Source organism: Chlorogloeopsis sp. ULAP02 (assembly GCF_038404745.2).
Classification (GTDB): domain Bacteria; phylum Cyanobacteriota; class Cyanobacteriia; order Cyanobacteriales; family Nostocaceae; genus Chlorogloeopsis.
The window spans coordinates 461,372-519,042 of sequence record NZ_JAYKTT020000001.1; the positions used below are offsets into that span (position 1 = coordinate 461,372).

The 57,671-nt window shown below is 39.4% G+C and carries 48 protein-coding genes and 2 pseudogenes (2 of these 50 running past the window's edge); 33 read left to right on the forward strand and 17 right to left on the reverse strand.

Going from position 1 to position 57,671, the window contains the following annotated elements; all coding sequences use genetic code 11:
- The 8 genes from U2718_RS01890 to U2718_RS01925 all read left to right on the forward strand — a co-directional run.
- On the forward strand, window positions 1–195 hold the final stretch of the coding sequence (locus U2718_RS01890) for a glycosyltransferase family A protein (protein ID WP_341999714.1). The gene continues 876 nt to the left of window position 1, outside the view; the window shows 195 of its 1,071 coding nt (coding positions 877–1,071); the start codon falls outside the window, past its left edge; it ends in the stop codon at window positions 193–195.
- A 232-nt stretch (window positions 196–427) separates the two neighbouring features.
- Window positions 428–1,408: a glycosyltransferase gene (locus U2718_RS01895; RefSeq protein ID WP_341999716.1), complete on the forward strand. Its 981-nt coding sequence runs from the start codon at window positions 428–430 to the stop codon at window positions 1,406–1,408.
- A 58-nt stretch (window positions 1,409–1,466) separates the two neighbouring features.
- Window positions 1,467–2,690, forward strand: a complete 1,224-nt coding sequence (locus U2718_RS01900) for a glycosyltransferase family 4 protein (protein ID WP_341999718.1) — start codon at window positions 1,467–1,469, stop codon at window positions 2,688–2,690.
- Between the two features lie 87 nt (window positions 2,691–2,777).
- Window positions 2,778–4,091 carry a glycosyltransferase family 4 protein gene (locus U2718_RS01905; RefSeq protein WP_341999720.1) on the forward strand — a complete coding sequence of 438 codons (1,314 nt, stop codon included), beginning with the start codon at window positions 2,778–2,780 and terminating at the stop codon, window positions 4,089–4,091.
- 91 nt (window positions 4,092–4,182) lie between these two features.
- Window positions 4,183–6,015, forward strand: a complete 1,833-nt coding sequence (locus U2718_RS01910; protein WP_341999722.1) for a glycosyltransferase — start codon at window positions 4,183–4,185, stop codon at window positions 6,013–6,015.
- 45 nt (window positions 6,016–6,060) lie between these two features.
- Window positions 6,061–7,209 (forward strand): UDP-galactopyranose mutase, encoded by a 1,149-nt coding sequence (glf, locus tag U2718_RS01915; RefSeq protein ID WP_341999724.1) that lies wholly within the window; start codon window positions 6,061–6,063, stop codon window positions 7,207–7,209.
- Window positions 7,210–7,507: 298 nt separating this feature from the next.
- Window positions 7,508–8,494, forward strand: a complete 987-nt coding sequence (locus U2718_RS01920; RefSeq protein ID WP_341999725.1) for a class I SAM-dependent methyltransferase — start codon at window positions 7,508–7,510, stop codon at window positions 8,492–8,494.
- A 63-nt stretch (window positions 8,495–8,557) separates the two neighbouring features.
- Window positions 8,558–9,178 carry a class I SAM-dependent methyltransferase gene (locus U2718_RS01925; protein WP_341999727.1) on the forward strand — a complete coding sequence of 207 codons (621 nt, stop codon included), beginning with the start codon at window positions 8,558–8,560 and terminating at the stop codon, window positions 9,176–9,178.
- 69 nt (window positions 9,179–9,247) lie between these two features.
- Here U2718_RS01925 and U2718_RS01930 read toward each other — a convergent pair whose 3' ends face one another.
- From U2718_RS01930 to U2718_RS01940, 3 genes are all read right to left on the reverse strand, one after another.
- Window positions 9,248–10,546, reverse strand: a complete 1,299-nt coding sequence (locus U2718_RS01930) for a recombinase family protein (protein ID WP_341999729.1) — start codon at window positions 10,544–10,546, stop codon at window positions 9,248–9,250.
- 275 nt (window positions 10,547–10,821) lie between these two features.
- Complete coding sequence (locus tag U2718_RS01935) at window positions 10,822–11,181, reverse strand: VOC family protein (protein ID WP_341999846.1); 360 nt, start codon at window positions 11,179–11,181, stop codon at window positions 10,822–10,824.
- A 160-nt stretch (window positions 11,182–11,341) separates the two neighbouring features.
- Window positions 11,342–11,824, reverse strand: a complete 483-nt coding sequence (locus tag U2718_RS01940; RefSeq protein ID WP_341999731.1) for an endonuclease domain-containing protein — start codon at window positions 11,822–11,824, stop codon at window positions 11,342–11,344.
- Between the two features lie 129 nt (window positions 11,825–11,953).
- Between U2718_RS01940 and U2718_RS01945 the strand changes: the two genes are divergently transcribed.
- The 3 genes from U2718_RS01945 to fabG all read left to right on the forward strand — a co-directional run bounded on the left by U2718_RS01945 (window position 11,954) and on the right by fabG (window position 13,213).
- On the forward strand, window positions 11,954–12,142 hold the full coding sequence (locus tag U2718_RS01945) for a hypothetical protein (RefSeq protein WP_341999733.1): 189 nt from the start codon (window positions 11,954–11,956) through the stop codon (window positions 12,140–12,142).
- Window positions 12,139–12,306: a hypothetical protein gene (locus U2718_RS01950; RefSeq protein ID WP_341999735.1), complete on the forward strand. Its 168-nt coding sequence runs from the start codon at window positions 12,139–12,141 to the stop codon at window positions 12,304–12,306. Before U2718_RS01945 ends, U2718_RS01950 begins: the two co-directional genes overlap by 4 nt.
- Before the next feature lie 205 nt (window positions 12,307–12,511).
- Window positions 12,512–13,213: a 3-oxoacyl-ACP reductase FabG gene (fabG, locus tag U2718_RS01955; protein ID WP_341999737.1), complete on the forward strand. Its 702-nt coding sequence runs from the start codon at window positions 12,512–12,514 to the stop codon at window positions 13,211–13,213.
- Between the two features lie 284 nt (window positions 13,214–13,497).
- On the opposite strand, the gene U2718_RS01960 is transcribed toward fabG, so the two are convergent.
- From U2718_RS01960 to U2718_RS01970, 3 genes are all read right to left on the reverse strand, one after another.
- Window positions 13,498–14,511 carry a zinc-binding dehydrogenase gene (locus U2718_RS01960; protein WP_341999739.1) on the reverse strand — a complete coding sequence of 338 codons (1,014 nt, stop codon included), beginning with the start codon at window positions 14,509–14,511 and terminating at the stop codon, window positions 13,498–13,500.
- Between the two features lie 111 nt (window positions 14,512–14,622).
- Window positions 14,623–15,078, reverse strand: coding sequence for an antibiotic biosynthesis monooxygenase family protein (locus U2718_RS01965; RefSeq protein ID WP_341999741.1), 456 nt, complete (start codon window positions 15,076–15,078; stop codon window positions 14,623–14,625).
- An 18-nt stretch (window positions 15,079–15,096) separates the two neighbouring features.
- Window positions 15,097–15,891 (reverse strand): aspartyl/asparaginyl beta-hydroxylase domain-containing protein, encoded by a 795-nt coding sequence (locus tag U2718_RS01970; protein WP_341999743.1) that lies wholly within the window; start codon window positions 15,889–15,891, stop codon window positions 15,097–15,099.
- Window positions 15,892–16,004: 113 nt separating this feature from the next.
- Here U2718_RS01970 and U2718_RS01975 point away from each other — a divergent pair, with 113 nt between their 5' ends.
- From U2718_RS01975 to U2718_RS01990, 4 genes are all read left to right on the forward strand, one after another.
- On the forward strand, window positions 16,005–16,160 hold the full coding sequence (locus U2718_RS01975; protein WP_341999746.1) for a hypothetical protein: 156 nt from the start codon (window positions 16,005–16,007) through the stop codon (window positions 16,158–16,160).
- Between the two features lie 66 nt (window positions 16,161–16,226).
- Complete coding sequence (locus U2718_RS01980; protein ID WP_341999748.1) at window positions 16,227–17,042, forward strand: alpha/beta hydrolase; 816 nt, start codon at window positions 16,227–16,229, stop codon at window positions 17,040–17,042.
- A gap of 494 nt (window positions 17,043–17,536) precedes the next feature.
- Window positions 17,537–18,460 carry a 3-keto-5-aminohexanoate cleavage protein gene (locus U2718_RS01985; protein ID WP_341999749.1) on the forward strand — a complete coding sequence of 308 codons (924 nt, stop codon included), beginning with the start codon at window positions 17,537–17,539 and terminating at the stop codon, window positions 18,458–18,460.
- 103 nt (window positions 18,461–18,563) lie between these two features.
- Complete coding sequence (locus U2718_RS01990) at window positions 18,564–19,385, forward strand: alpha/beta hydrolase (RefSeq protein WP_341999751.1); 822 nt, start codon at window positions 18,564–18,566, stop codon at window positions 19,383–19,385.
- A gap of 8 nt (window positions 19,386–19,393) precedes the next feature.
- Here the strand turns inward: U2718_RS01990 and U2718_RS01995 are convergent, their stop codons facing one another.
- Together U2718_RS01995 and U2718_RS02000 are read right to left on the reverse strand one after the other, a co-directional pair.
- On the reverse strand, window positions 19,394–19,849 hold the full coding sequence (locus U2718_RS01995; RefSeq protein ID WP_341999753.1) for a RidA family protein: 456 nt from the start codon (window positions 19,847–19,849) through the stop codon (window positions 19,394–19,396).
- 4 nt (window positions 19,850–19,853) lie between these two features.
- On the reverse strand, window positions 19,854–20,648 hold the full coding sequence (locus tag U2718_RS02000) for an HpcH/HpaI aldolase family protein (RefSeq protein ID WP_411813210.1): 795 nt from the start codon (window positions 20,646–20,648) through the stop codon (window positions 19,854–19,856).
- A 262-nt stretch (window positions 20,649–20,910) separates the two neighbouring features.
- Between U2718_RS02000 and U2718_RS02005 the strand changes: the two genes are divergently transcribed.
- From U2718_RS02005 to U2718_RS02015, 3 genes and pseudogenes are all read left to right on the forward strand, one after another.
- Window positions 20,911–21,126, forward strand: coding sequence for a hypothetical protein (locus U2718_RS02005; protein ID WP_016873141.1), 216 nt, complete (start codon window positions 20,911–20,913; stop codon window positions 21,124–21,126).
- Window positions 21,119–21,535 (forward strand): annotated as a pseudogene (locus U2718_RS02010) (retroviral-like aspartic protease). Before U2718_RS02005 ends, U2718_RS02010 begins: the two are co-directional and overlap by 8 nt.
- 119 nt (window positions 21,536–21,654) lie before the next feature.
- Window positions 21,655–21,786 (forward strand): hypothetical protein, encoded by a 132-nt coding sequence (locus U2718_RS02015; RefSeq protein ID WP_341999759.1) that lies wholly within the window; start codon window positions 21,655–21,657, stop codon window positions 21,784–21,786.
- A gap of 35 nt (window positions 21,787–21,821) precedes the next feature.
- Here U2718_RS02015 and hisS read toward each other — a convergent pair whose 3' ends face one another.
- The 5 genes from hisS to U2718_RS02040 form a co-directional block, all read right to left on the reverse strand.
- A complete protein-coding gene (hisS, locus tag U2718_RS02020; RefSeq protein ID WP_341999761.1) occupies window positions 21,822–23,210 on the reverse strand; it encodes a histidine--tRNA ligase in 1,389 nt (462 codons plus the stop codon).
- A 210-nt stretch (window positions 23,211–23,420) separates the two neighbouring features.
- Window positions 23,421–23,891, reverse strand: a complete 471-nt coding sequence (locus U2718_RS02025) for a DUF3598 family protein (RefSeq protein WP_341999763.1) — start codon at window positions 23,889–23,891, stop codon at window positions 23,421–23,423.
- A gap of 13 nt (window positions 23,892–23,904) precedes the next feature.
- Window positions 23,905–24,510, reverse strand: a complete 606-nt coding sequence (locus tag U2718_RS02030; protein ID WP_341999764.1) for a hypothetical protein — start codon at window positions 24,508–24,510, stop codon at window positions 23,905–23,907.
- A gap of 60 nt (window positions 24,511–24,570) precedes the next feature.
- Window positions 24,571–25,989, reverse strand: coding sequence for an aldehyde dehydrogenase family protein (locus U2718_RS02035; protein WP_341999766.1), 1,419 nt, complete (start codon window positions 25,987–25,989; stop codon window positions 24,571–24,573).
- A 200-nt stretch (window positions 25,990–26,189) separates the two neighbouring features.
- On the reverse strand, window positions 26,190–27,227 hold the full coding sequence (locus U2718_RS02040; protein WP_341999768.1) for a nitrilase-related carbon-nitrogen hydrolase: 1,038 nt from the start codon (window positions 27,225–27,227) through the stop codon (window positions 26,190–26,192).
- Between U2718_RS02040 and U2718_RS02045 the strand changes: the two genes are divergently transcribed.
- Window positions 27,226–27,387 (forward strand): hypothetical protein, encoded by a 162-nt coding sequence (locus tag U2718_RS02045; protein ID WP_341999770.1) that lies wholly within the window; start codon window positions 27,226–27,228, stop codon window positions 27,385–27,387. The two genes, U2718_RS02040 and U2718_RS02045, sit on opposite strands and share 2 nt — an antisense overlap.
- 498 nt (window positions 27,388–27,885) lie before the next feature.
- The gene (locus tag U2718_RS02050; protein WP_341999772.1) at window positions 27,886–28,938 is read left to right on the forward strand and encodes an AEC family transporter; all 1,053 of its coding nucleotides are present in this window, start codon (window positions 27,886–27,888) and stop codon (window positions 28,936–28,938) included.
- Here U2718_RS02050 and U2718_RS02055 read toward each other — a convergent pair.
- From U2718_RS02055 to U2718_RS02070, 4 genes are all read right to left on the reverse strand, one after another.
- Window positions 28,931–29,629, reverse strand: a complete 699-nt coding sequence (locus tag U2718_RS02055; protein ID WP_341999773.1) for a DevA family ABC transporter ATP-binding protein — start codon at window positions 29,627–29,629, stop codon at window positions 28,931–28,933. The two genes, U2718_RS02050 and U2718_RS02055, sit on opposite strands and share 8 nt — an antisense overlap.
- 25 nt (window positions 29,630–29,654) lie before the next feature.
- On the reverse strand, window positions 29,655–30,827 hold the full coding sequence (gene devC / locus U2718_RS02060) for an ABC transporter permease DevC (protein WP_341999775.1): 1,173 nt from the start codon (window positions 30,825–30,827) through the stop codon (window positions 29,655–29,657).
- 190 nt (window positions 30,828–31,017) lie between these two features.
- Entirely contained in the window at window positions 31,018–32,268 is a 1,251-nt protein-coding gene (locus tag U2718_RS02065; RefSeq protein ID WP_341999777.1) for an ABC exporter membrane fusion protein, read from the reverse strand.
- 255 nt (window positions 32,269–32,523) lie between these two features.
- On the reverse strand, window positions 32,524–32,838 hold the full coding sequence (locus tag U2718_RS02070; RefSeq protein ID WP_276751483.1) for a hypothetical protein: 315 nt from the start codon (window positions 32,836–32,838) through the stop codon (window positions 32,524–32,526).
- 996 nt (window positions 32,839–33,834) lie between these two features.
- On the opposite strand from U2718_RS02070, the gene U2718_RS02075 reads away from it, so the two are divergent.
- From U2718_RS02075 to U2718_RS02135, 13 genes and pseudogenes are all read left to right on the forward strand, one after another.
- Window positions 33,835–34,101, forward strand: coding sequence for a hypothetical protein (locus U2718_RS02075; RefSeq protein ID WP_341999850.1), 267 nt, complete (start codon window positions 33,835–33,837; stop codon window positions 34,099–34,101).
- 548 nt (window positions 34,102–34,649) lie between these two features.
- Window positions 34,650–42,068 (forward strand): SDR family NAD(P)-dependent oxidoreductase, encoded by a 7,419-nt coding sequence (locus U2718_RS02080; RefSeq protein ID WP_341999780.1) that lies wholly within the window; start codon window positions 34,650–34,652, stop codon window positions 42,066–42,068.
- 133 nt (window positions 42,069–42,201) lie between these two features.
- Window positions 42,202–45,414, forward strand: coding sequence for a type I polyketide synthase (locus U2718_RS02085; RefSeq protein ID WP_341999781.1), 3,213 nt, complete (start codon window positions 42,202–42,204; stop codon window positions 45,412–45,414).
- 40 nt (window positions 45,415–45,454) lie between these two features.
- Window positions 45,455–47,113 (forward strand): PfaD family polyunsaturated fatty acid/polyketide biosynthesis protein, encoded by a 1,659-nt coding sequence (locus tag U2718_RS02090; protein WP_341999783.1) that lies wholly within the window; start codon window positions 45,455–45,457, stop codon window positions 47,111–47,113.
- Between the two features lie 42 nt (window positions 47,114–47,155).
- Window positions 47,156–48,073 (forward strand): hypothetical protein, encoded by a 918-nt coding sequence (locus U2718_RS02095; protein ID WP_341999785.1) that lies wholly within the window; start codon window positions 47,156–47,158, stop codon window positions 48,071–48,073.
- A 76-nt stretch (window positions 48,074–48,149) separates the two neighbouring features.
- The gene (locus tag U2718_RS02100; protein WP_341999787.1) at window positions 48,150–49,301 is read left to right on the forward strand and encodes a beta-ketoacyl-ACP synthase III; all 1,152 of its coding nucleotides are present in this window, start codon (window positions 48,150–48,152) and stop codon (window positions 49,299–49,301) included.
- A gap of 130 nt (window positions 49,302–49,431) precedes the next feature.
- Window positions 49,432–50,472, forward strand: coding sequence for a fatty acid desaturase (locus U2718_RS02105; protein WP_341999788.1), 1,041 nt, complete (start codon window positions 49,432–49,434; stop codon window positions 50,470–50,472).
- A gap of 63 nt (window positions 50,473–50,535) precedes the next feature.
- Window positions 50,536–50,850, forward strand: a complete 315-nt coding sequence (locus U2718_RS02110; RefSeq protein ID WP_341999790.1) for an acyl carrier protein — start codon at window positions 50,536–50,538, stop codon at window positions 50,848–50,850.
- Window positions 50,851–51,054: 204 nt separating this feature from the next.
- A complete protein-coding gene (locus U2718_RS02115) occupies window positions 51,055–52,926 on the forward strand; it encodes a hypothetical protein (protein ID WP_341999792.1) in 1,872 nt (623 codons plus the stop codon).
- A gap of 43 nt (window positions 52,927–52,969) precedes the next feature.
- Window positions 52,970–54,370, forward strand: a complete 1,401-nt coding sequence (locus U2718_RS02120) for a phthiocerol/phthiodiolone dimycocerosyl transferase family protein (protein ID WP_341999794.1) — start codon at window positions 52,970–52,972, stop codon at window positions 54,368–54,370.
- Between the two features lie 181 nt (window positions 54,371–54,551).
- Window positions 54,552–55,958 carry a phthiocerol/phthiodiolone dimycocerosyl transferase family protein gene (locus U2718_RS02125; protein WP_341999795.1) on the forward strand — a complete coding sequence of 469 codons (1,407 nt, stop codon included), beginning with the start codon at window positions 54,552–54,554 and terminating at the stop codon, window positions 55,956–55,958.
- Window positions 55,959–56,022: 64 nt separating this feature from the next.
- Window positions 56,023–57,339: pseudogene (locus U2718_RS02130) on the forward strand (phthiocerol/phthiodiolone dimycocerosyl transferase family protein); the annotation flags it as partial.
- Window positions 57,340–57,413: 74 nt separating this feature from the next.
- A protein-coding gene (locus U2718_RS02135; protein WP_341999798.1) for an NAD-dependent epimerase/dehydratase family protein crosses the window boundary here: on the forward strand, window positions 57,414–57,671 show its 5' portion. The gene runs 744 nt beyond the window's last position; only the first 258 of its 1,002 coding nucleotides appear in the window; its start codon is at window positions 57,414–57,416; the stop codon falls past the right edge of the window.

Genomic DNA, 57,671 nt, shown 5'->3' on the forward strand with positions numbered 1-57,671 from the left:
GATCATGAGAAAATTCTTGCTGTTTTACAAGAAGATAAAAGCCGCTCATTTTTTCTACCTTTAGCAGTACCAATTGTACTATTTTTGGAATCTATTCTTACTATTGGTAGCATCGTCACTTATCTAAAAAGTGACTTTTTGCTCAGGGTTTATTCTCAATCAGAAGATAATTTCACCTATCTACACCAATCGTAAATCATAATTTGTGGAATGAAACCAAAAAAATATTGTTGAGCTTTGTTCTTTGATATCTTGTACTACCCAATTGACTGCCAGAGAATAAATTCTCTGTCTTGGAGCAGAACTCAGTTAAAACTTACTTAAAGATTGTTGTAGTCAGATTGAACTGACTTTAGTTATTAGCCAAAAAATTTATTTCTTGGCTTGATGAAAAGCTATCAAACATAAACTATAAGCTTGTATAAATATGATTAACAATCAAACAGATAGTTTAAATAATCAAGCATTTTTGCCCAAGGTTTCGGTTGTTGTTCCGGTTTATAACGGTGAAGCAGACTTACCAGACTTGATAAATTGTTTGTGCGTGCAAACTTATCCGCGCGATCGCGTCGAGTATATATTGGTGGACAATGGCAGTAGCGATCGCACAGCCGAAATTATCAAACAAAAAAGTGAAGATGCACAACAGCAGGGAATAACAATTCGCTACCAAAGCGAAAATAAAATTCAAAGTTCATACGCTGCTCGCAACGCTGGTATTCGTGCTAGCAATGGTGAAATTATCGCCTTTACCGATGCCGATTGTCGTCCCCAGCCAGATTGGTTGTATTTTATTGTTCAAGCCTTTGCCGATCCTACAGTTGGTGTGGTTGCTGGTGCGATATCTGCTTTACCAGGGCAAACACTATTAGAGAAGTATGCAGCCAACAGGAAGATTTTGTGTCACGAAGGAGCAGCATCTCATCCATTTCTTCCTTATGCAGCAGGAGCAAATTTAGCAATTCGACGCCAAACTTTGCAAAAGGTTGGTTTGTTTCGCCCCTATCTCACAACGGGTGGAGACGCTGACATCTGTTGGCGAATTCAACAGCAATCCTCTTGGCGATTTTGCTGTGCGGATAAAGCCATAGTTCAGCACCGTCACCGTGTCAATCTGCGGGAAATTACAAATCAATTCCACCGTTACGGGCGTTCTCATCAATATTTGAAAGAACTGTATGGTACTGATGTCTTCCAAAACATATGGAATGTTAAAGACTACTTCTATCACTGGCTCCGGTGGCTATTAAAAGAATTGCCACTTACAGCCGTGAAAATGATTGTAGGTAAAGCCACTCTTTTAGACTTGTTAATCACACCTATTGATTTACTCATTATTCAAGCTGAAGCAACTGGAAGGAGGGAAGCTAAGTTATCAGAAAAAGCTTGGCAAGTCGAGTGGTTGTAAAAATTTCAATTGTTCAACCCAGAATTATAAAGCAAAAAATAGATGAATGGAAATTTGTATGTTTCAAAGTTTTATTCTGGATATGGCTCCTGTTTTTCTCAGTCAAAATAGAATAACTAGTACATCAAAAAAAGTACTAGTTATATCTCCTGTTCCGTCCCATCCTCAAAATGCAGGTAATCGAACTAGAATTTATAATCTGTTAATGAACCTAAAAAATCTAGGTCATGAAGTACATTTTTTGTACATTCAACAGGAGATAGCAGATGAAGATTTAATGTGCCAAACTTGGGGAGAGAATTTTTACTCTTTACCCTATACAGATTGCTGGCAAAGAAAACGGAGCTTATTTGCAAGAATTATTAGAAAATTAAGATGTTTTCTAACCAACTATCCTAAATTTCCTGGTGCGGTAGATGATTGGTACGATAATTCTATAAATCAGTTTTTAGTAGAATTACAAACAAAAATTAAGCCAGATATTGTAATTGTTGAATATGTATTTTTCTCTAAAGCTCTCAAATACTTTAGTGATGACGTTTTGAAAATAATTGATACTCACGATATATTCAATGATAGAGTTAATTTATATAAAAATAACGGTCAACAATATTATTGGTACTCTACAACTCTTCAAGAGGAAATAAAGGGACTTTGCCGAGCAGATTTAGTTATAGCCGTACAAAAAGAAGAAGAAGAATATTTTAAAAAGCTAGTAGGAAACAAAGTTATAACTATAGGTCATACGGTTCCACTGCGCAGACCGAAACAGATTGCACAGCCTCGTAGAAAAATTCTTTATGTAGCTTCTAGAAATGAAATCAATATTCATAGCTTTGGCTACTTTATTAAAGAAGTTTTACCAAAAGTTAGAGCAAAGCTTCCTGATGTTCAACTTGCGATCGCAGGAAATATCTGTGAAGTGATAGAGGATACTGACGGATGCGTCAAGCTTGGATATATAGACAACATAAATGAGGTTTATGATACTGCTGATATAGTTATTAATCCTATTCTCTTTGGGACAGGTTTAAAAATCAAAACTATTGAAGCTTTAGGACAATCTAAAGTGTTGATTACTACACCTGAAGGTGCTAAAGGACTAGAGCAAGGAGCTAATCAAGCTTTTATTGTTGCTAAGAATTTAGACGAATTTGCTCAATCTATAATTCAAGTTATGATGAATCCAATCTTGTCTAGGAATCTCTCAGAAAATGCCTATGTATTTGCTAAAGATTATAACCAAAAAGTTATTGAACTCTTAGGAAATAGACTTAATTAGATAGTCAGTTTTATTGATTTTAAAATTTCAATTAAGCTATTTTTTAATAATGACAGTAAGGTTAAAACTGATAATAGTAGTTAATATATGTTAAAAGAAGATATTAATCGTCATATCAAAATTCAATTTATTAGTAGAGATGTTCCTGTCGAAAACACTGCTGGTAATGCTACTTATCTACTTGATTTTATGCGCTACTTGCGGCAAGCTGGTTATGAAATTGAGTATGTACTTACTAATTCATCACCTAACGGTAGAACTCCCTGGTACATCATTCCGCCTACGTTAGCAACACTTGCTAATGTGTCAGTTAAAAATAACCTGAAAATAGGTCGCCTTCTGCTTAGATTTAACTCTTTATCAGATTGGTTAATTGAGTTAGTACGATTGGCTTATGATCGCTTACCAGAAAAACTGAAAAACATTTACCGTTCTGCCAGAAATAAACGACAGATAAAGCCTTTATATGTGATTTCTACTCAAAAGTGGGATATTTTGGCAACTCCAGAGGAAGTAGCTTTTACAGGTTCACAGTTTGCTAGATTTAAGCCAGATGTTGTCGTCGTTAATTACGCTTGGCTAAGTGATGTATTTGATGTTATCTCAGCCGATTTATCAATATTAAAAGTCATATTAACACATGACATTCTTCATAGAAGAGTTGCAGATTTAAAACAAATCGGAGCACACATAGACATTTCAGAATGGGATAGGAACAAGGAAGTTGTACAGTTACGTAAAGCACAAGTGCTGCTGGCTATTCAGGAAGAAGATGCTAGGTTTTTTAAGGAAATGGTATCTCAGTGTGACGTAATTTCAATGCCCATATCTGCAGTATGCCACTCTCATACTAACAAGCAAGTACCCGGTCGTTGCCTGTTTGTAGGTAGTGGTGCAGACCACAACTACTATGGTCTTAAGTGGTTTCTTGAAGATGTGTGGCTAAGGGTTATAGAATCAATGCCCAATGTCACTCTCCACGTATGCGGTTTTGTGTGTAATTTAATTCAAGGAAATTATCCAAATGTTCGCTTTTTAGGTAGAGTTGACAATTTGGAATCAGAATATGGCGCGGCTGAACTCTGTCTGGTTCCTTTATTGGCTGGTAGCGGGCTGAAAATTAAACTTGTCGAGGCAATGTCCTATGGGCGTGCTTGTATTTCTACCAGTGTAGGCGTTCAAGGACTACAAGAGGTTGTTGGTAGTGCTGTTTTAGTAGCAGATACACCTGAAGATTTCGCAGCAGCCATGCACACAGTTCTAACCAAAAAAGCAAAGCGTCAATGGATGGAGGAACAAGCTCATAGGTACGCGATCGCCAAGCTATCTCCTCAAGCAGCTTATCAACCGTTTGTGGATTATACCCACCAGTATTTACAGCAACTAAGTAGTAAGCAGTAGGTAAAATACCCTCTCTAAGCAAGTTTCAAAGATTAGCATTTCACATTTGACAACATTTTCTTAGTAAATACATCTAAAAGGTAAGAAGCAGATGAATATAGTTAGTAGAGTTCAATTTCCTCCAAACTTTGAGATTTCTGATTTATATTTTCATGTTTCTGATGATGTCTCAATTAATTTGAACGAAGACAGTAATCAAATTGTTTTACACGAAGATAGTACTATATCTTTGAACACTTATTTCAATTCAATCTATGAAAAACACTATACAAAATATACCTCTATAAATTCACTTCATTGTTTACTGAGATTAGAGGGAGATTTTGAAGTTTTTGTTTATCGGGAAACTTCAGAAGCAAGTTCTAGAGAACTTATTTATAGTCAAAAGATTAAGGATTGTCAATTATCAAATTATGTAAAAGTTATCTTGCCAGAACTCAAGCAAACTCAAGAAGCTGGTAGGATTTATCTGGAAATAACTTGCCTTAGCAAACAAGGTTTATTTACAGAAGGATTAATCGTAACCGAACAACAAAAGCATCGGGATGTGTCTTTAGCTATCATCACTTGCACATTCAAAAAAGAAGTCTATGTAAAAAAGACAGTCAACACTATTTTACAAGACAGGTTTTTGCAGGAGAAAAAATTCAAAGTTTTTGTAGTAGATAATGGTAAAACTCTGAATTCGAGTGATTTTAAAGATTGTAGAGTGCAGCTAATTCCTAATCGCAATGTCGGAGGAAGTGGTGGTTTTACTAAGGGATTGATTGAAGCTTTGCAAGAAGGCGTTTATACCCACTTCTTGTTTATGGATGACGATATAGAGTTAGACAGTGAAGCTATTTACAGGTTTTTTTGTTTGTATGAGTATGCCAAGCAGGATTTTGCTATAGCTGGTAGTATGTTGGATTTATACAAAAAACATATTTTGTATGAAGCAGGAGCAATATATAACAAATCTATCGATGAAGAAGGAAATATCAAGCAGGATAAATTCACAGGCTATCCTCTCAAACACAATCTTGATTTACGAGACACCACCACACTTAACTCGCTTTTAATAGAAGACGATATAGATTATGGGGGATTTTGGTTTTTCGGATTTTCTAAAGAAATTGTCGAAAAAATTGGATTGCCGCTCCCCTTATTCATTAAAATAGATGACATGGAGTTTGGTTTAAGAATTAATGAATATTTTGAGAATGCAATAGTGGCTTTCCCATCGGTAGCTGTGTGGCACGAACCTTTTTATGCTAAAAGACCTATTTGGGATTTCTACTATTACATTCGCAATCACTTAATTACCAATTCAATTCATAGTTCTTTAGAATATGTGAAAACAGTTAAAACTTTCACAAATAATATACTTTATTATTTATTCATCTTTGATTACAACTCCGCACAAATGGTAGTCAAAGGTTTTGAAGATTATATGCAAGGCCCTAATTTCATTACAAGTAATACTCCAGAGATTCTGCATTTGAAGATTGTTAATTTCAGTAGAAGTTATCAAAACCAAACTATAATAGCTAATTCCGTTGCAAAAAGTGAAGATTATAAAATTACTAAAGCTGGGAAATTCCAAAAAATGATTAGTTTGTTAACGCTTAATGGTCATTTACTACCGCAATTTTTAATAGCTAATGAAAGTGCAGTGATTCGATTAGGTTTGAAAGACAAAGAACGTGACTCTATTTGTAAAGCTTTAGCTAAAAAAAGAATTCTTTATGTCATAGAAGAAAATCCTAACTCTTATCAGTACGAACTGGAGCAAAAAGCTGGACTTAATATTTTATTTACCTGGTTTAACTCTGTAATTAGAAGTAGTTTGAAATGGTCAAGTGTCAGTGCAGAGTGGAAAAAAGCATTCAACGATTTAACCTCTATGCAATTTTGGCAAGAGTATCTCGAACCTCAAAAGTAAAACAAAGTTTTAATATTCAACTTATTTTAAGCAAGGAGAAGCAGCATGAAAGCAGATTGGCTAATTATAGGGGCTGGATATTCAGGCTGCGTGCTAGCTGAGAGGATTGCAACTCAATTGGCACAACGAGTGCTGATTGTAGAACGGCGAGATCACATCGGCGGTAATGCTTACGATTCTTATAATGAGCATGGCATTTTAGTACATAAATATGGCCCTCATATCTTCCATACCAAGTCTAAAAAAGCCTGGGATTATCTCTCTCAATTTACTGAATGGAGACACTACTATCATCATGTGTTGGGAGTAGTGGAAGGCAAGAAAGTGCCTATTCCTTTTAATCTAAATTCCCTCTATGCTCTTTTTCCCCCACGCTATGCAGAAAAGCTGGAGAATTCGCTTCTAGAACACTTCGGTTTTGGAGTTAAAGTCCCTATTCTCAAATTGCGTGAAAGCGCTAGCGGAGATTTAGATTTTTTAGCGAACTACATTTATGAAAATGTTTTCCTCCACTACACAATGAAGCAGTGGGATTTAAAGCCTGAAGAATTGGATCGTGGAGTAACAGGACGTGTTCCAGTTTATATCAGTCGGGATAACCGTTATTTTCAAGATAGATATCAGGCTATGCCAAAACATGGTTACACCGAGATGTTTCGCCGAATGCTTGCTCACCCCAACATCAAGGTACTCCTAAACACAGATTACCGGGAAATTATCAATGACATTAAGTTTAACCGGATCATCTGTACTGGGCCAATTGATACCTTCTTTGATTATATGTATGGTGAGTTGCCTTATCGTAGTTTGCGCTTTCAGTTTGATACTTTGGATCAAGAATATTATCAAGAAGTAGGTACAGTCAATTATCCCAACGAGTACAACATCACTCGCATTACAGAACAAAAATATTTGTCTGGGCAAACCTCACCCAAAACTACTTTGGTAATGGAATATCCCCAAGCTTACGTACCAGGGAAAAATGATCCCTATTATCCTATACCCCGCGAGGAGAACCGTGAGCGGCTAGATCTTTATCTCAAAGAGGTAGAGAAACTGAACGGCACAGTTATCTTTGTGGGGCGGCTGGCTGAATATAAGTACTACGACATGGATCAGGCTGTAGTGCGATCGCTTGGTGTGTTTGAGAAAGAGATAGCTAATTCTATTAGAACTTATGCAGGAGTTACGTAAGAATAAAACCACTCCAGGCACAGGAACACGGAGGAATAAAAGTTAGAGAGGTATTTTGCGTAAGTTCTGTTTAAAATGGTGCGTTGCACTATGCGACAACGCACCCTACAACATTGGATTTGGAATCGTAGTTATTTTCCAATTTGTTTAGATCAAGCCTATATTTTCAGCGCAAAATAAAGTTTGAATTTCAAAATTAATACCAAATTGGTGTAGGAAGTCTTGTTTCAAAATTCTGAACTAGCCTATTAATCAATGGTTTTAATCCAAAATCCAAAATTAGTATAAGAGGTAAATTATGCCTGTAAATTACGAAAATGAAACTTTGTACTCTAGCGAAGAATTATCTCAAATTCTCAAAGTTCCACAAGAAGAGGTGACAACATTTGTCAAAGACAGAAATATCAATACAGTTAAACTACAGAATGTTATCCACATTCCTAAACATACCCTTGAAGACTTCTTTGATGATTATTTTGCATTTAAAGGTATGGCAGGCGATCGCAACTATTATAAAATCCCAGACTGGTTAAATAATTGTACATCTTCCTGGGCTATTACTTTAACTAAAATGTATCAAAAAAGCTTTAATTATCCTTCTCCTTTGTCACCAGAACAAGGAGAATTTATGAAAAGCTTAGTTTGCAATATTAATCCCAAAAATGTTTTAGAGATTGGTTGTTTTACAGGTATTTCCACTATATGGATGGCTGCTGGTTTAGAGCAAATAGAAAGCCCAGCAACTATTCACTCTGTTGACTTATTTGATGATATTATGCCGTGGCTACCTCATCGGTATGGATATTTGAGTAATCCTCTCGAATATGCCCAAGAATCCGTAGTTACTGCTCAACTGTCTCATCGAATTAAGTTTCATAAAATGAATTCTCAAGAAATGGGTAAGAAATATCATGAAATCATAAATAAACCCATTGATTTCCTTTTTATTGATGGAGACCATACTAAAAGGGGATGCCTTACTGATTTAATACTTTTTTATCCTCATGTTTCAATTGGAGGATATATCTTATTACATGATATATATCCTGATAATTGCGATTGGGATGGGCCAAGATTTGTAATTGACAAATTTCTCAAAAATAATTCTCATTTTGATTTAGTGGAGGTTAAGACAAGTCCCAATAATTTTGGTATGGCTCTGATACGTAAGTTAAGTAATGATGGAAAGCTTAATTTTGCAGATCGCTTGCTCAAGACACAGATTTGGCAACAATTAAAAAAGAATTCAGTCAGTCAATGGATAACAGAATTTGTCTTCAGATAATTGTTCTTTATATCTTCAGTTACAATTCTCATGACAAAATGTAATTTTTAATATGGAGTAATTATGAGTTCTTCACCACTTTATCTAGATCCAATAGTTGTCCCCTTAATTACAGGAGAAACAGTACTAGATGTTGGTTGTGGCTTAGGAAGATGGGGTAATTTAATTCAAGCTAATTTTTGGGAATCTGGATTAGACAAACCTCCGTTAGTTGATGGCATTGATGCGTTTCAAGCAAACGTAGAATATTGTTCTCAACAAAAATGCTATCGTCATGTGTGGTATCAGGTAATGCCATCACCTCTACCAGGAAAATGGGATACAGTTTTAGCTTGTGAAATAATTGAACACATTGAACAAGAAAAAGTAGAAGAATTTCTCAATACATTAGAGAATGCTGCTAATAAAAAAGTGATAATTTCAACACCTAATTATCCATGTTTTAGAGATGGTTCAGATACAATAGTTGGGTTTAATGATTTTGACGCTCACTTAAGTTATGTATCGCGTAATTATTTTCATCGTCATGGCTATAAAGTAGTGGGTGCTGGTTTACGTAAATGGACAAAATATCCAGGCTCGTTAGTAGAAAAAATCATTGCGCCTTGGAAACCTGGGTTTGAATCTATTTCAAGATTAATTCCATTTGTTGCTGATTCTATTGTTGCTTATAAAGATATGTAGTGGCTAGAGACAATTGCGTCTGTACATAGTAATTAGTCTTGACTTGTAAATTTATTAGTTATTTATTTATCAGAAAATAAAAATAACTTGTAACTTCCATTCTTTTTCTTGACGAATAATTTCTATTTGACGGATAAATTCACGAAAATAAAACCGTCGCTCTGCTTCGGATAAGTCTAACCAAAACTGAGGAATAGAAACAGCTTGAGCGACAGAACGCAGATTTACTGGTGGTAAAGTCGCTAGCTTCGCCTCAAGTGCAGATATTTCGGTGCGGAGTTTGTATGTTCTTAATTTGGCTGTTTCTGTATCCAGCACACCAGTTTCTACTAAATTGGGTAACTGCTCAAGAATTTTTTGCTGATGGACGATCGCTTTTCCTAAATTATCTTTAACTGCATCCAATTGAGGAAAATTCATTTTTGCTACTGCCATTGGCAAGTCGCGGCAAACTGCACCAATAGTACTATCCAATACTTGCTGGTAGGAAATAGAACGACATTTAGGACTTTGGGGACAACTTATCGGACGTAGATAAAGGTACTCTTTATCTTGGTTACGAATTGCGACACGGCAGACACCCATGTGTGATTGACAGTCGCCACAAACTACCAATCCGGCTAAAGAACGAGGTGCGCTGGCAGTTCGCGATGGCAAGCGACTATTGCGGCGCAAAAGCCGATCAACTTGTGCTGCTTCTTCCTTAGAAAGGATTGGAGCATGAGTGTTGGGGATAATTTCACCGTTTTGATAAGCTGTGTTGCCACGATACACTGGATTAGTCAACCAACGTCGTCCGGTGGTAACAGAAATTTTCTTACCGTATTTTTTTGCCAAGTAACGCACTGCTCCTCGCAGCGAACCATAAAGTAAGAAGTGTTCAAAAAAATCTTTAACTACTGGAGAAGTACTACGGTCTATGATGTATTTATCTCTACCACGACGATAACCATAAGGCGCTTTGCCAGGTGGGGGTGTTGCATCTAAACGATTGCGAGCGTGTCCTTGGCGAATGCGGCGACTGTGTTGCTGACGCTGAATCTCTTGTAATAATTTTAGCAATTCAGCACGGAAATGGGGAGATTGTTCAGAAGAATTATAACCCTGCTCAAATGCAATCAGTGTTATCCCCAGTGCTTCTAGCTGCAAGAGGCGATCGCTTATTTGTTCAACAGAATCTCCCAATTCTTCCAAACGGCGAATTAGCAAGCAATCGGGTGGATCGGTTGTGCAGTCTGCAAAGAATTGTTGTAATTGCGATCGCTCTCCCAAATCTTGATAGAGTCGATTTAACTGCCATTCCCAAGTCGTAGGATCGGGAGCATTTTCCAGAAGCGGATCTGTGTAAGTATAAGCGAAGATTTTCATGAGTTAGTCATTAGTCATTAGTTAGTAGGGGAGGCAGCGCGTTGCGGAGCCAGTGCGGTGGACGGCTTCCCCGGCATAAAGCAACTGGCGTCGGGTTCCCCCGGTTGTAGCGACTGCCGTGCGGGTTTTATGGATTAACTTTGGGTTAGAACTGACAATTTATCTTCTAAACCCGCCCGTACAGTGGTTAGTAGTTAATTGTCTGTTGCTCCCCCATCTTCCTTATCTCCTCCATCTTCCTCATCTCCCCCTCCCCGTGTCCCCGCGTCGCACACTCACTGCTGGTTTAACTCAATCACGTTTCCATCTGGATCTTGGGTAAAAATAGCAGGGCGACCAGAAGCGCTAGGTTGCACTAGAAAGTTATAATTTAAAAGCTGCTGTTTAGCGGCATCTAAGTCGGAAACTAAAAAAGCAATGTGGGGATTGCGTCCCCATTTTTCATGTTTGGGTTCATTGGGGACAGTTGGCGCAACTATTAGGTGAACTTGATACTCGCCGATTTGATACCAAGCACCAGGGAATTTCATTGGACGTTCTACTTTGGTTAATCTCAATACAGTGCCATAAAAATGTTCGGAGCGTTCTAAATCTGTAACCAGAATTGCTGTATGGAGAGGTTGAGTAATCTGCATAGTTGCACCAAACATGAGTGGATGTGAGTTGCTATGGATTTAATTTACCTGTTTTGGACAGTGGGTAAAGCCCAACAAAAAATCCCACTACTCACAGCTTATAAGAAATAATAGAAGGAATAGCCCCTCCTCGCTTGCGGGGAGGGGTTGGGGTGGGGTTCTATCTCTGCAACCAACCTGCAATCTCTTCCAGTACTGCATCAATTGAACTGAAAACATCTTCATTCCTAAACCGTACCACCCGCAATCCCAAACTTTCCAAAAATTCTTGGCGGATTCTATCTTTTTCTTGCGTGTAGTCGTGAATCTTACCATCAACCTCCACAATTAAACGCGCTTCCCCACAGTAAAAATCCACAATAAAGCGATCAATAGCGTGTTGGCGGCGAAACTTAAAGCCCAAAAGTTGCTTGTCTCTTAATTTTTGCCAAAGTTTCTCTTCGGCTGGGGTGGGTTCACGCCGCATTTGTCGCGCCAGTGGCTTGAGTTTTTCCCAGAGTTCCGGGGGGGTTTGCCAAACCCCACCCCCTAGCCCCCTCCCCGCCTGCGGGGAGGGGGAATTGGAGGGGGAATTGGAGGGGGAATTGGAGGGGGAATTGGAGGGGTAATGAGAGTCGGGATTTGGGTGCTGTTCTGAGGGCATGTGCTAATATCTTTGTTTTCTGCTGGTTTTTATTTATTGTTCCCAGCGATCGCGCTCCTCGCACTCTCACAAGCAGGCAGTGATTTTCTGCTTACAATGTATAATTAAAGCCAGTTTCATGCAAAGTCTATGGAACGATTAAACATCAAAGAAGAAGCCCGAAAGTTAATTGACAAATTACCGGAAAACTCTACATGGGATGACTTAATGTACGAGATTTATGTTAGGCAAGTTGTTGAAGCTGGGCTTGCTGATAGTCAGGCTGGTAGAGTCACTTTTGTGCAGGAAGTTCGGGCAAAATTTGGACTACCAGAGTGAAAATTTATTGGACAGAAACGATTGCCCAAAATTCATCCCAGTATGCGTCTAGAATAGTTGACCGTATAACCAGACGTTCAGAACAGATTGCTAATTTCCCTTTGTCTAGTCGGATTGTACCAGAGTTTGAAACAGAGCAAATTCGAGAAGTAATTGAAGGTTGATATCGAATTATTTACTACATCAAAGCCGAACAAATAGATGTCCTTGCTGTCATTCACGGTTCACAACAAATCACATCAATTTCAGAAAAATATTAAATGTAGGGTAAAAAATGCGATCGCGCTCACTATCATCATCTGGTAACGTGTTCTACTCAAAGCTCCCCATCGCGCTATCTTGATATTTAAGGCTAAAGGAGTGTATAAAGTGGTAAAGGGCAAGCACGTTTTACTTACAGGCGGCACTGGTGGCTTAGGGTTGGGTGTGACACCAACAGTTCTGACGCAAGGTGCAACAGCAGTGACAATTCCCTATCGCAACCCCAAAGACATCGAACGACTCAAAGGTATTCTCTCACCTGCCAACTTTGCCAGAATTCAATTTGTCACTGCCGATTTAAAAGATGAAGCTTCGGTAGAGAATCTCATTAAACAGATGGTGCAAGTTGATGTATTAATTCATCTGGTGGGTGGCTTTTCGATGGGGAAAACCCATGAATACAGCTTTGAGAATTGGCAACGTGATTTTGATATCAACTTAAGTACTACTTTCCTAGTTTGCAAACATAGCCTCAAAAATATGTTGCACAATGGTTACGGACGTATTGTGACTGTTGGCTCCAGAGGTGCAGTAGAACCTACTGGACAACTGGCGGCATATTGTGCTTCTAAAGCTGGTGTTGTTGCTCTCACAAAAGCGATCGCTGACGAAACCAAGGGTACTAATATCACTGCTAATATTGTTCTTCCCAGCGTGATCGACACTCCCACTAACCGCGAATCTATGGGTGAAGAAAATGCCGCTCAATGGGTGAAACCTGAATCTTTAGCCGAAGTAATTTGCTTTTTAGCTTCTGAAGCCGCTAAAGATATCCGAGGTGCGGCAGTTCCTGTTTATGGCAGTATTTAGGGGTTACAAGGGGCTAGAGGCTGGGAAGGAAAGGGGATACGAGGCAGAGGAGCTTTAGAGGCAGTGGGGGAGATGGGAAAGGGAGCAACAGACAATTAACTACTAACCACTGTACGGGCGGGCTTTAACAGTAATCTCTCGAAGATAGCGAAAATACATAAATAAACCCGCACGGCAGTCGCTACAACCGGGGGAACCCGACGCCAGTTGCTTTATGCCGGGGAACCCGTCCACCGCACTGGCTCCGCAACGCGCTGCCTCCCCTACTAACAAATGACTAATAACTAATGACTAAACCTCACAACAACTTTGCCGCAATTTTTGCCGCTGAGTAAATATTCAACAGCATTCGGGATAGATTCTATGCCTTGGAATTGGGTTGGATCGACAGCAACTTTGAGTTGATTGGTGTAGAACAGGTGTAAGAGGCGATCGCGTGCTTCGGCTGCATATTCTTGATAAAGAGGCATCAGAAAGCCGCGCACGGAAGCAGCTTTCCAAAATAGCTTTTGATAAATGCGTGGTTGTGTTATCTCCTCTAAATTTCTACCATATTCGGAAATAAAACCAACCACAACTAAACGTCCACGAATTGCTATATTTTCTACGCAGGTGTCGAAAACTTGTCTGCCGACACAATCAAAAACAAGATTAACGCCATTGGGGTATTCTTGTTTGAGAACTTGATCGAGGTTTTCTGTACGGTAGTTGATAATGCGATCGCATCCTAAGCTTGCAAGCAACTCTGCTTTTTTTGGCGAACCACAAGTACCGATGACATGATTACCTGCTAACTTCGCTAGCTGTACCGCAATATGCCCGGTTCCTCCTGCTGCTGCTGTTACCAAAACTACTTCATTGTTTTTCATCTCTCCCACTTTTTCTAATGCCATCAAAGCTGATATTCCTGTTGGCATTAAAGTTAGTACTTCTGGAGTTGCTTCCCGTACCTTTACTGCTAAGTTTGCATCAATAACCTGATATTCACGATAACCTCCTCCCCGCACAGTAGTTACTACAACATCACCAACTCGAAAATTTTGAATATTCTCTCCTACAGCTACCACTTCGCCAACAGCTTCTACTCCTAAATCAAAAGGAGGAGTCAAGTTAACGTAAGGAACTTTTCCTTGGCACAGTAATGTATCAAACCCGCTATTGATACCAGCAAATTTATTACAAATTACTATTTGATCAGCAGCAGGTTCAGGAATAGGAGTTTCTATAATTTCAATAGCTGATTTAAAATCTTGAGAAATTTTTTTTGCTATTAGTTTTTTGTAAGTTCTTAAACTCATGTTCCTGAGTTGAAAGAGGGGTGTAAGGGTTTAAGGGTTTGGGATGTAGGGGAAAGAATCCTCTTTCATACTTTGTGGTGAATTTTATTCATAGCGACTGCCTCCTGCCTTCTATTTAAATTTGCGCTCATCAAGTAAAACATCAAAATGTTTCACATTTGGCTCAAGTTCAAGCAAATATTCTTTATCTCTAGGAAGATACCTCGCTTTTTCAATATCATTACCAGCAAACTTACGAATTGCATCTCGTGATTCCCAATAGGAGATCACAGTAAATTCTGTAATCTTACCATCAGAACGACGAAGTACTTGCGCTCCTAAATTGCCGGGAATGGCTAGTATTTTCTTGATTCCAGCTTCGTTGAGATAAGTATAGTATTCATCTGCTTTAGAATTCAGAGTTCTACCGTGCCAAATGCGTGCAATAACTTTCTTTGCTTGAAGATTAGTATTGTTTGTTTGTCCAATAGTTGGAGAGTTATTAACCTGTGCAAAAGAAGTAAGCGGTAATATACAGATAAAAAACGCTAATCCAACCAAGATGCTAAAGATTTTTTTCTGTTTCATCATTATTTCCTCTTCAGCTCATAACGCTTTATCCCACTCCAACTGATGAGCTAAACCATACTTAATAAAATCTTCTTCTTTAGCGCGATCGCTTTTACCAAAAACACCCAAGCTGTAAGGATTATCTTGCATTCTTTGGGTGACTTGCTCTTGTTCAAATCGGATTACTTCCTCTCTAGGCTGATCTGGTTTAAAAAAGTCTACAACCAAAACAGTCCTGTCATAATTGGTGTAATTATGTGGACAATGTGGGTAGCTGTGATCTAAAACCATGAATTCTCCTTCATGCCAATAAAGCTGCTCGTGGCATATTTTCATCGCCACATCTCCCTCTGGCACAATTAATCCTAAATAGCCACGATTCATATGAGGATTATAGTTCACATGCAGCTTGATATCCAAGCCTGGATGAAATGTACCAAAATAAACATTTCTGATGATATCATCAACGCTAAAGTTCACTTTTTCTATCACCTTAGCCAAATTTGAGAAATATTTCTCTCTTAAAAAAAGTGCTTTTTTTGATGCATCTTCTGGACTATAATCTGGATATTTTATTTGATGGAATTGGATGTATTCTTCAATAAAAATACCTTGAAATAAAATCCCAAAAGCACTATATTTTGAATGTCCCTTGGTTTTAATTGTTTTACTTTTAGGGCCAAGAACATCATAAGTGAATTTTAATTCCTCTGGAGATGCATTGTTAATAAAGTGGGTAAATTCATCTCTAATTACTTGCCAGTTATCTTCAAAGCTGTTGAGAAAAGGAAATTGCTTGGGGTTCAGATGATACTCATTAAAACTTGTCATTGTTTCTTCTCCTGAAGATGATTGAATAAAAAACGTTACACAATGATGGAATTTTATCTGCGTTTCAGTATAGTGCTGATATCATCCTTGGGTTCTCTACTTATTTTAGTGTGATGTTTACTGTGTCTGAAATGCCTAGTCTGACTAAGCCCAGAGAATTTTATCCAGAAGTAAGCGATCGCATTAGCCTCTATCTCCATTGCCTAAGTAGCCGGAATCCAACACCTACACGAAAATTGTTCGGCAAGACTCCACCCTCACAGGTTTGAAAGCATAAAGCACCGCCCATCCGCCCCATTCAGAATTTAAACTCTAGTCAGTAAAGAGTATAAAAAATGAGCCAGCGTATCAAAAGAGCATTTTTAGACACAGAAGATGGACAAATTCTTTACCGAATCGGTGGAGAAGGTGAACCCATACTTTTACTGCACATGACTCCCCGCAGTAGTGATGAATTTCAAGAATTGATGCCTATTTTGGCTGCCAAAAAATTAGTAATTGCAATGGATTTAATGGGGTTAGGTGATTCTGATAAGCCCCCCAGAGTTTATTCGGTTGCAGACTATGCCAAAACTGCGATCGCGCTTTTGGACGAATTAGGCATAAAAAAGACAAGTATTTTTGGTAGTCTTACTGGGGGTTATATCGCCGGAGAAGTTGCAGCAGCCTATCCAAATCGTGTTGACAAACTTATTCTGTGCAATGTAATTGGATTTGACGAAGAGGAAAGAGACAAGGTTTTAAAGACATATTCTCAAGGGTTTCAAATTAAAGAAGATGGCTCTCACCTGATGGAAAGATGGTTAGCTCGTGTCAATTATGTCGGCAAAGGAGAGTTAAATCACCGTTGTGTTTTAGATGATTTGAAGTGCTTTGGTTCTCCTGTATACCCTGGTTTGGCAGTAGCAAATTATTGTCTTGATGCTCAAGAACGATTTAGGTTGATTAAGTGTCCGACTTTGATTTTGTCGGGGAAAAAGGCGTTAGAACCGTTAGAAAAAGTTGGTTTAGCAAAAGCTGAGAATCAATCTTGGCTCCAGGAAGTTATTCCTCATAGTCAAAGAGTTGAACTAGAAGGTGGAACTCTTTGGATGGTTAATCAAATGTCGGCAGAAGTATTAAAAGTAGTAGTCGATTTTCTGGGAAAATAGTAAGTACTTGAGCTAAATAAGTATGAAAAGAGACATAGAATTATTGAGGTGCGTTGTCGCGCAGTTCAACGTATCCTTGTGTCTTAGAAGAAGTTCCCGATTTTTTGAACAATCGCTTGACTTCTAAGGCAGTCGCTAGTGGCGCTATTGAGGCGACACTGTTTGTGCCTTTACGGCAGCGACTTCTGCCTTGACGTTTCCGTGTTCCGCACAGCCTGTAGCAACTTCTGCCTTGACGTTTCCGTGTTTCACACAGCCTGTAGCAACTTCTGAGTTGACGTTTAAGTGTTTCGCTTAGACTGTAACGGCGAGAAGAGGTCTGACTTTAAGAAGTATTAAAAGTAGTAGTTAATTTTTTGGAAAAATACTAAGTACTTGTGCAAAATTGATTAGGCTTTTTTGCATAGAGAGCAGAGAAAAAGGAGCAGAGAAGAAAAAATCTCATTGCCTAGAAATATACAAATAAATTTGCCTACCTATTTAAGAGGAAGATAATGAACAACGAATTACCACTGATTATCGAGTGTCGTTGTAACGAAATAACCTATCGCCAGGACAATCCGGCTTTACCCTACTCTCCAAAAGAGATCGTCCGCGAAGCTGTTCGTGCCTGGGAAGCAGGGGCTTCGATTTTCCATTGGCACGGGCGAGATCCAGAGAGTGGGAAACCGCGCAACGATGTTGAACTCTATCTCGAAGTGATACAGGGAATTCGCGAACAGACGGATCTCCTCATCCATCCAACACTGGGCTATATTACACAGAATCAGGTAGAGGATCGCGTCCGGCACATCTTGGCAGTGAATGACGATCCAGTGCTGCGGGTTGACATGGCACCAGTGGACTTCGGATCGCTCAACGTGGATTTTTGGAATCCCCAGGCAAAACAGTTTACTAGTTATGACCAAGTGTACGTTAATACTCGTGCTAATCTCAAGGCGGTGCTGGAAGTATTCACAAAACACAATATCTACGTCAGTTCAGTCTGTTGGGACGTAGGGCAAATGCGAACAGCACGATGCTTCCAGGAAATGGGGCTTCTGCCACGGGAAACGTTTTGGGAGTTTGTCTTTACTGGGGAAGTGATGCCGGCTGGAGCTGCGGTGACTATACCCGGTTTGCAGGCGTTCGTGGCTGAGGTTCCTGCGGGTAACCAGTGGTTGGCACTTTGCTGGAATGGAGACGTGATGAGGGTGGCAGCCTGGGCAATCACGCTTGGCGGACACGTCGGCATCGGACTGGGAGATTATGCTTACACTCGCTTTGGCAAGCCGCACAACGGTGAGTTAGTAGAAAAAGTTGCAAAGATGGCACATACCCTCGGTAGGGAAGTTGCAACGCCAGCGCAAGCGCGTGAAATTCTGAAGATACCGCCGAGAGCTTTTGCTCGGCAAGAGCTACAGGCAACTGCCAACTAAGGCGGTGAGATAAGTATAGCAGCAAATTTTGGTAATAAATTGGGATCTGTAGGGTGGGCAATGCCCACCTGGAGAGAAATGTAACTGCGATCGCTCAAAGATAATGAAACAAAAAATTAAACGAGCTTTTTTAGACACAGAAGATGGACAGATTCTTTATCGCATTGGTGGCGAGGGTGAACCTCTGCTGTTGTTACACATGAACCCCCGCAGTAGCGATGAATATCGCGAACTCATGCCTATCTTTGCTCAACACAGACGAGTAATAGCAATGGATTTGATGGGGTTTGGCGATTCGGATAAACCACCTAGAATGTATACGATCACCGACTACGCGAAAACGGCGATCGCGCTTTTAGATGAATTAGGGATAGAAAAAACGAGCATTCTGGGAAACCATACAGGTGCTTTTGTGGCTGGAGAAATAGCAGCAAGTTATGGCGATCGCGTTGAAAAACTGATTTTATGTAATGTAGCTGGTTTTGGTGAAGGAGGGCAAGCAGAGCTATTCAGAAAATTTGAGGAAGGTTTTAAAATTCAAGAAGATGGCTCTCACCTGATGAAAAGATGGTTAGCCCGTTCTCGATACGTAGGCTCTGCCGAATTAAATCACCGTTGGGTTTTAGACGATTTAAAATGTTTTGGTCATCCTTTGTATGCAGTTTGGGCTGTAGGCAATTACTGTCTAGATGCACCACAAAGATTTCGTGCCATCAAGTGTCCAACTCTGATTATTTGGGGAATGGATGATGTGAAAGAATTTGAAAGACTAAGTTTAGCAAAAGCTGGCGATCGCTATTTTCTTTCTCAAGCAATTCCTCATGGCAAAGTCGTTGAATTGGCACAAGGAACAATTTGCATGATGAATCAGATAGCTGAAGAAATAGCGCAGGCAGTAATCGACTTTCTCAACGATTCGGAATAATTCAGCCTCTAATTTTCCAAGATTGCTGTACACTTAATCTCTACAATTAGTCCTGGTGTAGATAAAGCACTTATCCCAAATCCCGTCCAAGTTGGGAAATTATTAGTGAAATAGCGGTCTTTTACTTGCATAAACAGTGGCAGGTGTGGAATAGTAAACTGTTGTTGTTCTGAAGCATTAGCAGGCTGAACCTGCAAATTACCGAGATTCACCCCTGTCACATGGTAAGTAATCATCTCTACTACATCATCAAAAGTCGCTCCTGCTGCTGTAAGTACCTTTTTCACATTCTCGAAAGTCTGAACAAATTGGGCTTCTGTTCCCTCTACTACCTGTAAATTTTCATCACGTCCCACCTGTCCTGAAATATATAATGTGTTGCCTACCTTAATGCCAGGGCAATAGTGATACTTTTCGTATAAGACTTCCATCCCTGGGGGAATAATAACTTCACGAGTCTTCAAAATTTTAACCTCTCATTGCAGTGACAATCGAACGCGCAGCATCAGACAACAACCAGCCATCAGCAGCAGGTAGCACGAAATCATAGCCCTTAGCGAACAGTTTGCGTCCTCCGGCGGCATGACGACTGACACCCCCAAGCCAACAATCAGGGGTGGAGCGGACTATTGCTTCAGCTTCCGCCATCAGTCGGTCAAGTTCTGAATTATCATAAGTTCCTAACTTAGTCAGAGCAGCAAAATCGTCCACGATGTCTGCCATCAGATCGCCTGCTCCTAAAACTACCATATCGATCCCGTCAACTGCGGCAATTTCCCTAACATTCTCAAAGCCCCGACGAGTTTCGACGATAACGGCTATGAGTAGGTTTTCCTGATAATTGGCAGGATATTCTAGCTCTGCCAAACCCCAGTTAGCTGCTCGGCTCTCCGGATAACCAACACCTCGGTGTCCGCCATGAGGTCGATAGCGGGTGGCAGCGACAATGGCTTGCGCTTCATCTGCTGATTCTACGGTCGGAACGACTATACCTTCCACGCCCATGTCCAAGGCTCGTTTGATATAGACTGGATCGTGTGAAGGTACACGCAAAATGCAGGTAACATCCGTTGCCTGGGCAGCGCGGAGTTGCCCTACTAAGACGCCCATGTTCGTAGCGCCATGTTCGTGGTCGATAATAAAGGCATCGAACCCACACATAGAAAGAAGTTCGATTGAGTCACCATCAGAGAAAAAAATCCAGCAACCGATTGGTTGGGAACCGGTTTGGAGCATTTTCTTCAGTCTATTAGGTCTGAACATAATTTTTTATCTATAACATTACGCCAACCCACTTACTTGTCAATAAATCGACGCTTGCTAAAAATTAGACAATATATTTAGATATTCGCATTGCCGAGCATTTGTCACAAGTTAAAAGTGAGCGAATTTCAAGCGACTTTTAGGTTTAAGTTATTTATGGACTGGTTCTGTTAACGGTGTTCAATTGCTTTTTTGGGGAACTTGAAGTAATGTCTAATTGCGACAAGTTAAGATGGGATCTAGTTATTCTTTCTCAGCGGAGATGAGCATAGCAGAATTATTACCAATCTTGCAAAATCTGTCTCGTACCGAAAAATTACAAATCATGAAGTTTTTAGTTCAACAACTAGCAGATGAAGAAGCATTGTCGCTGCAACCGGGAGCTACTTACAATGTATGGTCTCCATTCAATTCCCATGATGCTGCTTTGAAGCTAGCCGCACTGTTGGAAGAAGACAGACAAGCAAACGATGGTTAACGCTCAAAGGTTTCCCTTCATTGAAGGACGTGATGCATTTGGTGATATTGACGCAGTACCACAATTACCTTTGACATTGGCTTACCGAAATTCTACTGTGGAAGTTACAGGACTGTTAGATACGGGAGCCAGCGTTAACGTTTTACCATACTCTTTAGGTATACAACTAGGAGCCGTTTGGGAAGAATTAAGTACTTCCGTGCAACTAGCTGGAAATTTAGCGCCAGTTGAAGCCAGAGGATTAGTTTTATCAGCCTAAATCAGTACTTTTGTACCTGTGCGATTGGTATTTGCATGGAGTCTGACAGATAGTGTGCCATTACTGTTGGAGCGGATGAACTTTTTCCTAGAATTTGATGTTTGCTTTTACCGTTCACAAATGGCATTTGAACTGCGTCCAAAATCATAACTCTTCTACTAATTTGCAATGTGATCGCACTTCCTATGGGTGCTCCGCCCAAGGATGCGATCGCTTTTCTTTTATGTTCATGCAAGCAAAGTTAAGCTTTTACAGTTTAGCGTCAAACATTGGGCGATCGCCTATTGCCTCGTTTCCGGCTAGAAGCTGGAAATGCCTCTGCTAGCGGCTCTGCCTTCCAAGGCGGCAGAGCCTCCAATCAGCATTCCAAATCAGAGACTCGGAACAAGAAACGAGAATGAGACAGCACACCTGAATTATATAAATTAATATTTATTTACCCCAGTCTTCGTTTCACTTCCTCCGCCAAATTAGCCAACGGAATTTCCACTTGTTCTCCTGTTTTCAAATCTTTGAGCGAGGATTTCTGTGCTGCGGCTTCATCAGCACCAATAATCACGCAAAATTGTATTCCCTGTTTATCCGCAAGTTGGAATTGCTTACCCAATCCTCGCTTATCAAAACTAGTGACAACATTAATCCCTGCCTTGCGCAAATCTTGAGAAACCTTTAAATAAAGTGGCATCAAATCTTCTTGCATATTTACTACCATAACTTGTGCTGGGGTAGGTGCAAGAGTATTTAAAATACCAGCTTTGATTAAACGACTGATTAGGCGAGTTAAACCAATCGAAATGCCTACACCAGGCATTTTCTCACCTAAAAATACCCCAACTAATTCTTCATATCTACCACCAGAACAAATGCTACCCAAGGCTTCATGCCCTAACAAAGTTGTTTCGTAAACTGTACCTGTATAGTAATCAAGCCCACGAGCAATTGATAAATCAATACAGAAACGATTTTCAGCAACTCCCAGGTTACGAACACCTATAATCACTGTTTCTAGTTCTGTAACTCCCAAACTAAATTGTTCGGCTTCTGGTGTGTTTTGGCTGAGATATTTAAGCTTATCTAATACTTCGTCAACAGTACCATTAATTTTAATAAATTCAATGATTTTTTGCGTTTGTGCAGGTGAAATTCCCTCTTTCTCTAATTCTTGCTTTACTTTGTTTTCACCCACTTTTTCCAATGTATCAATAATGTTGATACAAGATTTAATTTTGCTTGCTTCAACTCCTACAGATTGAAATAAACCAGTCAGAATTTTGCGATTATTGATGCGAATAACAAAATCACCAATATTGATAGCTTCAAATATTTCAGCGATAATTGCCGGCATCTGAGCATCGTAGAGTAAGCTCAATTCTCTACGTCCAACTACATCAATATCACATTGACGAAATTGACGAAAACGCCCATCTTTTGCTCGTTCTCCACGAAACACAAAATCCATTTGATAACGAGCAAAAGGAAATGACAATTCATTTAAGTGACGGGCAATATACGCAGCCAGAGGAACTGTTTGGTCAAATTTTAAAGCGCGTTCTTCCGAACCTGTTTCTCCTGCTTTATCCTTTTCTGCTTGTCGATTTGGAGGCAAAATAGGACTAATACCATAAATAATATTGTCGCCTTGATTACCCTTTGCTTGTAAAACTTCTAACCGTTCTACTGCCGGAGTTTCAATAGGAGTAAATCCGTAACTTTCAAAAACTCTACGAATAGTATCTAGTAAATATACTTCTAGGCGCTTTTCACCAGGAAGAAATTCAGGAAAACCACTAGGAGTAGAGAAATTTATTTTTTCGCCTTTTGCCATGCCTCTAATTGATAGTAGTTAGTAAGTAGCAGTTAGTAGGTAGTAGTTAGTAGGGGCGGGTTTTGTTGATTAACTTTCTGTTCAAACCGATAACTTATCTTCTAAACCCGCACGGCAGTTACTACAACGCGAGAAACCCACAAGGGCGCGCTGCCTCCCGTACAGTAGTCGGTTATTAACCATTAACTACTATCTACTATCCAGTATCCATTAATTATTTTCCATCAAATCACTTGATCGCATCCGTTCCTCTTGAATCAGCGTGCGCTGGTAAATCTGATGATTTTTAAACCACTGCCAAGTACGGGCGCGATAGTTATTGCAGGGACTAATTTGAATCATTTCATACAAGTACATTCCTGGCATTCCCTTATAAGAAAACCACAAAATAATTGTGGAATCATCAACTTCCCAGGCTTTGCCTTCAATGCGTTCCGTATCAAACCAAAGTGTTTTATCTCGATAGGTTCCAGGAAATTGATGTTCTTCTTGTTTCCCGTCAGGCCATTTGTAACGATTGATCTGATAGTAAGAATCGGAACCATCTGTTGGAAATTGGCAAGTTAAGTGGGATTCATGCTTGTCGAGGATTTTTCCTTCTGTATCGACTAGTATGTACGTGCCTACCCAATCTCCTTCATGGCGGGCAAGAACAGGCATTTCCTCTCGGATGGTAGACATGATAACTTTCCTCTTATTTATGGCAATTTGCAAATAACCATACAAGCATGATACCCGTCACTAACCCACTTCCAGCCCAACCAGTACTGTAGGCGATCGCACTCGCAATTCCTGCATTTAACTTCATTGTTAAAGTTTGACATATGGCAGCACACACAGCAGAACTTATTGCCCCCTTTACACATCCTCCTAGAATACTGGCAAAAATCCACCAGCCTGCTTGGTTGCTATAGTGACGTAAAATCAACCACTGAGCAATTCCCAATCCACCGACGGTGACAGGCTCCTTCACAATATTTAACCAGAATACCTCTCCAAATTCACCTACAGCTAAAAGCATTTCCACAATCGGATCGAGAATTCTTCCAGCTGCGATCCTAACTTGAATGCCCAACAACCAACCAAATGTACTAGCTAATATCCACCAATACCCATAGCGAAGATAACGCCGTAACACGAACCATTGGGCAACTCCGAGAATCGGCCCGGTTAAAATTAATGTTGCTAGAAACTGGAATCCGCTCTCCTCTAACGCGCCAACAACAGCGCCGCCAATAGCATTAGCCAGTATCCACCATAACAACATTTTCCCCGTTCCCCCAACCCTGTCCCCTGTCACCTATCCCCTGTCCCCTGTCCCCTATCCCCTGTCACCTATCCCCTGTCCCCTTCCCCCATACTACTGGGCATCAAACCACCAAGGATCGGGAATAGATTTTGTTTTGACAAGCAATGCTTTTTTACGCATAAATCGCGTTAGTGCTGCTGCACCCATCCGCGATCCACCTAAACCGGAGAATTTGAAGGAATTTTTCTCTCCCTCATATATCAAGGCGGTAAGAGCTGCATCATTAATACTGATACCACCTGCATTTATATACTGGGCAACTGCTAAGGCTTCTGCTTCGTCTTGTGCAAATACTGCTGCACTAAGTCCATAAATGCTATCGTTTGCCAAGTTAATTGCTTCTTCGACCGTAGAAAATGGCATTATAGGCATAATCGGGCCGAATGTCTCTTCGTTCATCACCTTCATGGCGTGGTTAACCTCGGTGAGAACTGTCGGACGACACCACCATCCTCCCCCAGTCTCTTCAACTTTACCACCGCAGTGTACAATTGCTCCTTTTTCCACTGCATCTAACAAATGATCGCTAATAATTGCTGCTTGTCTTTCTGAGATGATCGGGCCAATTTCTCCACTTTCAACTGTAGGATAGGCTAATCGTAGACGTTGAGCTTTGGCTGTTAGAAGTTCGACAAACTCTTCAAAAATAGCTTCTGCAACGTAGATGCGTTCAATTGAAAGACATGACTGCCCGGTGTTGACGACAGAACCCCACAATATTGCTGAGGTTGCTAATTCTAAATCTGCTGATTCCAACACGATCGCCGGATCTTTGCCTCCCAATTCCAAAAAAGCTGGAATGAATAGCTTTGCTGCTTTTTCTCCTACTTTTCTCCCTGTCGCTACACTGCCTGTAAAGCAAACCAAATCGACATTTTCGACGATAGCAGTACCTGTTTCCCCTCCCCCCTCAACGAAAGTCAATACATCCCGTAACTGAGGTACAGCGTTAATTGCTGACAATAGCGGTGTCATAAAGCGGGGAGTAATCTCGCTGGGTTTGACTATTACAGCACAACCCGCCAGCAATGCCGGAATTGTATCAATAGTTGAAAGCAACAGTGGAAAATTCCACGGACTAATTACCCCAACCAAAGAATATGGAACTGCCGTTTGTTGCAGATCGATAAACGGTATTGATGTGTTTTGTTGGGTTTCTTGCAATAGTTTTGGCGCTAATCTACACCATCTATCAATACTGGAGAGAAACGAGCCAATTTCTAATTCCGAAATTGATAACCTTCCTGTATCAGTGACTAAAGCTTCGGTGAGCTTATCTTGATTAGAAATGATAGCTTGCTTCCATTGTTTTAAAGTTTCAATTCGTCCTTCTAAACCAATTTGCTGCCAGCTTTTTTGCGATCGCCGCAGGCGGTTACACAGCTGTGTTAACAGCATTGGGGGCGGAGGTACAATTACGTAGTCATATTTCCCTGTGCGAGGGTTGCGAATTTCTATAGGTTTTGTCATTTGTCATTTGTCATTGGTTAGTAGTTAGTAGGGGAGGCAGCGCGCCCTTGCGGGTTCCCCGCGTTGTAGCGACTGCCGTGCGGGTTTTGCTGATTACCTTTCGGTTGAAACAGACAATTTATCTTTTAAACCCGCCCGTACAGTAGTTAGTTTTCCCCGTGTCTCCTTGTCCCCTTGTCCTCATTGCACGATTGCCAATCTCAAATAATCCCCAAGTTGGCTAAACGCTCGATGGTTTGTTGCTGAGTCTGGATAAAGTGTTTGCGATCTAGTGGTTGATTCAGCATGGTATTTGCAGGGTAAAAGTGTGACTGACTGTAGCTCTGGGCATATAGTTCTAATCGCTGGCGAGAAAGCAAATTATGCAAACCGGGGCGACGGCGATCGCGTCGTAAAGCAGCCAAATCAATTTCTGCAAAAGCAGCCATACTTTCCCCTGCACCTGTTTGTGCTAAAATCAATCCGCGATGATCGATAATTTTGGAACCACCATCGGTGGAAGCTTCTGGAATAGGGACATTGGCAATGCCAGCAGTGTTAGCTGAGACTACATATGCCATATTTTCTACTGCCCGACAAATTTTGGCAGCTTCTTTAGGCGCGCGTTCTTTGCCATAAACTTCGGATGTAGAATGCAAAAAAATCTCGGCACCGCGCATTGCTAAACACCGAGCCACTTCCGGATATAAAATTTCTTCTGATGCTAAAGCTGCTAAATTACCAATTTCCGTCTTCGCTACAGGAAAAACACCATCCAACCCGTAGCAGTCAAGATATTTATTCCAAACATCGTGTGGTGTCGGTGCAAACATAGAATTTAAACGCCGATAGCGCAAGACTACTGTGCCTGATGGATTGATCACAAAGCAAGTCTGGAAGTACAAACCTGGAAAGTTGGGATCTAATTCATACGCATTCCCAGCAATAAAAATACTATGTTTCTGAGCAATTTTACTGAGAGCGTCATACTCTACTCCCGCCATTTCCAAGCAGGCTTTTTCTGCCCAAGCAGCAATTGACTCTCCCATTGGAAAGCCAGTCAAGAAGTATTCAGGTAGGACGATTAAACGACAGTCGAAGCCGATAAAAGCGAGACTCGCAGCGATTTGTTGTGCCAAGCGGTTGATAGTATTTTGCATGAAAGAACCAGCTTCTTGGCGATCACGTGCCTGATTAACTGCATGGCACTTAACTTGGAGTGCTAAGGCGCGGAATGAGTCGATGGTGTTTTCTTCCATGTTAATTGCAGCTTTTTATACTGTTATTTCCACTTGTGGAGTGCTAAATTCAGAACAAAGTCACCTTACCCCACCCTGTCAAATACCCCCTCCTTACCATAGAGGCTTGGTGGCTTCTTGGATGGTAGAAGAGGAGGAAAGAGGTGATGCACAAAGTTAATAGGGAATACCTTGTGAGAAAAAATCTATAACTCTTGCCGATAGAACCGATCGCCAATCAGTCATGTTTTATTATCAGTGCGATCGCTTCTATACCTACTCATGCTTTTGCAAATATTTATTATGTTGTCTGATTGTGTAAGCATTAAGAAGTGGCGATCGCATCAGCCTAACTGTCACATCCTTGGTAAATAAAATAATTTCTTCTAATTTCTAGCCAACAGCAACCAACAAAGGCAATTTTATTCGCAAAACTGCCAACAAAGCTTTAGAATTTTTATTGTTAATAAGTGTAAATCAATCAAAGTAAAGTGTATCCTAGTTTCGCCTCATTTTTAAGTAATATTTATAACCACACTCAGGATTGTGTCTTGGGTATTGGACTTTGGGGATTGAGTATTAAATATTTTATTTTTACTATGCTCCATACCCCTTGCCTTATATCCATTCCCCATTCTCCAATCCCTAATTCCCAGTCCCCAGTTCCTAATCCCCAATCATGACAGAAACTCTGTTTCATGCCTATATGCCCTTGATTTTGTGGACAAGTCTGGGGCTATTTATATGTAAGTTCTTACCTCAGTGGCTCCCTCGTTTATTAGGTCGCGGTCTTTACTGGATTGGTGTACCAGTAGAACTTTTTATACTAGCTAGGCAGAGCCAAAGCAGTGAATTTAGCACTGGTAATGGCTTACCCTTACTAGCGTCAATAGTAACTTTGGGAACACTAGTACTAGGCCTGAGCGTGGCATTTTTAATTTTATCGGTATGGAAACATTTACCTTTCCAAAAGCCAAACGCGGAGACGCAAAGAGCATCTGACGCGGAGAATCTACCCAAAATATTCTTCCTGTCTCCACATCCCCGTATCCCTTTATCCTCTTCCCAGGCTCTTTCCCCTCGTACCCAAGGTAGTTTTATACTTGCCGCAGTTTTGGGCAATACTGGTTTTGTTGGTTTAGCGATCGCCCCATTTTTAATTAACTCTGATGCGATGAGTTGGGCTGTACTTTACAGTATTACTCATAATGTTACAGGCCCCTATGGCTTAGGAGTAGTAATAGCCAGCCATTTCAGTCATTCCCAAAAAGCCTCAAACTGCTGGTGGATGCAACTGCGTGAAGTATTAACCGTACCTTCTCTTTGGGCTTTTATTTTCGGCTGTCTCACCTCTGGAGTGCCACTACCAAAAGTAATTGAATCAGGACTACAAAGCTCTGTTAGCATTGTCATTGCCTTAGCATTTCTACTTACTGGTATCCGTTTAGCACAACTCCAAGGATGGAAAAGCATTAAACTTGGGGTCGCACCTGCTATCATCAAAGCTTGTATAATTCCCTTACTGGTTGGTATTGCTACCACTTTTTTACTCGGATTATCAGGCGATCGGCGTCTGGCAATGGTTTTGATGTCAGGGATGCCTTCGGCCTTTGCTGGTTTAATTTTGGCAGAAGAGTATAACCTGGATCGCGATTTAATTGCTAGCAGTATCATTCTCTCTACACTCTTGTTACTCTTAATGCTTCCTGTGTGGATTTTACTGTTCAGTTAAAATACTCTTCTTTAATCAGCCGACCATCTTCGATGTGAATTATTCTATCTGCTATATCTAAAACTCGGTTGTCATGAGTCACCAATAGAATAGCACATTGCTGCTCCTTAGCCAGTTGCTGCATAATTTCTACAACATCTCGGCCTGATTTACTATCTAAGGCAGCAGTAGGTTCATCAGCTAAAACTAATTTGGGCTGGCTCACCAAAGCACGAGCGATCGCTACCCGTTGCTTTTGTCCTCCCGATAGTTCTGTAGGATAATAATTAATTCGATGTCCTAACTTAACTGCATTGAGCATCGCTTCTGATTTCAGACAAGCTTCTCGATAAGAAATATGTTGGTGGAGTTCCAGTGACATTTGTACATTTTGTCGAGCTGTTAAAAAATCCAGCAAGTTATGAGCCTGGAAAACATAGCCTATGTTGCGGCGTACTTGTACTAATTGTTCATTACTTGCTCCATGTAACTCCCAATTCAAAAATTTGAGGCTTCCTTCTTGAACAGAACGCAACCCGCCAATCAATGTTAATAAAGTTGTTTTTCCGGAACCAGATGGCCCCGACAAAATCACAATTTCACCAGATTTTATTACTAAATTAATGTCAAACAAAATCTGATTTCGTAATGAGTTTTGACCAAAGTAGTGATTGATATTCCTAACAGAAACAACAACTTCTTGTTGAAACATGGATTTCGTAATTTATTTAATTAAACTAGAAAATATCAGCTGGGTCTACTACTCGCAATTTATTAGTTGATAAAAATGCAGAAGTGAAGCACATTATCAATGTAGAAAGTAATACTATTGTGGCTTTATCATAACTCATTAAAACTGGTAACTTAGTAGCATTTTTTGCTATATCATAGAGAATTGTAGATATAGCTATGCCAGGAATATAACCTAAGAGTGCCAAAATCAAAGATTGTTGGAAAACTATACCTAGTAAGTACTTATTTTTAAATCCCATTGCTTTTAATGTTGCATATTCCGCTAAGTGACTGGAGATATTACTATAAAGTATTTGATAGACCACAACTACTCCAACCACAAACCCCATAATTACCATCAAATTAAAGATAAATCCAATCGGTGTTCTTACACTCCAATAGTTTCTTTCAAAATCAATAAAGCCTTCACGTGTCAAAACTTTTACGTCCTTGGGTAAATGCGCTGATAGCATTGCTAAAACTTTTTGGGGACTAGCACCAGGTTTGAGGGTAAGTATACCTATATCTATATAACCGGGAGAACGATCTTGAAATAACCTCATTAGAGTTGAGTAACTAATCATTAAATTACCATCAACCCCAAAGGAAGGCCCAAGCTTAAATAAACCAGCAACTTTAACTTTATAACCAATTGTCGAATTGTATCCAAATATTTCAACACTAACAGGTTCTTGTTGTACAAATTTTTCTGCAATTGGGCCAAATTCTGGTCGCGAACTACTGTCAAATAAAACTACGTTAGGACGTTTAAGCAGATTTACATTTTCGTTAACTTCTGGCAATTTAAAAACAGATTTTGCTGGATCAAAGCCAAGTACATAAATTGGAAATTTACGACCATTAATTGGGTTTTTGAGTTTAGCAAATTGAACGTACAAAGAGTTGACTGATTCTACATCTTCAAAGCCTAATGCTTGATATAAGCGAATGCGCGGAAAACTTTGATTGGAGGTTAAAGATTTATATTGGGAACTGATTAAAAACAAATCTCCTTCTAAGTTTTTTTGCACTTGTGTAGCACTTGCATAAAGAGCATCTTGAAAGCCAATTTGCATGAACATTAAAACAGCCACAAAAGCAATACCAGCTAAAGCCACTAGAAACCGAATTCTTTGGCGAGCTAGTTGTAACCAAGCTACAGGTATCTTGATAGTCATTTTTTTTACCTCAAAACTGAGATTGCATTCTCAATCTCTGGGTATTAAGTAGTCGTGCAATATAAATTATCGAGTCAGGCAAGGGAACAGGGAAGAAATATCGCGATTTCCCTTCTGTCTTGAAAATGGGTATGGGGGTGCAAGGGTGTAGGGGAAAGAATCCTCTTTCATACTTGGTGGTGTACGAAGTTTATAGGGACTGTCTTCTGCCTACTGCCTTCTGCCTACTGCTATGCTGCTGAGGCTGCCTAAGATGAATGAGTACTTCTACTTGTAAGTTGGTAAGAGCTGCAACTCGCTCATTATCTTCTGAATTATCGATACGAATTTTGACCTCAACTACTTTGTTATCTGTGTCTGCTCCTGGATTGTTACTGAAGATGTTTTGTTGAGTAACTTGTAAGCCTATATCTGCTACTGTTCCTTGTATTTTCCCTGAAAAAGCATCGCTAGTGATCGTCGCCAGTTGACCTAAATGCACTTTTTTGATGTCGGCTTCATAGACTTCTGCTACTACATACATCTGATTAGTACGACCGATTTGAGCAATTCCTTGATTGCCGATAACTTCTCCAGGCCAAGTATAAATTCTTAAGATTTGACCATCGATAGGCGCTCGCACCACACTTAAATCGAAATCTGCCTGAGCCTGGGCAACTGCTGCTTTTGCGCTCTCAACGTCGGCTTGTGCTGCTTGCACATCTGTAGGACGAATCTCAGCAATACTTGCCAGCCTAGCTTTTGCCTCAGTCAACTGCTTTTGTATAGTTTCTGTGGTTCGGTTTTTTACGGCTTTTGCTTCATTGAGCTGTTCTTGGATAGTTTCCATCCTCAAACGCCTAGTATCTGCATCGGAAGCCGAAATTGCTCCTTCTTGGTACAACATCTGATAACGCCGATTCTCGCTTTGGGCATTACGCAATTCTGCTTGTAAGCGAGCAATTGTTGCGCTTTGGGCAGATATTTCTCCAGCTAACTGAGCTTCTAAGCGAGCAATAGTTGCCTTTTGTGCATAGATATCTCCTGCTTTTGCCCCTGCTTTTACCTGATTCAGACTAGCTTGGGCAACTTGGACTTGCTTTTTAGCTTGCTCTAAGGCAGCAAGACGAACATAGAAAGTATCAAGTAGCGCAATTGGTTGTCCTCTACGTACCTTGTTTCCTTTATTGACTAAAAGTCGTGCAACTCTAACACCACCTTGAGAATTGGGAGCAGACAGACTAATTACTTCTCCTTGAGGTTCTAAACGTCCAAGAGCAGCAACAGCAGTGATGGCAGCAGAAGTAACTGGGGTAGTTGAAGTTTGATCTACAGACTTAGGTAAAAATCTGAAAAGGCCATAGAGAGAAACTGTACTGATACCTACAGCCGTAGCGATCGCCATAATTATAGGCAACCGATTTGTAGGAATCGTAATTGGTTGCCTTTCTTTACGCACCATAATTAATGTTTTCCCAGTGATTGATATAGTCTTTCCCTAATTATTTTGATAATCAAAGAGAGACAAATGATAATAGCTCCGCTCTACATTCATATAGATATAAAATGTTAACTGGATAGAATTGACTGATAATTTCCAGTTTTAGATGTTGGAAGTATCAGAGGATGGATTATAGGAAAAACATCCATCACTCTGTACCAGTAGGAGCCATTTAGTTTCTGCCTTCAAAGATATGCTTATTCACTATTTACTAGTTTAAGAGACCTCTTTTTTCCGTTTGACAATGTCTAAGTATTCGCTACGGGTTCCATCTATTCGATAATGGTCGCAGATTTGGCAAAGTTTTAACAGATCTAATCGGCTAAAGACTTTTTGATGCTCAATTCCGTTGTCGTTTCTCCACCTCCAAAAAGTCGTTCTGTCAATGCGACGATTATTTTCGGGCCACCGTCGTCGTGATAAAAATTCTATTAGTTCTTGTTCATAAAAGCAGTAACCTTTCGGTAACTTGAGGAGCTCTTCTCTTAAATTAGATAGTGGTATGAGTGGATCTAAATCAGATAGTCTCATGCCAGCAACTCCGTTTAGTTTCATGGAATTTTAATCGGGTGAAAGCGGAATGCGACAAGGTGTAATTATAAATCTTGATGAAGCTATAAGAAATTTTGATGAACTTTATCAATTTGAATTATGTTTACATTATTCTGACCTCTACTTTACTAATCAAGGGCTATGAAGTGCCGCTTTTATTCACTTTTTTATTCATTTTTATCTAACCATATACCATAGTCTGACTGATACTCAATTGCAACTGATATGCAACATTTTAAATACAAATAGCAATTGAATTTGAAATTTAATTATCTCAGTAATTTATTGAAGAAAATTTTGTTATGAGAATTACAATGTTCTTACTTTTTATCTAAAAAGTCTATTTAATCATCTATCTTATAGCAGATATTTGAATACTCATGTTAATAAGATTAATAATAACAGCAAAAATATAAATTCTCATTAGCATAGAAGACAATCGCAACCTAAAAATACCATATAGATGCATCTCTATAAGTAAACTGCATTACACTCAATTGATAACTGCTACTTCTTATACTCAAGTTTTATAAGGGCATTATAAGAGCCTTATAAGACTCTTATAAAACCTTATATGATTTTAAAAGATATAAATATCTACTTTTTGACAGATGGTAAAACTAGACTACTTTACTAGTTATGCAACTTTGTAATTCTACACAAGAATAATAATCTTGATTATTCTGCGTTCATCAGAATAATCAAGAAGACAATATCTAAAATATCTGTCCAAAAATTTAGATTAAGTTACACTCCTAATTGAAAAGCTCTTCTTAAAAGTTCCCAAATAACTGTAAAACATAGATAAATCTACAGCTAGAGCAAGTTTACAAATACAAGAGGTGCAATTTGTATGCAACTTTGGAAAATATACTTTAGGTATGATGAAAATAAGTGATATAAGTACAAACGTTTACACGCTTACACACTATAGATAATTTTGCATACTACAGAATAATGAAGCTACAGCGATTCATGCTCTCATTGCCAAATTTTGATAACCAGCGGCTAATTTTTCACGCAGCCCGCCAAACAGTACGTAAAGCTGAGATGGCACGCCTTGCCGTACATGAATGGCTCAATCAACATGATTCTGAACTTGAAGAATGGAAAGCTAAAACAGCTTCTGAACTTGGAATTAGTGTTAGTGAATTTGAAAAGCAGCTATTAGATGCCGCTAATCTTCAGACAAAATCGAGGACTAGAGAAGAGAATACTAATTCAGAATCAAATCCTGATTGAGCTAGTGAGACAAAGTTTATCTCTTGTATCAAGCGTAAATAGTAAATAAGAGAGTATCCATAAAAAAAGAGCAAAGCATTAATAGGCTTGATTTTTGCATATTACTACTGCAAACAAGCTACTACTTTTCAAGTGGTGATAGGATAAACACTTGAGTTTTATTAAGTTTCTGTTTGTAGATATCCTCTAGTCATTATGGGTATAGACATATAAATTGGAATTGAAATTACTTCTAAACCTACTTAATCAACGTTGCGTCACAGTTGCATATGAGTTGTAATAAGAAATTAACCAGTCATAAAATAAGCAGCGAAAGCACTGAATGGGATTACTCTAATACAAAGAGTATATAAAGAGTTGAATTATTTTTCTAGATGAAGCTAACCCAGCTAAAGCTGCTTAATAACTAATTTAGCTGTCTTGAAGACAATCTCAATTGTTCTGTAAAAACAAGTATTTCTGCACTAACTGCAATTTCAAGTTTGCTCGCATAAAGGGAGAAAAACTCAGTAACTCCCGACATTTCACAAACATAATCAAATTGAGTCATGACTGCTTCTTCGATTGAAGCTACCTTGGCACAGTTGCAAGAGGAAATAAGCAATTGTGAAAAAGGCTTGCACAAGCTTATAAAGGTGAAACAAACCATGTCCGCACAAGCGACAGAAACCAGCAAAATTAATAGACGATTGCAAAACACTCCAGTTGCCATTGTTGGAATGGCTTCTATCTTCCCAGAATCTAAAAATTTACAAGAATATTGGGAAAAAATTATTCGCAAAGTTGACTGTATCACCGATGTTCCTCCATCACGCTGGAGCATTGATGATTACTATGATCCCGATCCCAAAGCACCTGACAAAACCTACTGCAAACGTGGCGGGTTCATCCCCGAAATCGAATTCAACCCGATGGAATTTGGCCTTCCTCCAAATGTTTTAGAGGTTACAGATGTTTCGCAGTTGTTAAGTTTGGTTGTTGCTAAAGCAGCAATGGAAGATGCGGGCTACGGTGAAAAAAGCCAGTTCAATCGAGAGCGTACCGGAGTGATTTTGGGTGTGGCACTAGCAAGACAGCTAGCAATGCCATTGGCTACTAGATTAGAGTATCCGATCTGGGAAAAAGCCCTTAAAAGTAGTGGTTTATCCGATGAGGATACACAAAAAATTATCGAGAAAATCAAAAGCGCATATGTGCGGTGGGAAGAAAATGCTTTTCCCGGTATGCTCGCGAATATAGTTGCTGGACGAATTGCCAATCGCCTAGATTTGGGAGGAATGAACTGTGTAGTGGACGCTGCCTGCGCCAGTTCATTAGGAGCGCTCGCCATGTCGATCAGCGAACTAGTTGAGTACCGAGCCGACATGATGCTAACAGGGGGAGTTGACACCGACAACTCGATTGTCGCTTATATGTGTTTCAGCAAAACACCAGCTGTCACCCCAAGCCAAAATCCAAAACCTTTTGATGCTCAATCAGATGGGATGATGCTGGCTGAAGGTATTGGGATGCTAGTGCTCAAACGTCTTGAAGATGCCGTTAGAGATCATGATCGCATCTATGCAGTTATTAAAGGTATTGGTACCTCTAGCGATGGACGCTATAAAAGCATTTATGCACCTCGTCCAGAAGGACAAGTCAGAGCCTTACATCGTGCTTATGAAGATGCAGGTTTTTCGCCTGCAAGTGTCGGTTTGATTGAAGCGCACGGCACAGGCACTATGGTTGGAGATCCCGCCGAAGTTGCAGCTCTCAAAGAGGTTTTTGGCGCAAACAATTCAAAAAAACAGCACATTGCACTCGGTAGTGTCAAGTCCCAGATTGGACATACAAAAGCTGCCGCAGGAGCAGCAAGCCTGATTAAAACGGCATTAGCTTTACACCATAAAGTATTGCCACCAACTATCAACGTTACCAAACCACACCCGAAACTAGATCTTGAAAACTCACCGTTATATTTAAATACGGAAACCAGACCTTGGATTCGTCCCGAAGCAGAAACACCAAGACGTGCTGGAGTAAGTTCTTTTGGATTTGGTGGCACGAATTATCACGTCGTCTTAGAAGAATATTCCGGCGAACACGATCGCCCTTATCGTTTACATAAAACTCCCCAGTCAGTATTTATATTTGCACCTACACCAGAGCAGTTATTATCGCGTTGTCAAGAAGTTCTAGGTAAATTGCAATCTGAAGATAAAGAACAGGACTATGAACTACTGATTGCAGCGTGTCAATCATTAGAAATTCCTGTCACAGATGCCAGAGTTGGATTTGTTGCCGATTCTCTAACAGATGCTTGTAAGTTACTGCAAATCACGATTAAATTGCTCCAAGATAACTCACACACCTCGTCGTGGGAGCATCCCCAAGGAATTTATTACCGCAAAACTGGTATTGCAACTGAAGGGAAAGTTGTAGCTCTATTTTCTGGGCAAGGCTCTCAATACTTGGAAATGGGTCGAGAACTTGCAATTAACTTCCCTCACTTGCGGCAGAGTTATGATTGCATAGATAGTTTTTTCTGTAAAGATGGTTTGCAGCCCCTTTCAGAAATAGTTTTTCCTCCTCCTGTATTTAATCCGCCTCAAAAACAGGCACAGGTTGAAGCATTACAGCAAACAGAATATGCCCAGCCAGCCATCGGAGCTTTTAGTGTTGGTCTTTACAAGATATTACAACAAGGAGGGTTCAAGCCAGATTTTGTCGTTGGACACAGCTTTGGAGAATTGACAGCTTTGTGGGCTGCTGGTGTTCTCAGTGAAGAAGATTACTTTTTCTTGGTAAAAGCCAGAGGACAAGCCATGGCTGCACCAAATGATCCTGAGTTCGATGCGGGAGCTATGCTGGCAGTCAAAGGAGATGTCAGTCAAGTTGAAGAAGTAGTCAAGAATTTTCCTTTAGTCACTATTGCTAACTTGAATTCTCCTCGTCAAGTTGTCTTAGCAGGAGCAAAGGCTGAAATCGCCAAAATTAGGGAGACTTTAGAGCATCGTGCTTTCTCTACCGTTCTACTACCAGTTTCGGCAGCTTTTCATACACCATTAGTAGCTCATGCCCAAAAACCCTTTGCTCAAGCAATTGAGAAAGTGAGTTTTAACCAGCCACAAATCCTTGTCTACACTAATGTGACAGGAGAGCGGTACCCAAGTGAACCCCAAGCCATTCAAAAAATTCTCAAACAACATCTGATTAATCAGGTACTTTTCAAGCAAGAAATTGAAAATATTTACGCTGAAGGTGGTTATTGCTTCATCGAATTTGGGCCTAAAAGTATTCTCACCAACTTGGTGAAAGATATTCTTTCTGAAAAACCCCATCTGGCTGTGGCTTTAAATAGCAGTCAGCACAAGGATAGCGATCGCTGTCTTCGAGAAGCTGTTGTGCAATTACGTGTTGCTGGATTACCTTTAAAAAATCCCGATCCCTATCAAATCGAGCACAAAACACCAGAAGTTGCCAAAAATAAGCTATTGAATGTTTGGTTAAATGGTAGTAACTATCTGTCAGAAAAAACCAAGCAAGCTTTTGCAAAAGCTCTACAAAATGGACATCAAGTCAGCATTGCATATGCAAAAGATGATTTCTCTACTCTGCCTGTTTTAAATACAGATAAGACACCCAACCCCGTGTATGTGAATTCAGAACACCACCAGCCCGCACTAGTTACAAACAGTTATAAACCAGGAGAATCTGACGAGAACACTCACCAAAATGGGCATCAAGTTAATTTTGCACCTCCAAAAGATAATTCCCCTGAAGCAAATACCCCTTCTAGTCTTGCTGTTAACAACACTCCCCGATATATAAACACAGAAAATAGCAAGTCCACACTAGTTGCAAACGATAATAAATCAGAAAAATCTTTTGAGATGACGAAATCTCCTCAAACAACTTCTCATCCACAACAGCAACCAAATCCACAAATTCCTCAAAATTATCAACTAGTTTTAGACAGCCTAGAGTACACCCTGATAGAATTTAATCGCCATCAACGTGATATTTTGCGCGTCCACGAACAATCTTTACAGCATCAAACTGAATATACTAAAACATTCTTCCAATTGATGCAGCAGCAGAATTCCTTGCTCAAAAATAGTCAATCTGCTTTTCCACAGACAGAAAATAAACAAATAGCACTCTCCTACGCTGAACGCAGTATTATGCGTTTTCACGAGCATCAAGGTGAAACTCTGCGCGTTCATGAGCAATATCTGAATCATCAAACAGAACACACTAAAAACTTTTTCCAATTGCTCCAGCAACACTACGATCTGCTACTGGCTAACACAGGCAATAAAAGGGGACAGGGAATAGATAAACGTCCTACGGTTTTACCATCAGAGGAAACATTTATTCTCGGCGAGCAGGATAATTCTGTCGTTGTTGTACCTGCTAATGAGTTAGTAACTAGCTTTGGAGTTGTTCCAACTAATGGTGTTTATTCTGATATAAATAATGGCACTGATCATCATGTAAGTAATGGCACAAAGTCGGGAGCTAGCTTTGAAGTTGTTTCAACTAATGGTGTCCATTCTGATACCAGTAATGGTACAAAATCTGTTACAACTACAACTTCTGATCAATTTATCCTTCCGTCTTTAGATGCGCCCTCATCACCAATCACAATTGATGAAGCTACCCTTAGTCAGACTCTAGTCAACGTTGTGAGTGAGAAGACAGGTTATCCAATCGAGATGTTAGAACTGTCGATGGATATTGAGGCTGATTTAGGAATTGATTCAATCAAACGAGTGGAAATTTTGGGAACACTGTTGGAGTTATACCCAGATTTGCCTAAGCCGAATCCAGAAGAACTGGGACAACTACGTACCCTTGGTCAAATCGTAGAGTATATGCGGACTCTTGTACCAGCAATTACACAAATTGAGTCTGCAACTACGAAGACAACACAAGAAGCTACTTTGGATGAGGCAAAGACAAGCGAAGCTAGCAATGTAGTTTCAGAAGATGCAGAGAGTGAAAATATACACCTAGCTTCTTCCTCGCCAGTTTCCAACCTTCTTTCTACTCCAGAAGAGTCGGTTTCCTTAGTTTCATCCCTTGATTTAAATAATCTCAGTCAAATTCTGCTCAATATTGTCAGTGAGAAAACAGGCTATCCAGTCGAGATGCTAGAACTCTCGATGGATATGGAGGCAGACTTGGGAATTGATTCGATCAAACGAGTTGAAATTCTGGGAGCGCTTTTGGAGCTATGCCCAGATTTACCCAAGCCAAATCCAGAAGAACTCGGAGAATTGCGTACTCTTGGTCAAATAGTTGACTACATGAAACAACAGGCTAACGTGCTGGAAAAAAAAACACTTCCAGTCGAGCCTTGCAGCCAGTCATCTGAGCTAGATTGTCAGATTCTCCGTAGTCCAGTCAAACTCAAATTTCTTCCAGAACCCGACGTTTTAGATTTTACCTTACTCGACCAGTATATTGCCTTGCTTACTGATGATGGCTCCCTCACTACCTCAGAACTTGCTCTTGCACTTTGTGAACGCGGTTGGAAAGTGGTTGTCTTAAGTTTTCCCCAAACCTTAATTGCACAACAGTTGCCTTTACCAGAAGGAGTAAATCGTGTTGTCTTAGCTTCTTTAAGTGAGGAGAATTTAAAAAATCAGTTAGAAGCGATCGCTTCTGAGTATGGTTCAATTGCCGCATTCATCCACCTCAATCCTGCAAGCCATGACAACACCAGTAATGACATCCGTTATCTGGAAACTGAAAAAGCCATACTCCGCCAAGTCTTTTTAATTGCCAAACATCTCAAAGAACCACTCAATCAAGCCGCATCTGTGGGACGTAGTTGCTTCCTTACCGTTGCTCGTCTTGATGGTGAGTTCGGAATCGGGCAGAAAACCAACTTTGGTGCCATTGGTAGTGGATTGTTTGGACTAACTAAAACCTTGAATCAAGAATGGGAACCCGTATTTTGCCGAGCTATAGATCTCAGCCCCGATTTAGATACTCAAACATCAGTACGGTATATCCTCGCCGAACTCTACGATCCCAATCGCTTAATTGCTGAAGTTGGATATAGCTCGCAAGGACGAACAACACTAGTGTGTGAAGAGGACGCGGGGAGGTGGGGACACGGTGAGCAGCGCGTTGCGAGAAGCCTCCGCTCAGAACTTCGGGAGGTTCCCCCCATTGTAGCGACTGCGTACTCCTACTCTACGAGAAGGGCTACGCCCAACGGAGAACCCGAAGAGTACCCGAAGGGAGACACGGAGAACTCTTCTCTCTCCGCGTCTTCTTCCCAATCCCAAGTCTTTCTCGTCAGTGGTGGTGCAAAAGGGATAACAGCTCAATGTGTTATTCAACTAGCACAACATTATCAATGCAAATTTATTCTGCTCGGACGTTCTCCTGTAGATCCTGAACCTGTATGGGCTGAAGGCTGCTTAAATGAAGGGGAACTGAAAAAGCGGATTATGGATGATTTTGTAGCCAAAGGTGAAAAACCCACACCTGCAATGGTGCAGAAAAAGTATAAGGCTATTTCATCTAGGCGAGAAATTGACACAACACTACGAGCAATTGAGCAGGCGGGTGGACAAGCAGAATATTTGAGTGTGGATATAACTGATGCAACACTCCTCCAAGAGCAAGTTAGTAACGTAGTAGAACGTTTAGGTACAGTAACAGGAATTATCCACGGAGCTGGCAATTTAGCAGATAAACGCATCGAAAACAAATCAGAACGGGATTTTGAAACCGTCTACGCTGCTAAAGTTAGAGGATTGGAAAATCTGTTACGCTGCGTATCGCCCAATCAACTGAATTATTTAGTCCTGTTTTCCTCGGTAGTAGGTTTTTATGGGAATATTGGTCAGTCAGATTATGCGATCGCCAACGAAATTCTCAATAAGTCGGCTCATCTTGTTAAACGCAATTATCCAAATTGTCACGTAGTTGCGATCAATTGGGGGCCTTGGGACAGTGGTATGGTAACTCCAGAATTAAAGAAAGCTTTTGCCCAAAGAGGTGTTGAGACTATTCCTATAGAAGTTGGGACTCGAATGTTAGTTAACGAACTAGCACAAACCAACCAACAAACTGTGCAAGTAGTAATTGGTAGTCCCCTCACCTACACACCGAAATCCCTCAACCCTGAGTTGAAAAAATTTCGCATCCAGCGGCGATTAAAATTAGCAGCTAATCCATTTTTACAAGATCATGTTATCGCTGGTCGCCCTGTTTTACCTGCTACTTGTGCCTTATCTTGGATGTCGAGTACCTGCGAACAACTTTATCCCGGTTACAAATCATTTAGTTGTCTAAACTATAAGGTTTTGAAGGGAATTATTTTTGATGAAAGTCTTGCCAGTGAATATACTCTAGATTTACAAGAAGTTGCTAAAAACGATGCAGATGAGATAGAGCTTGATGCTAAAATCTGGAGTCAAAACCGAGAAGGAAAAATACGTTACCACTTTAGCTGCCAAGTAAAGCTTAAACACCAAATTCCAGTTATCCCTAATTATGATTTTCTTCACTTACAACAAGAAGAAATCATCTTTGGTTCTAGTAATTCACTTTATCAAAATGGGGCAATGAGCTTGTTTCACGGGTCTTATTTTCAGGGCGTAAAAACTATCTTAAATGCCAGTCCTGAAAAGGTGACGATAGAGTGTACTTTGCCAAATCTTGAAAATAGACAACAAGGACAATTTCCAGTAATAACATTTAATCCCTATATTGCGGATGTTCAAATTCATTCACTATGGATTTGGACGCAGTATTTTCATCAAGAGGGTTGTTTACCTTCAGAAATAAAAAATTTTGAACAGTTCGCACCTATTCCCTTTAATGAAAAGTTTTACGTCTCTTGTGAAGTCAAATCAAAAACAGATTCATCTGTAATTGCTGATGTGATTGCACATGACATTCAAGGCAAAATATATACTCGCATGATTGGAGCAAAGGGAACTATTTTGCGTACGAAAAGTTGATAGGGGATAGGGAGAACACGGGGACGGGGGATACGGAGACACGGAGAATGATTCTTCATACAGTTTCCCTCTTCCACTCTCTAGGGTAGGCACAAGCCTCTAAAAATATGCGTTGGTACGAGGAGATTAAGTAATGGGCATAAGTGAGCAAAGTAAAAATCCCAAAATAGCGATTGTTGGTATGGATTGCTTTTTGGGAGGCTGCAAAGAATTAGATGCTTTTGAACGCAGTATTTATGAAGGAACCCAGCACTTTATAGATATTCCTCTCCAACGATGGCAAGGAGCACAAAACCAAGAACATCTGTTCAAAAACTATGGTTTTGAAAATGGTACAGCACCTATAGGTGCATACATAAAAGATTTTGAAATTGATTTATCAGATTTTCAATTAGCACTGGAGAAAGCAGATAAATTAAATCCCCAAGAACTATTGATACTCAAGGTAGCTGATCGCGCTCTGAAAGATGCAAAACTCAATCAAGGGAGCAGGGTAGGAGTTGTAATTGTTGTGGCAGCAGAAGTTCCTTTTCATCTGCTCAAAAAACAAGCGAAAGACAGTATTGCTAATTTATGTAGTATTTCTAATTTATGGAATTTTGCTGGTCCCTCATTTACACTCACTGCCGAACAAAATTCTGTATTCAAAGCTTTAGAAGTTGCACAAAAGCTACTTTCTATCAAAGAAGTAGATGCTGTTGTTGTCGGTGCTGTCGAGCTTGCCGGAAATAGTGCTAGTGTTTTAGCACGAAATCAAGTAGCAAAAGTCAACAAAGGCGTCAATACTCTCAGTTACGATCGCAACGCTAATGGCTGGATGGTAGGTGAAGGTGCGGCTGCGGTAGTTTTGAAGCTCCACGAAACGGCACAACAAGATGGCGATCGCATTTATGCGGTGATTGACGCCCTCAATATCTTGAAACAAAATTCTACCTCCAACACACTTGCTGAGGAGGCAGCAGTAACGCAAGTTTGCCATCAAGCTTTTAATTCTGCCGGTATCATGCCCACAGACATTGGCTACCTAGAAGTTTTCGGCAGTGGAGTTCCCCAGCAAGATGAGTCAGAAATTAAGGGTTTGCTCCAAGCTTATCAGACTTATAAACCCAATCTGACTTGTGCACTTGGCAGTGTTAAAGCCAATATTGGTCATACTTACGCTGCATCAGGAATAGTCAGTTTAATTAAAACTGCGCTCTGCTTGTATCATCGCTATATTCCTGGCGTACCCCAATGGACTGCTCCCAAAATACCCGAATTATGGCAGAATAACCCTTTTTATGTAGCTACTGAATCAAAACCTTGGTTTTTAGAACCAGGAGCGACTAAAAGAATCGCTGCCATTAACAGTATGGAGATGGATGATAGCTATGCACATATGATTTTGTCAGAGGAAACAACTCAAAAAGAACGTACTAGTAGGTATCTAGAGCAAACACCTTTCTATCTTTTTGCGATCGCAGCTGATGAGTGTCCAACCTTATTAGAGCAAATCCGTGCTTTAGAAGAAACAATCACAACTTCTTCTTCCCTATCCGTAGCCGCAAGTCTTATTTTTACTGCCTTTAAACAGCGTCAAAATGCCAGTTACACAGTAGTAATTGTTGGACGCAATCAAGATGAATTGATGCGAGAAATTCAGCGTGCTTTCAAGGGCGTTGTCGATGCTTTTAATACAGGTAAAGACTGGCTAACTCCTGTAGGTAGTTATTTTACGCCAAAACCACTGGGTAAAAAAGGCACTGTCGCCTTCGTTTACCCTGGTGCTTACAGTTCTTATATCGGCATCGCCCGCAATCTATTCCGCTTATTTCCGAAAATTTATGACGATCCAATTATCAAAAGCGTTTACAGTCGTGTCGCCAATATAGAGAAAATTCTTTATCCTCGTAGCCTGAACAAATTTTCAAAAAGGCAGCTGGAAGCTTTAGAACAGCAATTAATAGACGATCCAGTCGCAATGCTTGAATCTGAAATGGGTGTTGCCGGATTGTTGAGTGTAATACTGAGGAATTACTTCAAACTACAGCCTGATTACGCTTTTGGGTATAGCTTGGGCGAAACTAGCATGATGCTTGCTCAGGGTGTGTGGACTCATTTTCATGAAGGCAGTCAAAGCTTGAACTCGTCTGCTTTATTTAAAACAGAGTTGTCGGGGGCTAAAAATGCAGTGCGCAGGTTTTGGGAATTGCCTCAAATCCAGGATGGAGAAGACTCTGAGTTTTGGAGTACCTACATTCTCATATGTTCGGTATCCCTGGTTCAGGAGGCTCTCAAACAAGAAAACCACGTCTATTTAATTCTCATAAATACTCCACAAGAAGTAGCGATCGCTGGTGATGCCCAAGCCTGCCAGCGAGTAATTGAAAGACTAAATTGCGATGCTTTTCGTGCTCCTTTCAATCATGTCATCCATTGCGATGCTATACGTTCTGAGTACAATGAACTCGTTAAAATAAATACCTTACCTGTTCAAAACATACCAAATACAGTTTTTTATTCCGCCGCAGATTACCAACCCATTACCCTCGACAGTAAGTCCATCGGTCAAAATATTGCTAAAGTTCTTGTTCAACAGCTTGATTTTCCTCGGTTAATTAACCGTGTCTGGGAAGATGGTGCCAGAATATTTCTCGAAGTAGGGGCTGGCGGTAACTGTTCGAGATGGATTAGCGGAACTCTCAAGCAAAAAGAACACCTTGCTATTTCTCTCAATAAAAGAGGAGTTGATGAGCATATTTCTATTGTTCGAGCATTGGCAAGGCTTGTCAGTCATCAAGTAAAGATGGACTTGTCATTACTATATTCTCAAGTTCAAGACACTTCCAACAAAAACCAGTTGCAAATTAAAACTATAACTTTATGTGATAGTGAGTTGAACTTTATACCATTGCATCCATTGCATGAAAAAGAACAGAAAAATTCTACATATCAACCTTCCGATCCTCTGATTAATAGTACTGATAAACAACATACATCAGATGATTTTAATGGATTTGAATACATTAATCCTTACTTTCACCCAAACTCTGTCAAAAACTATGAATCTGGCGGTAAGTCACAAAAATCAGAAGCTATTACACAACATGAAGAATATCAAATTGTTCCTAATCATAATTCAATAAATAATAACTTGATTCATGAAAATCAGATGCTAAACCTACGCGATTCCCTATATCAAAAGCTGAGTGAAAATACCTCTCACGCTACTAAAACCCATACTGATTTTTTGCAGGCTAGACAAGAATCGCTGCATCAACTCAGTACAATAATTCGAGTTCAATTAAATTGTTTACAGCATATTTTTGAAAAAAGCTCCTCCAATTCAGGCGATGAAACACAGTAATCGCGATTTACAGATTTTTAGAAATTAAGGGGATAAAAACGTGAGACTTGTAGATACTATATTGCGTCAAAATTCAAACGCTCTAAAATTTTCAGAAGTTTTTTCTCATCAAAATCATGTTTGGCAAGGTTCTTTAGATTCTGTCTCTTTTGATAAAGAAGGTATAAAAGCTAAACTACTGAATTTAAATAAACCTTGTTATGTTGTTAGGTTTGAAGGTGAAATAGGTGTAACCAATGAAGGTTACTTATATAGTTTCAATGATGGACAAACAGGAAAAGTAGAGGTGCTTATAGCTGCTCCGCCCTTAGCAATTCAACAGTTAGGCGATCCAACTTTTTTAGATTTTCATAATGTAAAATATGCCTACACCACTGGCGCGATGGCTCAGGGAATAGCTTCTGAAGAACTAGTTATTGCTCTTGGTAAAGAGAAAATATTGAGTTCATTTGGTGCTGGAGGCTTATCTACTTCTCGTATTGAAACCGCCATTAACCGTATTCAACAAGCTTTACCGGAAGGACCTTACGTTTTTAATTTACTTCACAGCCCCAGTGAACCATCTATTGAACGCGCTGTTGTTGATTTATATCTCAAATATGGTATTAAAACAGTAGAAGCTTCTGCCTTCTTAGATTTAACTGACAATATAGTCTACTATCGATGTGCTGGCTTGAGTTTAAATGCAGCTAATAAAATTGAAATCAAAAACAAGATTATTGCTAAAATTTCGAGAAGAGAAGTTGCAACTAAATTTCTTCAGCCTGCTTCTACAAAAATTCTTAAGCAGTTAGTTGAACAAGGCCTCATCAGTGAATTACAAGCAAAACTAGCTGAACAAGTTCCAATGGCGGATGATATTACCGTAGAAGCAGACTCTGGTGGTCATACAGATAATCGTCCTCTAGTTTGCCTTTTTCCTTCCATTCTAGAACTAAGAGATGAAATTCAAAGAAAATATGCTTATGAAAGACCTGTCCGAGTTGGGGTAGCAGGAGGAATTGCAACTCCTCAATCAGCATTAGCTGCTTTCATGATGGGTGCTGCTTATATTGTCACTGGCTCTATTAATCAGTCTTGTGTTGAAGCCGGAACATCTGAACATACCAAACAACTACTGGCTCAAGCCGAAATGGCAGATGTAATGATGGCTCCGGCAGCAGATATGTTTGAAATGGGCGTAAAACTTCAAGTCCTTAAAAGAGGAACTTTCTTTCCTCTGCGGGCGCAAAAACTGTCTGATTTATACAAAACTTATGACTCCATTGAAGATATTCCACCAGCAGAAAGAGAGAAATTAGAGAAGCAAATTTTTAGAAAGAGCCTGGAAACAATTTGGGAAGATACCGCCGCTTATTTAACTCAAAGAAATCCAGATAAATTAGCTAAAGCTGACAACAACCCCAAATTGAAGATGGCTCTAATTTTCCGTTGGTATCTCGGATTATCATCTCGTTGGTCTAATTCTGGTGAAAAAGGGCGAGAAACCGATTACCAAATTTGGTGTGGCCCAGCGATGGGTAGTTTTAATGATTGGGTAAGAGGTTCTTATTTAGCAGAACCGAATAATCGGAAAGTGGTTGACATTGCCAACCAAATTATGAAGGGATCTGCATTTTTATACCGGATGCAAAGTTTAAAAATCCAAGGATTACAAATGCCAGCCTACTACACCAACTATCCACCGAAATTAGACTGATACATCTTGTCATCTATGTAACAATCTTTTCCATCTACAGTCATGAAACGTGTACTTGTAGTTTATTACTCACAATCGGGGGATGTGGCTCGTGCCGCCGAATCTTTTACTAGATATTTGAATGCGCCAACTGTCGAACTGACCTGGGAATGTATTAAACCAAAAGCCGATTATCCTTCTCCTTGGAACTTGTATAAATTTTTTGATGTTTTCCCAGAATGTGTAAATCAAGAACCACCGGAAATTTACTCACCAAAATTTAGTGAAGATGAAAAATTTGACCTAGTTATCATAGCCTATCAGGTTTGGTTTTTGGCACCATCTTTACCAATTCAGGGCTTTTTCAAATCTAAGTATGCAAAAGCCCTCAAAGATACGAAAGTCATCACTTTAGTAGTGTGTCGAAATATGTGGCACTCTGCCTCAGAAATGATGAAGAAAATGATTGCTTCTGTTGGAGGAATTCACATTGACAATGTAGTTTTAACTCACCAAGGGCCAGCTTTGCTTACCTTTATTACCACTCCTCGATTACTGTTGACAGGGAAAAAAAATAGATTTTTGGGAGTATTACCTGCAGCAGGCGTCAAAGATGAAGATATCTATGCACTCTCAAGATTTGGCAAGCGCATAGCCAATCATCTGGAAGCATTAAGTGATAGTTCTAGTCAGCCAATACTGAAAGGACTTGGGGCAGTGGAAGTCAATCAACGCTATGTGATTGTAGAAGTAATTGGCCACTTAGCATACCGTCCTTGGGCCAAGCTGGCTCGTTTGTTTGGCAAACAGGGAAGTTGGAGCAGAATGCCAATTATTTGCATCTTTGCAATTCAACTCCTATTTGCGATTCCAATTGTTGTGCTCGTTTCCAGTGTTGTTCAATTTCTGTTTGCTCCGCTGATTCATCAAAAAATCGCATCTTATGTTGAGCTTTTAAAATCACCATCTGGTGCAAGCTAAGAGTCAACAAAAACTCATCGCTTGCTGGAGATTAGTGCTATTCATCTGAGTCTTGTAAATTTGTTTGGAGGAAATTATGGCTTCAGCATACATTACAGGTTTAGGAGTTTTTCTACCGAATCAACCAGTTAGTAATGAGGAGATGGAAAATGTTTTGGGGTTAGTTAATGGAAAACCTTCTCGGTGTAAAAATCGAATCCTGAAAAATAACGGTATAAATTCTCGATATTACGCAATAGATCCAAAAACAGGTAAGCAAACTCATACTAATGCGCAATTAACAGCTGAGGCAGTGCGTACTCTTACCAAAAACTCTAATTTTCCATTAGATAATATTGAGTGTTTGGTTTGTGGAACATCTTCTCCGGATCAGATTGTTCCTAGTCATGGTTTGATGGTGCATGGGGAGCTTGGGTGTCCTCCTTGTGAAGTTGTGTCCACAAGTGGAGTTTGCTGCTCAGGAATAACTGCACTTAAGTATGGATATATGAGCGTTTATTCCGGATTGACTAAAAATGCTGTCACCACAGGTTCAGAACTCGTATCAAACCAATTTAGAGCGAAGTTCTTTCAATCAGAAATAGAAGCAAAAATTCAGAATTTAGAAGCCAAACCGATCATCACTTTTGAGAAAGATTTTTTAAGGTGGATGCTTTCTGATGCAGCAGCAGCAGTGTTAATCGCGAATACTCCCCGTCAAGATCAAATTTCATTCAGAATAGATTGGGTTGATATCGTCTCTTTTGCCAATGAGCTAGAGACCTGTATGTATGCGGGAGCTGTGAAGAGATCTGATGGTTCTTTACAAGGCTTGCGAGATGTTGAAAATCCAGATGAAGTATGGAAAGAGGGTTATATTGCCCTCAAACAGGATGCAAAATTGCTAGGAGAAAATGTAGTTCCTTATGGAATTCAAAAAGGCTTTGCACAAGTTAGAGACAAATATAGCTTAAAATCAGATGATATCACTTGGTATTTACCTCATTACTCATCAGAACATTTTAAGCAACCACTCTACGATGAGTTGCTGAGAATCGGATTTGAAATTCCGTACTATAAATGGTTTACTAACTTAACAATAAAGGGGAATACAGGCTCTGCTTCTATTTTTGTAATGTTGGAAGAATTGATGTTATCAGGCAAACTTGAACGAGGCGATAAAATATTTTGCTTGATTCCTGAGAGTGCTAGATTCTCATATGCTTATATGCATCTAACAGTCGTTTAATATGAATACTTGTGATACTTATAAAAGTAAATTCATTTAGGCAATTAATGAAAAAATAGGTTTAACAAGTAATCTAAATATGACTATTTAAATGTTTTAAGAATTGCCAAAACTCACTTATTATTGACTTGTGAAAGACTTCAAAATTCCGAAATCAACTGAACAGATAATTCCCCAAACAAAAAATTTGTTCAAATCAGTTTTCTTTATCAGCCTGCTAGTCAGTTCTTTTACTTTAGCACAGATGGGTGCTAGCGCAATTGACACCTTCTTCTTAACTCATCCTCAACCGATGCATCTGGTTATTAAGTGGGCATTTATTATGATTTTCGCAGTATTTAACAGCTTGCTGTTAACGGGTGTAGGTGTGTTGGCACACGAAGGCATCCATAGGGTGTTATTCAAGAGCAAATTTTGGAATGATTTGTGGGGTGGGATATTATCTGCTTTAGTTGTGATGCTCCCTTTTTATGCCAATCGAAAGTTTCATTTAACCCATCATCGTTATACCCATCGGCCTGGTTTAGATCCTGAGGAAAAATTGCATAACTACCCATTTTGGTATGCATTTATAATGGGAGGAGTGATCGCTCTTTATGAACACTACAAAATAGTAGCAGCAGCTTTATTTTCAGGTAAGTGGAATAGGGTATTTCGAGGTCTAAAAGATATTGGCTTTATGAGTTTGGCTGTGACTTTCTATTTTTACATGCTGCCAATGTTAGGGATTTCCCCTTGGTATACAGTCATTCCCACTTTTGCGTTAGCACCACCTGTATATTCCTTTCGTGCCTTGTGCGATCATTATGCTTTTGCTCCTGCTGTTTCACCTACTGTACAAAAAAGTTTTGAGCACGGAGCAGACACAGAAGATGAGTTTCAAAATCTTCAAGGCGATGGATTACAGGTTGACAGTTGGGTAATTCTAACTAACCCTTTCATAAATTGGCTGTGGAGCCATATTAATTATCAACAGGTACATCATCGCTATCCTTATCTATCTCACCAATATCTTCCTGATATTTTTGAAGCTACGAAGTACGAACAACCCTATGCAGTAGCTACAGGCTTTTTTCGTTGCTTAATGAGTTTGAGAAATATGCAATATTACTCTAAACCTGAACAAATTAAGCCGTTCTTGTTTAAGGAAATTTCTGGAAACTCGATTTAATTGTCTCAAAGTTTAATCGCAATTTTTATTATCCAAAGTTCTTTAACTTTAGAGGGTTTACAAATGGGCTCACATATTGATAATTCACCTATTTCAACTGTAAAACGGTCTTACACAGCAGAAGAAATACAAGCTTGGTTAGTTTCTAACATTTCTGATTTATTAGGAGTTGAACCTGATGAAATAGATATTCGAGAACCTTTGGACAGTTATGGCTTGGATTCAGCCCAGGGGATGGTTCTTGCCAGTAGAGCCGAGAAATTGCTGGGATTTAAGTTATCTTTGATTTTGTTGTGGCATTACCCTACTATTGAAGCACTGAGTAAGCGTTTAGCAGAAGACTTCGCGGATTCAAACTCAGAGACTTTTGAGTTTTGAAGAAGTTACTAAATATTTTTCTCATGATTCTAGGTTAGTTTAAAGATTCAAAATAGGTTGTGGTGCGAACAACAGTTATCTCACTCTATAAAGTGTTAACTCCATTTTCAGATAACTGTATTCTTCCACATTTCAATAACGGTAACTTTTACTAACAAACCAATTTCTCAACTCAAACTATCACTATTCAGAAATATTAAAACTATGAATACATATGAACTTGTGGAAAACCTTACTCAAAAAGGTGTTCAAATTTGGGTAGATAATGACAAACTTAATCTTCGTTCCCCTAAGGGGGTAATTACACCAGAAATACAGGCAGAGTTAAGTGCTTATAAAGCAGAAATATTAGCGTTTTTACGGGACAAAGATGTTGCAGCTAAAGCCGCTTCTGTTCCTTTGAGTATCGGATTAAGTCTACAAACTATTGGTCGTTTAATTGGAGGATTTGTCAAACAATCAAATGTGGAATTTAAGCCACCAGTTATTGACCCTCAAGTTATGGCTCAAAAGCTAACAGTTACATTTAGACCTTTACCTAAAGGTTACGACCAAGTAGAAATTATTAAATTCAGAGAGGAATTAGCAACTAAACTCAAGGATTATGGAGTAAAAGTTCTACCTTGGGAAGAAGCAATAACAGAATTTAATTATGTTATTGAATTTTCTAAAATCAACTTGAAGAAAAGCTTCAAAATTAAAAATGTTAAATCAGGAGTTGATGCAGTCATAGCTGTTGAAAGTTCTCCACTTTTGTTAAGAAAGTTGGGAATATGTATGGCAGAGAATATATATAAAGTTTATTCACGCGTACTTTTAAAAAATCGAGAAATCTCTGTTTCTAGAATAGCTAAATTGAGTAGTTGGGCTGAAGACCATACAGCTAAATATATTGAAGATCCTACAAATACTCAGGTAATTACCCTGACAAAACTAGATGAGGAATTTGTCAATCCTTTACTTCCTTACCAACAAAAGATAAAAATTGGTTTAAATACTTTAATTAGAACATTCTCAGAAATGGTAATTGGAGTATCTGAGGAAAAAGTTTCTATCTTAAATATGAATCTTTCAGATTCTGTATTTCCGAGAAGTGAGATAGAACACTTTGTTGCCAACTCACTAATTCCTAAAGTTTTTGTACCAATATATCCACTTTTACTAAGTCGATTTGAGCTAGGGCAGTATAATCCTAATGAATCTAGCTATGCTGCAAAATTAGTGAAATTAGGTAATGAGTTAGCATCAACAAGTCTGTTTCCTCCAGGATTTAAACTTTATGAAGTTATCAAAAGAAAATCTCATAGAGATATTGTGAATGTCATAGTGAATGGAAGGACAGGGGTTTCTTATGGTTTTGTTGCTTATGCTGAACCTCCACAATATGTTGGAGAGCCGGAAATAACTGAAAATGAGTGGCAAAGTTTATTACCTGTAACTGGATTTCATAGTGATGAACTCCGACAAAATGAAAAAGGTCGGTTTTATATCAAAACTAATGTTAAAGGAGAATATCTATTTAAGCAAATACCAGATATCTGGCTTGTTAGCTCTCGTTCTGGCTCAAACAAAACAGATTTACAGCTTGAGAGTGATATCATTCGGATTGGTTTAAAAGAAAATTTAATTCTTCAATTACCACAGGATATTAATCCAGAGCTAGTAGATATTAAGCCTTCATATGATATCTATGTAATGCTTGCTATTAGTTTGTCTGCTGCTTTATATACACCAGAACTGATTAAGAATGGTGCACCAATAGTTCATTTTCACGGGTACCCAGCATTGGAATGGTTTAAACCGAATGAATATTGTGTTGGTGTTAAAAATCCATCCGTTCCTTGTGGAACTTATGAATCAGGAGTATTCAATTTTTTGGGCATTTCTAGCTTGACAAATCAACAAGTAGAAAATACAGCTTTGGTAAGTTTAATCGAACCAGATCATGGCACCAATTTCATCGCCAGTGATTTGGAATATCTAGTGGAAAGATTAAAGACTGGGTGTGCAGAAGGGCAAATTGAACTTGGTGGTAAACATTTCACTTCTTTAAAAGCAAAATTAGATGATCGCTAATTTGGGTTGGATGTAAACCAGAATATACAAAAACACAGTAGTTATGTTACATGAGAGAAAACTTTCTCCTTTTGAGGAAGTTATAGAGGCTGTAAATCGTCGTGCTAGCGCGTACAACATAGTTACCATTTGCCGAATCAAGGGGATATTTAGTGAAGAAATCCTCAGACAAGCTCTGGAAGTATTACAAACACGTCATCCTCGTCTCAACTGTCGGATAGTAGGTAAGTTAAATAGTCTGCGCTTTGAAACAGCAGCAGTTGAGATTCCTTTGCGCGTTGTGGAAAAGCGCGAGCAACAACAGTGGCAAGAAGTTGCATTAGAAGAACTCAATCAAAAAATTGACAGCCACGAAAGTCTACTGCGAGTTGTACTAGTTAGAGTCCAAAATCAAAACAATCTCAACTATTTAATTACGACAATTCATCATGCGATCGCAGACGGCTTATCATGCATTCAACTGCATTCAGAACTTTTAAGCTATTGTCAAAAAATTACATCTTTTGAACCAATAGAAGTTACTCCTTTACCTACACTGCCACCTCTAGAAAGACTGTTGCTAAATTCTATACAAGGATGGAAGGGGGGATTGAATATTTTCTTAACTGTATTCAGGCATTTGTTAAAGCAAATTTGGTATCGCCCACAAACTTTGAAGTTTGAAAAATTCGTACCTATAGAATCACGCCGTTCTGGCATGATTCACAGAATGCTCAATCAAGAGCAAACGAGACAGTTGCTAAATGCTTGTAGACAGAATCAGACAACGGTGCATTCTGCTTTATGTGCAGCAATGTTGTTTGTAGCAGGTAGAAAAATCATTGGCGGTCAGAAAAAAAATACAAACGTCAGTTGTTGGTCAGCCATCAATCTGCGTAAACATCTTGAACCAGTAGTCAGTGATGAACACTTAGGTATGTTGTTTTCTGGTGATATCTCATTTCATACCCTCAGAACAAATACACCCTTTTGGGATTTAGCTTGCAATAGAAAACAACAGATGAAAGCAAGTATAGAAGGCGATCGCGTCTTCTGTTCAGCATTATTAATTAAGCCATTAACTGATTTTCTTCTTGCTTACCCTCGCCAAATGTTTGCAACAGTGGGTGTCACTAATGTAGGTCGAGTTAATGTTCCTTCTGATTATAGTTTTTTTGAACTAGAAGAAATCAGCTTTGTTCCTGCATGGGGAGCGTTTGGAGGTTTGTGTGTTGCAGTTCTAACTTTTGAGTCAAAAATGTTTTTGAATTTTATGTTTTCTGAACCTGCCATCAGTCAGGAAGTGGCGGAAGTTCTTGCAGATAATGTTATTAGCTGTCTTCTTAAGGCTAGCAACAACAAAAAATTCACTTTTGCCGACCAAATGAGTGCGTTATCACACTATCTCTCAACCTCATCTTCTAGAAGTAATTTTGCTCATCAAGCCTCTAAACGCTATCAATAAAAGTTTTGATGGGATATAAACCAAAGTCTATTTAGTAGTTAAAAACGTGCTCTTCATGAGAGATGTTTTCACCTTTTGTGCAAATTAACTGATGTTTTATTAGTACTGAATATGTGGAGTGAAGTTGATAATATTTAGCTTCATTATCTGAGTTTAGGGAATTTTTAATATGAAGGTATTTATGCCTTACAACAGGAAGCTTTCTACTTTCGAGCAAGCAATGGAGATTTTGAATCGCCGTGCTACAACATATAACATAGTCACGACTTGCCGAATCAAGGGGATATTTAGTGAAGAAATCCTCAGACAAGCTCTGGAAGTATTACAAACACGTCATCCTCGTCTCAACTGTCGGATAGTAGGTAAGTTAAATAGTCTGCGCTTTGAAACAGCAGCAGTTGAGATTCCTTTGCGCGTTGTGGAAAAGCGCGAGCAACAACAGTGGCAAGAAGTTGCATTAGAAGAACTCAATCAAAAAATTGACAGCCACGAAAGTCTACTGCGAGTTGTACTAGTTAGAGTCCAAAATCAAAACAATCTCAACTATTTAATTACGACAATTCATCATGCGATCGCAGACGGCTTATCATGCATTCAACTGCATTCAGAACTTTTAAGCTATTGTCAAAAAATTACATCTTTTGAACCAATAGAAGTTACTCCTTTACCTGCAATGCCACCGATAGGAAGTCTTCTTCCAACTTCGATGCAAGGATGGAAAGGTGCGGTTAATATATTTTTGACAATATCAAGGTTTTTATTCAAAGATGTTTGGTATCGCCCACAAACTTTGAAATTTGAACAATTTTTACCGATTGAAGCACGGTGTACTGGTTTGGTTCACAGAACCCTGAATATAGAGCAAACCAGACAATTACTAAATGCTTGTAGACAGAATCAGACAACGGTGCATTCTGCTTTATGTGCAGCAATGTTATTTGCAGCTGCTAGAAAAATTACTAGTGGTAAGAAAGTTAATTTAAATGTCAGTTGTTGGTCACCAATTAACATACGTAATCGTCTCAAACCAGAAGTTAGTAATGAGCATTTGAGCGTGTTAGTTTCGGGTGATATCTCATGTCATACTCTCAAAATTAATACATCCTTTTGGGATTTGGCTCGCAATCGAAAAGAACAAATGGAAGCAACAATAGCAAGTGATCGCATCTTCTGTTTACCACTAATTACTAAGTTTTTGATTAATTTTCTTCTTGCTTTTCCTTATCAAGTATTTTCAACTGTGGGTATCACCAATGTAGGGATAGTAAATATTCCTTCAAATTATGGTTTACTTGAGCTAGAAGAAATCAGCTTTGTTACTAGTAACTCGGCATTTAGAGGTTTATGTGTTGCAGTTCTAACTTTTGAGTCAAAAATGTTTTTGAATTTCATGTTTTCTCAGCCTGCTATCAGTCAAGAAACAGCAGAACTTCTTGTAGATAATGTCCTTGGCTGTATTTTTGAGGCTGGTAACAACAAAAAATTTATTTTTGCTGATCAAATGATTGCTATTTCTCAGCAACAACCGACTTCATTTTCTAGAAGTGCTTTAAGAACTGCTCGTCGAGTATCTAAACGAGAGCTATGAAGAAATTTAGTAGATACTAAATTCAGCTTTTCCAGTACCTGTCTTTTTAAACATCAATATACTTATGCATTACGACAGGAAACTTTCTACTTTCGAGCAAGCAATGGAGATTTTGAATCGCCGTGCTACAACATATAACATAGTCACGACTTGCCGAATCAAGGGGATATTTAGTGAAGAAATCCTCAGACAAGCTCTGGAAGTATTACAAACACGTCATCCTCGTCTCAACTGTCGGATAGTAGGTAAGTTAAATAGTCTGCGCTTTGAAACAGCAGCAGTTGAGATTCCTTTGCGCGTTGTGGAAAAGCGCGAGCAACAACAGTGGCAAGAAGTTGCATTAGAAGAACTCAATCAAAAAATTGACAGCCACGAAAGTCTACTGCGAGTTGTACTAGTTAGAGTCCAAAATCAAAACAATCTCAACTATTTAATTACGACAATTCATCATGCGATCGCAGACGGCTTATCATGCATTCAACTGCATTCAGAACTTTTAAGCTATTGTCAAAAAATTACATCTTTTGAACCAATAGAAGTTACTCCTTTACCTGCAATGCCACCGATAGGAAGTCTTCTTCCAACTTCGATGCAAGGATGGAAAGGTGCGGTTAATATATTTTTGACAATATCAAGGTTTTTATTCAAAGATGTTTGGTATCGCCCACAAACTTTGAAATTTGAACAATTTTTACCGATTGAAGCACGGTGTACTGGTTTGGTTCACAGAACCCTGAACGTAGAGCAAACCAGACAATTACTAAATGCTTGTAGGCAGAATCAGACAACAGTATCTGCTGCTTTATGCGCAGCGATGTTATTTGCAACTGCTAGAAAAATTACTAGTGGTAATAAGAAAAATATAAGTGTCAGTTGTTGGTCAACAATCAACATACGTAATCGTCTCAAACCAGAAGTTAGTAATGAGCATTTGAGCGTGTTAGTTTCGGGTGATATCTCATTTCATACTCTCAAAATTAATACATCCTTTTGGGATTTGGCTCGCAATCGAAAAGAACAAATGGAAGCAACAATAGCAAGCGATCGCATCTTCTGTTTACCATTGATTACTAAAATTTTTATCAACTTTCTTCTTTCCTCCCCTCGTCAGGCGGTTTCAACTGTGGGTGTCACCAATATAGGTATAGTAAATATACCTTCAAATTATGGTTTACTTGAGCTAGAAGAAATTAGTTTTGTTACTTCTATTGCAGCTTTTCAAGGTTTACGTGTTGCAGTTCTAACTTTTGAGTCAAAAATGTTTTTGAACTTTATGTTTTCTCAGCCTACTATCAGTCAGAAAACGATAGAAATTCTTGCCGATAATGTCCTTACCTATATTTTTGAAGCCAGTAATAACCAACAATTAACTTTTGGTAACTAGATATTAAATAATTTGCAATGCAACTTGATATAGGAATTTCCATTTCAATATTTTAAAGGTGAGTAATTTTTATGAACTTGTCTGAACAAACACTTCTCATCTCAGGAATTAGTGGATTTATCGGTTTACGAACTGCCGAAATAGCCATAGCACGAGGAATCAAAGTTCGAGGACTGTCACGTTCCGCAGAAAAAGCCAAACAAGCTCAAAAGCTGGGTGCCGAAATTATTGTTGGTAGCGTTACCGATCCAGCGATCGCTTCTAAAGCTTGTCAGGGAGTAGACATCGTTTTACATACAGCTGGTATTGCCCAAGAAAGTGGTTCACTT

Coding starts and splice junctions, on each gene's coding strand:
- U2718_RS01895 (WP_341999716.1), top strand. CDS start 428: ATGATTAACAATCAAACAGATAGTTTAAATAATCAAGCATTTTTGCCC.
- U2718_RS01900 (WP_341999718.1), top strand. CDS start 1,467: ATGTTTCAAAGTTTTATTCTGGATATGGCTCCTGTTTTTCTCAGTCAA.
- U2718_RS01905 (WP_341999720.1), top strand. CDS start 2,778: ATGTTAAAAGAAGATATTAATCGTCATATCAAAATTCAATTTATTAGT.
- U2718_RS01910 (WP_341999722.1), top strand. CDS start 4,183: ATGAATATAGTTAGTAGAGTTCAATTTCCTCCAAACTTTGAGATTTCT.
- glf (WP_341999724.1), top strand. CDS start 6,061: ATGAAAGCAGATTGGCTAATTATAGGGGCTGGATATTCAGGCTGCGTG.
- U2718_RS01920 (WP_341999725.1), top strand. CDS start 7,508: ATGCCTGTAAATTACGAAAATGAAACTTTGTACTCTAGCGAAGAATTA.
- U2718_RS01925 (WP_341999727.1), top strand. CDS start 8,558: ATGAGTTCTTCACCACTTTATCTAGATCCAATAGTTGTCCCCTTAATT.
- U2718_RS01930 (WP_341999729.1), bottom strand. CDS start 10,546: ATGAAAATCTTCGCTTATACTTACACAGATCCGCTTCTGGAAAATGCT.
- U2718_RS01935 (WP_341999846.1), bottom strand. CDS start 11,181: ATGCAGATTACTCAACCTCTCCATACAGCAATTCTGGTTACAGATTTA.
- U2718_RS01940 (WP_341999731.1), bottom strand. CDS start 11,824: ATGCCCTCAGAACAGCACCCAAATCCCGACTCTCATTACCCCTCCAAT.
- U2718_RS01945 (WP_341999733.1), top strand. CDS start 11,954: ATGGAACGATTAAACATCAAAGAAGAAGCCCGAAAGTTAATTGACAAA.
- U2718_RS01960 (WP_341999739.1), bottom strand. CDS start 14,511: ATGAGTTTAAGAACTTACAAAAAACTAATAGCAAAAAAAATTTCTCAA.
- U2718_RS01965 (WP_341999741.1), bottom strand. CDS start 15,078: ATGAAACAGAAAAAAATCTTTAGCATCTTGGTTGGATTAGCGTTTTTT.
- U2718_RS01970 (WP_341999743.1), bottom strand. CDS start 15,891: ATGACAAGTTTTAATGAGTATCATCTGAACCCCAAGCAATTTCCTTTT.
- U2718_RS01975 (WP_341999746.1), top strand. CDS start 16,005: ATGTTTACTGTGTCTGAAATGCCTAGTCTGACTAAGCCCAGAGAATTT.
- U2718_RS01980 (WP_341999748.1), top strand. CDS start 16,227: ATGAGCCAGCGTATCAAAAGAGCATTTTTAGACACAGAAGATGGACAA.
- U2718_RS01985 (WP_341999749.1), top strand. CDS start 17,537: ATGAACAACGAATTACCACTGATTATCGAGTGTCGTTGTAACGAAATA.
- U2718_RS01990 (WP_341999751.1), top strand. CDS start 18,564: ATGAAACAAAAAATTAAACGAGCTTTTTTAGACACAGAAGATGGACAG.
- U2718_RS02000 (WP_411813210.1), bottom strand. CDS start 20,648: ATGTTCAGACCTAATAGACTGAAGAAAATGCTCCAAACCGGTTCCCAA.
- U2718_RS02005 (WP_016873141.1), top strand. CDS start 20,911: ATGAGCATAGCAGAATTATTACCAATCTTGCAAAATCTGTCTCGTACC.
- hisS (WP_341999761.1), bottom strand. CDS start 23,210: ATGGCAAAAGGCGAAAAAATAAATTTCTCTACTCCTAGTGGTTTTCCT.
- U2718_RS02025 (WP_341999763.1), bottom strand. CDS start 23,891: ATGTCTACCATCCGAGAGGAAATGCCTGTTCTTGCCCGCCATGAAGGA.
- U2718_RS02035 (WP_341999766.1), bottom strand. CDS start 25,989: ATGACAAAACCTATAGAAATTCGCAACCCTCGCACAGGGAAATATGAC.
- U2718_RS02045 (WP_341999770.1), top strand. CDS start 27,226: ATGTTAATTGCAGCTTTTTATACTGTTATTTCCACTTGTGGAGTGCTA.
- U2718_RS02040 (WP_341999768.1), bottom strand. CDS start 27,227: ATGGAAGAAAACACCATCGACTCATTCCGCGCCTTAGCACTCCAAGTT.
- U2718_RS02050 (WP_341999772.1), top strand. CDS start 27,886: ATGACAGAAACTCTGTTTCATGCCTATATGCCCTTGATTTTGTGGACA.
- U2718_RS02055 (WP_341999773.1), bottom strand. CDS start 29,629: ATGTTTCAACAAGAAGTTGTTGTTTCTGTTAGGAATATCAATCACTAC.
- devC (WP_341999775.1), bottom strand. CDS start 30,827: ATGACTATCAAGATACCTGTAGCTTGGTTACAACTAGCTCGCCAAAGA.
- U2718_RS02065 (WP_341999777.1), bottom strand. CDS start 32,268: ATGGTGCGTAAAGAAAGGCAACCAATTACGATTCCTACAAATCGGTTG.
- U2718_RS02070 (WP_276751483.1), bottom strand. CDS start 32,838: ATGAGACTATCTGATTTAGATCCACTCATACCACTATCTAATTTAAGA.
- U2718_RS02075 (WP_341999850.1), top strand. CDS start 33,835: ATGCTCTCATTGCCAAATTTTGATAACCAGCGGCTAATTTTTCACGCA.
- U2718_RS02080 (WP_341999780.1), top strand. CDS start 34,650: ATGACTGCTTCTTCGATTGAAGCTACCTTGGCACAGTTGCAAGAGGAA.
- U2718_RS02085 (WP_341999781.1), top strand. CDS start 42,202: ATGGGCATAAGTGAGCAAAGTAAAAATCCCAAAATAGCGATTGTTGGT.
- U2718_RS02095 (WP_341999785.1), top strand. CDS start 47,156: ATGAAACGTGTACTTGTAGTTTATTACTCACAATCGGGGGATGTGGCT.
- U2718_RS02100 (WP_341999787.1), top strand. CDS start 48,150: ATGGCTTCAGCATACATTACAGGTTTAGGAGTTTTTCTACCGAATCAA.
- U2718_RS02110 (WP_341999790.1), top strand. CDS start 50,536: ATGGGCTCACATATTGATAATTCACCTATTTCAACTGTAAAACGGTCT.
- U2718_RS02115 (WP_341999792.1), top strand. CDS start 51,055: ATGAATACATATGAACTTGTGGAAAACCTTACTCAAAAAGGTGTTCAA.
- U2718_RS02120 (WP_341999794.1), top strand. CDS start 52,970: ATGTTACATGAGAGAAAACTTTCTCCTTTTGAGGAAGTTATAGAGGCT.
- U2718_RS02125 (WP_341999795.1), top strand. CDS start 54,552: ATGCCTTACAACAGGAAGCTTTCTACTTTCGAGCAAGCAATGGAGATT.